The sequence below is a fragment of the Brevundimonas sp. GCM10030266 genome (assembly GCF_042666595.1).
Lineage (GTDB): Bacteria > Pseudomonadota > Alphaproteobacteria > Caulobacterales > Caulobacteraceae > Brevundimonas.
On record NZ_JBHTCY010000001.1, the window covers coordinates 1,068,665 to 1,125,281 of the forward strand.

At 68.1% G+C, this 56,617-nt stretch carries 47 protein-coding genes and 1 tRNA gene (1 of these 48 only partly in view); 16 read left to right on the forward strand and 32 right to left on the reverse strand.

Going from position 1 to position 56,617, the window contains the following annotated elements; translation table 11 throughout:
* From ACFQQC_RS05600 to ACFQQC_RS05615, 4 genes are all read right to left on the reverse strand, one after another.
* Positions 1-51, reverse strand: partial view of a nuclear transport factor 2 family protein gene (locus tag ACFQQC_RS05600; protein ID WP_376860488.1) — the 5' end (the start) only. It extends 345 nt beyond the left edge of the window; only the first 51 of its 396 coding nucleotides appear in the window; it begins with the start codon at positions 49-51; the stop codon falls past the left edge of the window.
* A 116-nt stretch (positions 52-167) separates the two neighbouring features.
* Entirely contained in the window at positions 168-1,109 is a 942-nt protein-coding gene (locus tag ACFQQC_RS05605) for a winged helix-turn-helix transcriptional regulator (RefSeq protein WP_376860490.1), read from the reverse strand.
* Between the two features lie 31 nt (positions 1,110-1,140).
* Positions 1,141-2,769, reverse strand: coding sequence for an AMP-binding protein (locus ACFQQC_RS05610; RefSeq protein WP_376860492.1), 1,629 nt, complete (start codon positions 2,767-2,769; stop codon positions 1,141-1,143).
* Positions 2,769-4,040 carry a spinster family MFS transporter gene (locus ACFQQC_RS05615; RefSeq protein ID WP_376860493.1) on the reverse strand — a complete coding sequence of 424 codons (1,272 nt, stop codon included), beginning with the start codon at positions 4,038-4,040 and terminating at the stop codon, positions 2,769-2,771. Before ACFQQC_RS05615 ends, ACFQQC_RS05610 begins: the two co-directional genes overlap by 1 nt.
* 477 nt (positions 4,041-4,517) lie before the next feature.
* Between ACFQQC_RS05615 and ACFQQC_RS05620 the strand changes: the two genes are divergently transcribed.
* Positions 4,518-6,851: a TonB-dependent receptor gene (locus ACFQQC_RS05620; RefSeq protein ID WP_376860495.1), complete on the forward strand. Its 2,334-nt coding sequence runs from the start codon at positions 4,518-4,520 to the stop codon at positions 6,849-6,851.
* Between the two features lie 144 nt (positions 6,852-6,995).
* Here the strand turns inward: ACFQQC_RS05620 and ACFQQC_RS05625 are convergent, their stop codons facing one another.
* A complete protein-coding gene (locus ACFQQC_RS05625; protein ID WP_376860497.1) occupies positions 6,996-8,183 on the reverse strand; it encodes an acyl-CoA dehydrogenase family protein in 1,188 nt (395 codons plus the stop codon).
* A gap of 133 nt (positions 8,184-8,316) precedes the next feature.
* Between ACFQQC_RS05625 and ACFQQC_RS05630 the strand changes: the two genes are divergently transcribed.
* Positions 8,317-9,831: a carotenoid oxygenase family protein gene (locus ACFQQC_RS05630; RefSeq protein ID WP_376860498.1), complete on the forward strand. Its 1,515-nt coding sequence runs from the start codon at positions 8,317-8,319 to the stop codon at positions 9,829-9,831.
* A 12-nt stretch (positions 9,832-9,843) separates the two neighbouring features.
* Positions 9,844-11,061, forward strand: a complete 1,218-nt coding sequence (locus tag ACFQQC_RS05635) for an acetyl-CoA acetyltransferase (protein ID WP_376860499.1) — start codon at positions 9,844-9,846, stop codon at positions 11,059-11,061.
* A gap of 336 nt (positions 11,062-11,397) precedes the next feature.
* Here the strand turns inward: ACFQQC_RS05635 and ACFQQC_RS05640 are convergent, their stop codons facing one another.
* Genes ACFQQC_RS05640 through ACFQQC_RS05680 form a run of 9 tightly spaced genes read right to left on the reverse strand, consistent with a single transcriptional unit; the run spans position 11,398 to position 22,526 of the window.
* On the reverse strand, positions 11,398-11,865 hold the full coding sequence (locus ACFQQC_RS05640; protein ID WP_376860501.1) for a PaaI family thioesterase: 468 nt from the start codon (positions 11,863-11,865) through the stop codon (positions 11,398-11,400).
* Positions 11,862-12,815 (reverse strand): NAD(P)H-dependent flavin oxidoreductase, encoded by a 954-nt coding sequence (locus ACFQQC_RS05645; RefSeq protein ID WP_376860503.1) that lies wholly within the window; start codon positions 12,813-12,815, stop codon positions 11,862-11,864. The genes ACFQQC_RS05640 and ACFQQC_RS05645 overlap by 4 nt, the downstream gene beginning before the upstream one ends.
* Complete coding sequence (locus ACFQQC_RS05650) at positions 12,812-14,530, reverse strand: class I adenylate-forming enzyme family protein (RefSeq protein ID WP_376860505.1); 1,719 nt, start codon at positions 14,528-14,530, stop codon at positions 12,812-12,814. The genes ACFQQC_RS05645 and ACFQQC_RS05650 overlap by 4 nt, the downstream gene beginning before the upstream one ends.
* Positions 14,527-16,017: a class I adenylate-forming enzyme family protein gene (locus ACFQQC_RS05655; protein WP_376860507.1), complete on the reverse strand. Its 1,491-nt coding sequence runs from the start codon at positions 16,015-16,017 to the stop codon at positions 14,527-14,529. The genes ACFQQC_RS05650 and ACFQQC_RS05655 overlap by 4 nt, the downstream gene beginning before the upstream one ends.
* Positions 16,014-17,243 carry a thiolase family protein gene (locus ACFQQC_RS05660; protein WP_376860509.1) on the reverse strand — a complete coding sequence of 410 codons (1,230 nt, stop codon included), beginning with the start codon at positions 17,241-17,243 and terminating at the stop codon, positions 16,014-16,016. Before ACFQQC_RS05660 ends, ACFQQC_RS05655 begins: the two co-directional genes overlap by 4 nt.
* A complete protein-coding gene (locus ACFQQC_RS05665) occupies positions 17,240-18,922 on the reverse strand; it encodes an aldehyde dehydrogenase family protein (protein ID WP_376860511.1) in 1,683 nt (560 codons plus the stop codon). The genes ACFQQC_RS05660 and ACFQQC_RS05665 overlap by 4 nt, the downstream gene beginning before the upstream one ends.
* 1 nt (position 18,923) lies before the next feature.
* Entirely contained in the window at positions 18,924-20,072 is a 1,149-nt protein-coding gene (locus ACFQQC_RS05670) for an acetyl-CoA C-acyltransferase (RefSeq protein WP_376860513.1), read from the reverse strand.
* A 12-nt stretch (positions 20,073-20,084) separates the two neighbouring features.
* Positions 20,085-21,554 carry a carotenoid oxygenase family protein gene (locus ACFQQC_RS05675; protein ID WP_376860515.1) on the reverse strand — a complete coding sequence of 490 codons (1,470 nt, stop codon included), beginning with the start codon at positions 21,552-21,554 and terminating at the stop codon, positions 20,085-20,087.
* A gap of 57 nt (positions 21,555-21,611) precedes the next feature.
* Complete coding sequence (locus ACFQQC_RS05680) at positions 21,612-22,526, reverse strand: SDR family NAD(P)-dependent oxidoreductase (protein WP_376860517.1); 915 nt, start codon at positions 22,524-22,526, stop codon at positions 21,612-21,614.
* A gap of 115 nt (positions 22,527-22,641) precedes the next feature.
* On the opposite strand from ACFQQC_RS05680, the gene ACFQQC_RS05685 reads away from it, so the two are divergent.
* Complete coding sequence (locus tag ACFQQC_RS05685; protein ID WP_376860519.1) at positions 22,642-24,843, forward strand: TonB-dependent receptor; 2,202 nt, start codon at positions 22,642-22,644, stop codon at positions 24,841-24,843.
* A gap of 26 nt (positions 24,844-24,869) precedes the next feature.
* Here the strand turns inward: ACFQQC_RS05685 and ACFQQC_RS05690 are convergent, their stop codons facing one another.
* Positions 24,870-25,826 (reverse strand): winged helix-turn-helix transcriptional regulator, encoded by a 957-nt coding sequence (locus ACFQQC_RS05690; protein WP_376860520.1) that lies wholly within the window; start codon positions 25,824-25,826, stop codon positions 24,870-24,872.
* Between the two features lie 169 nt (positions 25,827-25,995).
* On the opposite strand from ACFQQC_RS05690, the gene ACFQQC_RS05695 reads away from it, so the two are divergent.
* Positions 25,996-27,798, forward strand: a complete 1,803-nt coding sequence (locus ACFQQC_RS05695) for an AMP-binding protein (RefSeq protein ID WP_376860522.1) — start codon at positions 25,996-25,998, stop codon at positions 27,796-27,798.
* A 9-nt stretch (positions 27,799-27,807) separates the two neighbouring features.
* On the opposite strand, the gene ACFQQC_RS05700 is transcribed toward ACFQQC_RS05695, so the two are convergent.
* The 4 genes from ACFQQC_RS05700 to ACFQQC_RS05715 form a co-directional block, all read right to left on the reverse strand.
* On the reverse strand, positions 27,808-28,848 hold the full coding sequence (locus ACFQQC_RS05700) for a phosphotransferase family protein (RefSeq protein ID WP_376860524.1): 1,041 nt from the start codon (positions 28,846-28,848) through the stop codon (positions 27,808-27,810).
* 12 nt (positions 28,849-28,860) lie between these two features.
* Positions 28,861-29,631 (reverse strand): SDR family NAD(P)-dependent oxidoreductase, encoded by a 771-nt coding sequence (locus tag ACFQQC_RS05705; protein WP_376860526.1) that lies wholly within the window; start codon positions 29,629-29,631, stop codon positions 28,861-28,863.
* On the reverse strand, positions 29,621-30,070 hold the full coding sequence (locus tag ACFQQC_RS05710; RefSeq protein WP_376860528.1) for a MerR family transcriptional regulator: 450 nt from the start codon (positions 30,068-30,070) through the stop codon (positions 29,621-29,623). Before ACFQQC_RS05710 ends, ACFQQC_RS05705 begins: the two co-directional genes overlap by 11 nt.
* A gap of 189 nt (positions 30,071-30,259) precedes the next feature.
* Positions 30,260-30,336 (reverse strand) — tRNA-Arg (locus ACFQQC_RS05715).
* A gap of 166 nt (positions 30,337-30,502) precedes the next feature.
* Between ACFQQC_RS05715 and ACFQQC_RS05720 the strand changes: the two genes are divergently transcribed.
* Positions 30,503-32,260 (forward strand): gamma-glutamyltransferase family protein, encoded by a 1,758-nt coding sequence (locus ACFQQC_RS05720; protein ID WP_376860530.1) that lies wholly within the window; start codon positions 30,503-30,505, stop codon positions 32,258-32,260.
* A gap of 80 nt (positions 32,261-32,340) precedes the next feature.
* Here ACFQQC_RS05720 and ACFQQC_RS05725 read toward each other — a convergent pair whose 3' ends face one another.
* A complete protein-coding gene (locus tag ACFQQC_RS05725) occupies positions 32,341-33,213 on the reverse strand; it encodes a lipid A-modifier LpxR family protein (protein ID WP_376860532.1) in 873 nt (290 codons plus the stop codon).
* 215 nt (positions 33,214-33,428) lie between these two features.
* Positions 33,429-35,318, reverse strand: coding sequence for a ribonucleoside-diphosphate reductase subunit alpha (locus ACFQQC_RS05730; protein WP_376860865.1), 1,890 nt, complete (start codon positions 35,316-35,318; stop codon positions 33,429-33,431).
* A gap of 345 nt (positions 35,319-35,663) precedes the next feature.
* Between ACFQQC_RS05730 and ACFQQC_RS05735 the strand changes: the two genes are divergently transcribed.
* Together ACFQQC_RS05735 and ACFQQC_RS05740 are read left to right on the forward strand one after the other, a co-directional pair.
* A complete protein-coding gene (locus tag ACFQQC_RS05735) occupies positions 35,664-36,320 on the forward strand; it encodes a phosphatase PAP2 family protein (RefSeq protein WP_376860534.1) in 657 nt (218 codons plus the stop codon).
* A gap of 68 nt (positions 36,321-36,388) precedes the next feature.
* Positions 36,389-37,954, forward strand: coding sequence for a restriction endonuclease (locus tag ACFQQC_RS05740; RefSeq protein ID WP_376860535.1), 1,566 nt, complete (start codon positions 36,389-36,391; stop codon positions 37,952-37,954).
* Here ACFQQC_RS05740 and ACFQQC_RS05745 read toward each other — a convergent pair.
* Genes ACFQQC_RS05745 through ACFQQC_RS05755 form a run of 3 tightly spaced genes read right to left on the reverse strand, consistent with a single transcriptional unit; the run spans position 37,951 to position 39,651 of the window.
* On the reverse strand, positions 37,951-38,724 hold the full coding sequence (locus ACFQQC_RS05745) for a metallophosphoesterase (protein ID WP_376860537.1): 774 nt from the start codon (positions 38,722-38,724) through the stop codon (positions 37,951-37,953). The two genes, ACFQQC_RS05740 and ACFQQC_RS05745, sit on opposite strands and share 4 nt — an antisense overlap.
* Positions 38,721-38,891: a hypothetical protein gene (locus ACFQQC_RS05750; RefSeq protein ID WP_376860539.1), complete on the reverse strand. Its 171-nt coding sequence runs from the start codon at positions 38,889-38,891 to the stop codon at positions 38,721-38,723. The genes ACFQQC_RS05745 and ACFQQC_RS05750 overlap by 4 nt, the downstream gene beginning before the upstream one ends.
* Complete coding sequence (locus tag ACFQQC_RS05755) at positions 38,875-39,651, reverse strand: hypothetical protein (RefSeq protein WP_376860541.1); 777 nt, start codon at positions 39,649-39,651, stop codon at positions 38,875-38,877. The genes ACFQQC_RS05750 and ACFQQC_RS05755 overlap by 17 nt, the downstream gene beginning before the upstream one ends.
* A 183-nt stretch (positions 39,652-39,834) precedes the next feature.
* Between ACFQQC_RS05755 and ACFQQC_RS05760 the strand changes: the two genes are divergently transcribed.
* Entirely contained in the window at positions 39,835-41,985 is a 2,151-nt protein-coding gene (locus ACFQQC_RS05760) for an ATP-binding protein (RefSeq protein ID WP_376860543.1), read from the forward strand.
* Between the two features lies 1 nt (position 41,986).
* Here ACFQQC_RS05760 and ACFQQC_RS05765 read toward each other — a convergent pair whose 3' ends face one another.
* Complete coding sequence (locus ACFQQC_RS05765; RefSeq protein WP_376860545.1) at positions 41,987-42,625, reverse strand: glutathione S-transferase family protein; 639 nt, start codon at positions 42,623-42,625, stop codon at positions 41,987-41,989.
* 253 nt (positions 42,626-42,878) lie between these two features.
* Between ACFQQC_RS05765 and ACFQQC_RS05770 the strand changes: the two genes are divergently transcribed.
* A complete protein-coding gene (locus ACFQQC_RS05770; RefSeq protein ID WP_376860547.1) occupies positions 42,879-43,928 on the forward strand; it encodes a ribonucleotide-diphosphate reductase subunit beta in 1,050 nt (349 codons plus the stop codon).
* A gap of 19 nt (positions 43,929-43,947) precedes the next feature.
* Here ACFQQC_RS05770 and ACFQQC_RS05775 read toward each other — a convergent pair whose 3' ends face one another.
* A complete protein-coding gene (locus tag ACFQQC_RS05775; protein WP_376860549.1) occupies positions 43,948-44,736 on the reverse strand; it encodes a hypothetical protein in 789 nt (262 codons plus the stop codon).
* A gap of 138 nt (positions 44,737-44,874) precedes the next feature.
* On the opposite strand from ACFQQC_RS05775, the gene ACFQQC_RS05780 reads away from it, so the two are divergent.
* Positions 44,875-45,915 carry an oxidoreductase gene (locus ACFQQC_RS05780; protein WP_376860550.1) on the forward strand — a complete coding sequence of 347 codons (1,041 nt, stop codon included), beginning with the start codon at positions 44,875-44,877 and terminating at the stop codon, positions 45,913-45,915.
* On the opposite strand, the gene ACFQQC_RS05785 is transcribed toward ACFQQC_RS05780, so the two are convergent.
* The 5 genes from ACFQQC_RS05785 to ACFQQC_RS05805 all read right to left on the reverse strand — a co-directional run bounded on the left by ACFQQC_RS05785 (position 45,908) and on the right by ACFQQC_RS05805 (position 51,133).
* Positions 45,908-46,729 carry an energy transducer TonB gene (locus ACFQQC_RS05785; RefSeq protein ID WP_376860552.1) on the reverse strand — a complete coding sequence of 274 codons (822 nt, stop codon included), beginning with the start codon at positions 46,727-46,729 and terminating at the stop codon, positions 45,908-45,910. The genes ACFQQC_RS05780 and ACFQQC_RS05785 overlap by 8 nt on opposite strands.
* Positions 46,730-46,739: 10 nt before the next feature.
* Positions 46,740-48,302: a carboxylesterase/lipase family protein gene (locus ACFQQC_RS05790; protein WP_376860554.1), complete on the reverse strand. Its 1,563-nt coding sequence runs from the start codon at positions 48,300-48,302 to the stop codon at positions 46,740-46,742.
* Between the two features lie 22 nt (positions 48,303-48,324).
* Complete coding sequence (locus ACFQQC_RS05795) at positions 48,325-48,822, reverse strand: hypothetical protein (RefSeq protein WP_376860556.1); 498 nt, start codon at positions 48,820-48,822, stop codon at positions 48,325-48,327.
* An 87-nt stretch (positions 48,823-48,909) separates the two neighbouring features.
* Positions 48,910-50,370, reverse strand: a complete 1,461-nt coding sequence (locus ACFQQC_RS05800; protein ID WP_376860558.1) for a sensor histidine kinase — start codon at positions 50,368-50,370, stop codon at positions 48,910-48,912.
* Positions 50,371-50,410: 40 nt separating this feature from the next.
* Entirely contained in the window at positions 50,411-51,133 is a 723-nt protein-coding gene (locus ACFQQC_RS05805) for a TVP38/TMEM64 family protein (RefSeq protein WP_376860559.1), read from the reverse strand.
* Between the two features lie 132 nt (positions 51,134-51,265).
* Between ACFQQC_RS05805 and rpmH the strand changes: the two genes are divergently transcribed.
* The 5 genes from rpmH (at position 51,266) to ACFQQC_RS05830 (ending at position 55,611) form a co-directional block, all read left to right on the forward strand.
* Positions 51,266-51,400: a 50S ribosomal protein L34 gene (gene rpmH / locus ACFQQC_RS05810; protein WP_123288089.1), complete on the forward strand. Its 135-nt coding sequence runs from the start codon at positions 51,266-51,268 to the stop codon at positions 51,398-51,400.
* A 36-nt stretch (positions 51,401-51,436) separates the two neighbouring features.
* Complete coding sequence (rnpA, locus tag ACFQQC_RS05815; protein WP_376860561.1) at positions 51,437-51,826, forward strand: ribonuclease P protein component; 390 nt, start codon at positions 51,437-51,439, stop codon at positions 51,824-51,826.
* A 5-nt stretch (positions 51,827-51,831) separates the two neighbouring features.
* Positions 51,832-53,625 (forward strand): membrane protein insertase YidC, encoded by a 1,794-nt coding sequence (gene yidC, locus ACFQQC_RS05820; RefSeq protein WP_376860563.1) that lies wholly within the window; start codon positions 51,832-51,834, stop codon positions 53,623-53,625.
* A gap of 158 nt (positions 53,626-53,783) precedes the next feature.
* Complete coding sequence (gene yihA / locus ACFQQC_RS05825) at positions 53,784-54,425, forward strand: ribosome biogenesis GTP-binding protein YihA/YsxC (RefSeq protein WP_376860565.1); 642 nt, start codon at positions 53,784-53,786, stop codon at positions 54,423-54,425.
* Between the two features lie 226 nt (positions 54,426-54,651).
* The gene (locus ACFQQC_RS05830; RefSeq protein WP_376860567.1) at positions 54,652-55,611 is read left to right on the forward strand and encodes an alpha/beta fold hydrolase; all 960 of its coding nucleotides are present in this window, start codon (positions 54,652-54,654) and stop codon (positions 55,609-55,611) included.
* On the opposite strand, the gene ACFQQC_RS05835 is transcribed toward ACFQQC_RS05830, so the two are convergent.
* Positions 55,608-56,594: an LLM class flavin-dependent oxidoreductase gene (locus tag ACFQQC_RS05835; protein ID WP_376860569.1), complete on the reverse strand. Its 987-nt coding sequence runs from the start codon at positions 56,592-56,594 to the stop codon at positions 55,608-55,610. The two genes, ACFQQC_RS05830 and ACFQQC_RS05835, sit on opposite strands and share 4 nt — an antisense overlap.
* Positions 56,595-56,617: the final 23 nt, after the last annotated feature.

Consider the following 56,617-nt stretch of genomic DNA (forward strand, 5'->3'; position numbering starts at 1 on the left):
CCGTTTCCACGCGGCCATCATGGCCTCGACCACCTTCATCTTCTCGCTCATGGCGTCACTCCCGTTCTTGTCGTTGGACGAACGCTAGGACGGCAAGTTTGTTTATGCAAGCGACATGACGGGCGCTTTCAAACGTGGACTTTCACGTCCTCGCGAGGCGCGGAAGATCAGGTGATGGAGTGGCCCTTGCCGGGCTTCAGCAGGACCTCGGACATCCTCAGCCGCCCCTTGCAGCAGCTGCAGGCGACCTCGTTGGCGAGAGGCGCGCCGCAGTTGTGCCGGATGCGAACCGGCGGTCCGGCCTTGTCCTTCAGCCAGGTCTCTGCCCAGCCCAGCATGGTCAGGGCGTGGGGATACAGATCCAGCCCCTTCTTGGTCATCCAGTACTCGTACCGGGGCGGGGTGATCTCATAGAGCCGCCGCTCGAAGATGCCGGCATTCTCCAGCGTCCGCAGCCGGTCGGTCAGGATGTTGGACGCGATGCCCAGCATGTTCTGCATCTCGTCGAAGCGGTGGATACCGAAATACTGGACGCTGACGACAAGGCCGGTCCAGCGGTCGCCCAGCAGGTCCACCAGCTCGAACGCCGCCGTGCCGTCCGTCGGCTGCCGCTTGCGATGCATGCGCTGGACGGGAAGCTTCTCCATGCCTTGGCCGGGGCCGGGCACGAAGCTGCAGCTGTGCAGGGTCATCGGCTCGCCGCAGGACGAGCAGCGCACCTCCGGCAGCATGGGCTTGCCGCAGACGGTGTGGACGAAGACGGTCGGGGCGCGGCGGCCGGCCACGCCCCAGCGCACGCCCCAGCCCCACATCAAGATCATGCTATCGAACAGGTCCAGCCCGCGCGGCGTCAGATGATAGGCCATGCGCGCGCCCTCATCCTTGTGCGGGCGCTTCTCGAGGATGCCGTGGCGTTCCAACGCCTGCAGACGGCTGGACAGGGTGCTGCGCGCGCCGCCCAGTCGTTCGTGGAACTCCTCGAACCGAGTGGCGCCGAGGAAGGCCTCCTGAACGATCAGCAGGCTCCATCGATCGCCGAGCGCATTCAGCGCCCGGTTCAGGGAACTCTTGGGAACCAGTCGGGTCTTCGGCGCGCCTTGGGTAGCCATGGCTTGTCTTAGCGGTCCCGCTGAACCCTGTTCAAGCGGTCGATAGCTTCTGTCGGCGCACGGACAGACCGGCCGCCTCCCGGTCGAAGGTTTCCGCCGTCACCCCGTCGGCCCGCAAACCCGTCTTCTGGATCTTGTTGGTCGGGGTTTTCGGCAGTTCCGCCTCGACCCGGACGTAGCGCGGCACCATGAAATGGGTCATGCGCGGGATCAGATATTCCAGCAATTCCCTTGGATCGATGGTCGCGCCCGGAACCGGAGCCACGGCCACCATCACCTCCTGTTCGCCGCCGGGCAGATCGACCCCGTAGGCCGCCGCCTCGCGCACCGCCGGATGGCCGCAGACCTCGATCTCGATCTCCAGCGACGACATGTTCTCGCCCCGGCGACGGATCGCATCCTTCTTGCGGTCGATGAAGAAGAAGCAGCCCTCGGCGTCGCGCCGCATCAGGTCGCCGGTGTGGAACCAGCCGTTGCGCCAGGCTTCTGCGGTGGCTTCGGGATCGCCCAGATAGCCGTGGCTCAGGGTCCAGGGGTTGTCGGCGCGGATGACCAGTTCGCCGGGCTCGCCATGCGGCACCTCATTGTCGAAGGCGTCGACGATCCGGCACTCCATCCCCTCGCGGGCGCGGCCGCACGAGCGCATGACCGTCTCGTTCACCGCGCAGATCAGCGGCCCCGACACCTCGGTCATGTTGAAGCCCGAGATGTAGTCGAAGCCGAACCGGTCTGCGAGCGCGACTGTGTCCTCGGTGATCGGGGCCAGGGTCACCATCCGCAGGGGATTGTCCCGATCGTCCGGCTTCGGCGGTTCCTTCATCAGGAAGGCGGTCAGGGCGCCGATCAGGCCGCTGCAGACGGTCGATTCCGTCTCGCGGATCACGTCCCAGAAGCGGCGGGTGTCGAAGGCCTCGAACAGGGCGACGGAACCGCCGCAGGACACCGCCGCCGTGATCGCCGCGATGCCGCCGACGTGGAACATCGGCAGGTTGACCAGCATCCGGTCGCCGCCATGCATATAGCCGTAAGTGACCTTGCCGGTGGTCCACTCCTGCACATAGGAGGTCAGCACCGCCTTAGACGGGCCGGTGGTGCCGGACGTGAAGATGACCACGGGCACGTCCCACGGATCGGACGACACTGGAGCATAGGCCGAGGCGTCGCCGGACAGGGCCGAGGCGGGCTCGACCGCTACATCCAGATTGATCGGTCCCTTGGCCTCGCCGGTCAGGATCAGGCGCCGGACCGCGCCCAGCGACAGGCCTTCCAGTCGCTCGACCAGATCGGGATGGACGATCAGGATGGTCGCCCCGGTCTTTCGGATCGCATGCTCCAGCAGCTTGCCGCGGAAGCTGGTGTTGATCGGCGCCAGGGCCGCGCCGGCGTAGTTGGCGCCGAACCATGACCGCACCAGCGCCGCCGAGTTGGGGGCCCAGGCAGCGACGATGTCGCCCTTCTTCACGCCGTACGCCTGCAGGGCGGCGGCGGTCTGGAGCCCCTTCTGACGGGTTTCCGCCCAGCTCCATTCCTCGCCGGTCTCATAGCGGATGAAGGTCTTGTTCGGCGTTTCGGCGGCGTAGCGGTCCAGCAGGCGCGGAATCACGCATTCGTCCGCCGTCGGCGGCTTCGGGTCGAACCAGGGAAGCTTCAGCGCGCCCATCAGTGCTCTCCCTGCCATTGCTGCGCCTCATCCACGCTGGCGCGGAAGTGGGGCAGGGTCTTGATCAGGATGATAGAGGCGGCGGTGATGCAGACGCCGCTCACGATGGCCAGCGAGACGCCGATCATTTGCGATCCGCCCAGCAAGGCGTCGCTGATCGCCGCCACGATGGTCGGACCGCCGGCCAGCGAAATCAGATTGCCGATCAGGAAGTAGATGGCGGTCACCTGCGCCCGGAACTGGTTCGGCGACACCGACTGCAGCGAGGTCGCGGGCAGGCTGTTCATCACCCCGGCGAAGAAGCTGAACCCGGCCAGCGAGGCGACGGTCAGCGTCGCGGTCGGCATCAGGGGCGTGGCGATGGCGAAGGGGATGCTGCACACCAGACCGATGATGGCGGCGTAAAGCGGCGCGTCCTTGCGCCCTCGCGCGGCCAGCCAATCGCTCAGCCAGCCGCCGACCAGCACGCCCGGCGTCGCCGCCAGCAACAGCACCGCGCCGTAGGTGAAGCCGACCTGCGAGGCCGTCCACTCATGCTGGCGGATCAGCACGGCCGGGATCCAGGCCAGATAGGAGATGCCGGCGATGCCGAAGATCGAGAAGCCCAGGATCATGGCGTAGAAGGTCTTCTTCCGCGCCCACAGGAACTTCATCACCCCCGCATTCTTGTCCGCCTTCACCAGCCCGTGCCGGGGCGGTTCGCGCACGATCAGGAACAGGGCGGCGATCAGCAGGCCGGGCAGGCCGACCAGAACGAAGGTCTGCTGCCAGGGCGCCAGTTCGCCGACGAAGGGCAGGGTCAGAACGCCGTGGCGGGCGATCATGTCGATGACGCCGCCGCCGATCATCAGGGCCAGGCCGGCGCCGATGTACGGACCCATGGAATAGACCGCGAGGGCGCGCGCCCGCATACGGGGCGGGAAATAGTCCGAGATCATCGAATAGGCCGCGGGCGACAGGGCCGCCTCGCCGATGCCGACCCCGACCCGCGCCGCGAACAGGGCCCAGAAGCTGTTGGCCAGACCGCAGCAGACGGTCATCACGCTCCACACGACAATGCCGATGCCGATGATCAGACGGCGGCTGCCCCGGTCCGCCAGACGCGCCAGCGGCACGCCCATCAGGGTGTAGAAGAGCGAGAAGGCGAGGCCCGCGAGCAGGCTGAACTCCGTATCGCTGATGCCGAGGTCGGCGCGGATCGGCTCGACCAGAAGGCTCAGAATCTGCCGGTCGATGAAGCTGGAGGTGTAGGCGACCATCAGGGCCGCCACGGCGAACCATCCCCATCCGGGATGCGGCCAGATCCGGGCCTGGGCAGGGGGCGCTGAAACGGGCGATTCCGCAGGCGATTCAGGGGACGTCGTACTGGTCATTCGGCGAGGTCCGGTCAAGCGATCAATCTAAAGGTGAAAGTGACTTGGCGCAGGCGGCACGCAAAAAATGGACGTTGTGTCGCGGCTTTTCGCGGGCTGCGCGGGCAGTCCGTTGCGAACGCTGTGACGCGAAGCCGATGTCTCCATGGCGTCGTCTCAACTCCCTGTTCTTGCGCCGGTTTTCCGGTCTGCGTGGGCGCGATGCGAGGGTGTCCGGCTGCGGCTTGAGGTCCGCGTCACAGGCCCGCATCGGCCTCTGATCACTCAAGCACGGAAGTTGGTCTGATTACAAAAGCTATTTGACAGTCTGAATACGCAAGTTACACCTAGCACTGAAGCACCTCGGCTAAACGAGGGCTCATGGGAGGATAGGGCGTGACCATTCGAGGTTCGATCAGCGTATCCGCATTGCTTCTGGCGGCTTCTCTCGGCGCGACGCCGGCATGGGCCCAGACAGCTCCGCAAGAACCGGCGCAGGAGAGCGCCTCTCAGCTGGGCGATGTGATCGTCACGGCGACCAAGCGCGAGGAGCGGCTGATTGATGTGCCGGTGGCGGTCACCGCCATCGGCTCCGAGCAGCTGCAGAACTCGGGCGTTTCCGACATTCGCGAACTGACGGGCCTGGCGCCCAGCGTTCAGTTCCAGACCCCGGGCGGCGGCGCCGACTCGTCGATCCGCATCCGCGGTATCGGCACCACCTCGACCAACCCGGGCCTCGAGTCCTCGGTCGGCGTGGTCATTGACGGCGTGACGCGCGCCCGCACCGGCGTGGCCCTGTCCGAGCTGGGCGACCTGGAGCGGATCGAGGTCCTGCGTGGACCGCAGGGCACCCTGTTTGGCCGCAACACCTCGTCGGGCCTGATCAACATCGTCACCCGCGCGCCCAGCTTCGCCGGTGTCGAGGGGCGGATGGAAGGCACCTACGGCGACTTCTCCAACATGCGGCTGGCGGGCGCGATCAACCTGCCCCTGAGCGACAATGCGGCCCTGCGCGTCGAGGCCAGCTCCGAGACCCGCGACGGCTTCTATCCTGACGCCAACAGCCAGGAGACGCTGGACAATCTGGACCGCCAGTTCATCCGCGCCAAACTGCGCTGGGAGCCCAGCGACACCCTGTCGTGGATGTTCAGCGCCGACTACACCCAGCGCGAAGAGAACTGCTGCGTCGCGGTTCTGGCCATCGCGGGCCCGACCTATGGTCTGGTCAACACCCTGGCCGGCGCGCGTGGCGAGATCGGCTACACCAGCACCAATCCCTTCGACCGTGAAGCGTCGAAGAGCGTCGGTCGCGTCAACTCCGAGAACATCGACGACTGGGGCTTCTCGGCTCAGGCCAACTGGGATCTCGGCTGGGGGGATCTGACCTCGGTCACCGCCTACCGCAGCTGGGAAGCCTCGCGCTCGCAGGATTTCGACCATTCGGGCGCCGACCTGGGCTTCTTCGCCCCCGACGGCCTGCACCAGAATTTCGACGTCTTCACCCAGGAGCTCCGCCTGCAGGGCACGGCCGGCATGGTCGACTGGCTGGTCGGCGCCTACTATTCGGACGAGGATGTCCGCAACGACTCCGCCTACCGGATGGGCGCGGACTATCCGCTGATCTATGGCGGCGCCGCGACCTTCCAGGCCACGACCCTGGCGGCCTTCACGCCCGGCGACGGTGCGCGGGGGGTCGGTGAGCAGAGCGGACGGGACATCTCGGTCTTCACCCACAACATCTTCAACATCACCGACCAGCTGAGCATCACGGCGGGCCTGCGCTACACCAACAACAAGAAGTCGATCGACTTCTGGGGTGAGAACTTCAACCCGGCCTGCGACAGCGCCGTGGCGACCGGCGATGCGCCGGGCGTCACCCGTTTCTGTGCCCCCTTCTGGGATACCCGCTTCAACCCGGCGGGGGACTCGGACTCGCGCAGCGAGGACGCCGTCACCGGCACGTTCAACGTCTCGTACGAGTTCTCACCGACCCTGACGAGCTACCTGTCCTATTCGCGGGGCTACAAGTCGGGCGGCTATAATTTCGACCGCGCCGGCTTCACCACGCCGGCGACGCCGAACGCCCGCGACCTGGCCTTCTCGGAAGAGACGGTCGATGCCTATGAGTTCGGCCTGAAGGGCGAGTTCTTCGACCGCTCGCTGACCGCCAACCTGGCGATCTTCCATCAGAAGTTCTCGGGCTTCCAGCTGATCGAGTACACCGGCATCAACTTCGTGGTTCGCAGCCTCGAGGAAGCGATCTCGGAAGGCGCGGAACTGGAGGTCACCTGGCGGCCGATGCAGGGCCTGACCCTGACCAATGGCCTGAGCTATACGGACGCCTACTACCCGACCAGCACCGGCAACTCGACCTATTCGGGTCGGGAAATGGAGCAGTCGCCGGACTGGGTGAACGTCACCTCGGTCACCTATGAGTTCCCGATCTCGGGCGACCTGACCGGCGTGGCCTATATCGACAACCGCTACAGCTCCGAGTTTTACACCGGCGGCTTCGATCCGAACCGGATCCAGCCCTCGTTCTCGGTGGCCAACGCCCGCTTCTCGCTGCGTCACGAGAGCGGCGACTGGGCGGTGGATCTGTGGGCCCGCAACCTGTTCGACAAGGACTACTACCGCCGCATCATCCCGGCCACGTTCCAGACCGGATCGTACTCGGCCTTCCTTGGTGATCCCCGCACCTGGGGCATCACCCTGCGTCGCAACTTCTAGGTCTTCTGAAGAAGCTGCGTTTTCCTGAGCCTTGGGGCCCCGGCCTTCTCCTGACGCCGGGGCCTTCTTCTTTGGGGCGGCCAGAAGAAAAAAGCCCTCCCCGGCGGACCGGAGGAGGGCTCTGTCGTGTCGCGGATGAGGGGGTCAGAACCCCATCTGCTTGGCCGCCAGGTCGCGCAGGATCTCCTCGGAGCCGCCGCCGATGACGAAGATGCGGGCCTCGCGGTAGATGCGCTCGACGCGGTTGTCGCCGGTGTAGGCGCGACCGCCGAGGACCTGCAGGCTTTCGCGGGCGCAGTGCTCCAGCGTGGTGGTGGCCTGCACCTTCAGGAGGGCCAGATCGGCCACCGGGGTCTCGCCGCGCTGGAAGCGCCAGACGAGGATGTCGAGGAAGGCATAGGCGGCCTTCAGGCGCTGGATCATCTCGACGATCTTGTGGCGCATCGACTGGTGGTCGATCAGCCGCTTGCCGAAGGTTTGGCGCTCGCGGGCGAAGGCGATGGCCTCGGCGATGCAGGTGCGGGCCATGGCGAGGGTGGCGGAGATCCCGCTGAACCGCTCGATGTTGAACTGTCCGGCGAGGCCCGAGAAGCCGCGGTTCTCGACCCCGATCAGATTGGTGACGGGGACCTCGACATTGTCGAACTTCAGCCAGCCGTTGTTGCGGTTGTACCATTCGAGGCCGGGGACCGGGCCGCGGCTGACGCCCGCGCGGTCGGTCTCGATCAGCAGCATGGACAGGCCGCCCATGCCGGGGCCGCCGGTGCGGACGGCGGTCAGCAGGTAGTCGGCCTTCATGGCTCCCGAGATCAGGGTCTTGCCGCCGTTGACGACGAAGACGTCGCCCTTGCGTTCGGCGGTGGTGGTGAAGGCCGAGACGTCGGAGCCGCCGCCGGGTTCGGTGACGGCGAAGGCGATCTTCTTCTGGCCGGCCAGCACCGGCCTGGCGACGCGCTCCAGCATCTCGGGCGTGCCGCCGGAGATGATCGGGGGCAGGGCGATCCACGGGGTGGCGAGGTCGGCGAAGACGACGCCGGAGCCGAGGCGGAAGAATTCCTCGGCGAAGATGATGCGGTCCCACAGGTCGATGTCCTCGCCCGTGCCGCCGAGGTCCTCGCGGAAGCCCATGCCGAGGATGCCGGCCTTGGCGGCTTCGACATAGAGGCCGTCGGGGAAGTCGGAGGCGGCGTCCCAGTCCTTGAGGTTCGGGGCGATGTGCGTATCGACGAAGCCGCGCAGCTGGGTCCGCCAGGCATCGTGCCGCTCCGTCAGGAAGGGGCTGGGCGGCCGCAGGCCGTCGAAGTCGAGCGCCGGAGCGGTGTGGTCAGCCATCGTAGTCCTCCCGTATCGCGCCATCTTCGGCGTCGCTTTCAAACGGATACTAAAACCCCTCGCCTTCTGCGACAAGAATGGTATTCTAACGAAAGCTACTATTTCCGGACCGTTGGTCCGCAAGGAGTTTTTGATGGGTTTCGAACCGACGGGCGCTGCCCGCGATGTCCAACTGGGCAAGGTTTCGCAGGAACCGTTCAAGGCCACGCTGAAGCCGAACGAGCATCCCTACATGACGGGCGCCTGGACGCCTCAGCATGAGGAGTTCACCGCCGAGGACATGCCGGTGATCGGGACCATCCCGACCGACATCGACGGCGTCTATGTGCGCAACACCGAGAACCCGGTTCACGAGCCGATCGGCCGTTACCACCCGTTCGACGGCGACGGCATGATCCACACGATCAGCTTCAGGGACGGCAAGGCCGCCTATCGCAACCGCTTCGTCCGCACCAAGGGGTTCCTGGCCGAGCAGGCGGCGGGCCATGCGATCTGGGCCGGTCTGGCCGAGCATCCGTCGCTGTCGCAACAGCCGGGCTGGGGCGCGCATGGCGGGCTGAAGGACTCGTCCTCGACGGACGTGATCGTCCACGCCGGCGCCATCCTGTCGACCTTCTACCAGTGCGGGGAGGGCTACCGCCTCGATCCCTATACGATGGAACAGCTGGAAAGCGCCGACTGGTGCCCGCCGGAAGGCATTTCGGCCCACCCGAAGGTCGATGAGAAGACCGGCGACCTGCTGTTCTTCAACTACTCCAAGGCCGCGCCGCACATGCACTACGGCGTCGTCGGGCCGGACAACAAGCTGAAGCATTTCACGCCGATCCCGCTGCCGGGCGCGCGCCTGCCGCACGATATGGCGTTCACGACCAACTACTCGATCCTGAACGACTTCCCCCTGTTCTGGGAAGAAGACCTGCTGCCCAAGGGCATCCACGCGGCGCGCTTCCACGCCGACATGAAGTCCCGCTTCGGCATTATCCCGCGCTACGGCAAGGCCGAGGACGTGCGGTGGTTCGAGGCCGACGCGACCTACGTTCTGCACTTCCTCAATGCGTGGGAGGAGGGCGACGAGATCATCATGGACGGCTATTTCCAGGACAATCCGGTGCCCAAGACCAGCCCGGACGCCTGGCCGGGGCATGAGCGGATCATGACCTTCCTGGACCAGAACATGCTGCAGCCGAAGCTGCACCGCTGGCGCTTCAACCTGAAGACCGGCAAGACGACCGAGCAGCGGATGGACGACCGGGTGCTGGAGTTCGGCATCATCAACAACCAGTACGGCGGCGTGAAGTACAAGTACGCCTACAGCGCCGTGTCCAAGCCCGGCTGGTTCCTGTTCACCGGTCTGGTCAAGCACGACATGGACACCGGCGAGAGCTGGGCGGTCGACTTCGGCCCGGAACGCTACGGCTCCGAGCCCGGCTTCGCCCCCCGCATCGGCGCGACGAGCGAGGATGACGGCTATCTGATCACCTATGTCACCGACATGATCGAGAACCGGTCGGAGTGCGTAATCTATGACGCGCAGAAGCCCGGCGACGGGCCGGTGGCGCGGATCATCCTGCCGGGACGTCTGTCCAGCGGCACCCACGCCACCTGGGCGCAGGGCGAAACCATCCGCGCCTCCCAGAGCGCGGCGTAAGGACGAAAGCGTATGACCTACATCCTCGGCGGCTGGCAGTCGGACTTCGCGCGCAACTACGCCCGTGAGGGGCTGGAGATCGGCGACGGTTTCGCCGAGGCCGTCCACGGGGCGCTGGACCACACCGGTCTGGCCCCCGAGGACATCGATGTGGGTCACGTCGGCAACTTTGTCGGCGACCTGTTCACCGGTCAGGGGATGCTGGGCGGCTTCTTCGCCATGGCGGACGACCGCTTCACCGGCATGCCGGCCTCGCGCCATGAGGCGGCCTGCGCCTCGGGCAGTCTGGCGGTTCTGGCGGCGGCGGCGGATATCGAATCCGGCCGCTACGGCACCTCGCTGGTGCTGGGTCTGGAGATGATGCGCAACGTCCCCGGCGTGACCGCGGCCGAGCATCTGGGCGCCGCCGCCTGGGCCGGGCACGAGTATCTGGACGCGACCTATCCCTGGCCGCGCGCCTTCTCGGACCTGACCGAGGAGTATGACCGCCGTTACGGCATCGACGAGCAGCACCTGCGCCGGATCGCGCAGATCAATTTCGCCAACGCCAAGCGCAATCCGAACGCCCAGACCCGGAACTACCAGTTCACCGAGGCCAGCTTCTCGAACGACGACGAGGCCAATCCGGTGATCGAGGGGCGGGTGCGCAAGACCGACTGCGGCCAGGTGACGGACGGGGCCTCGGCCATCGTCCTGGCCTCGCCGGAGCGGGCGGCCGAGTATGCGCGCAAGCGGGGCATTCCGCTGGAGAGCCTTCCGCGCATCAAGGGGTGGGGCCACCGCTGCGCCCCCATCGACTATGGCCGGAAGATCCTCGCCAGCGAGGGGCAGACCTATGTCTTCCCGCAGGTGAAGCGGGCCATCGACGACGCTCGCGCCCGCGCCGGGATCGACCTGTCGGGGGTGGACGCGGTGGAGACCCACGACTGCTTCTCGATGACCGAATACATGGCCATCGACCATCTGGGCCTGACGGCGCCGGGCGAGAGCTGGAAGGCGATCGAGGCGGGCGACATCGAGCTGGGCGGCAAGCTGCCGTTCAATCCGTCGGGCGGCCTGATCGGCTGTGGTCACCCTGTCGGGGCGACGGGGGTGCGGATGGCGCTGGACGCCTTCAAGCAGACGACCGGGACCGCGGGCGATATGCAGGTCGAGGGCGCGAAGACGGTCCAGACCCTGAACATCGGCGGCTCGACCACGACGACGGTGAGCCTCGTCATCGGGGTTTGAGGGCCACCTGATTATTTTTTGAGTGCACAAAAGTGCACTTTTCGGTCCGCCGAAAACACAGTCCAATTGGTACAGACTGTCCACTTTGTTCAGTTTGTCCGGCGGGGCGAAGGCCATGCTGGACAGTGTGGCATGCCGATGCGTCAAAAACGGTCGTATGGCCGCCTCACCGCTATCGTCATCCCGGGGGCGCGTAGCGAACCCCGGGACCCAGCGGCGCGCGTGAGCGCGACCCTGTCGGGAGCGCCGGCGCTTCAACTTTCCACTTGAGTGTTTCGCCGCTGTCGCGGCGCCGCTGGGTCCCGACTTTCGTCGGGATGACGATAGCAGGGAGAGTTAGCGCCCCGCGCGGATCGCCACCCCGACCGTGCCCTGCGCGATCACCAGCCCGTCCGCCGTCGAGACCGTCGCCTCGACCACGGCCTTGCGGGCGTCGCGGAAGACGATGCGGCCGACGGTTTCCAGACGGGCGCAGTCGATGGGGGCGGCGTTGAGGAAGCGCATCGACAGGTCGGTGGTCAGCAGGCTCTGGCCCGGTTCAAGGATGGTCATGACCGCGCTGCCGCCCGCCACGTCCACCAGCGAGGCGAGCACCCCGCCGTGGACCAGGCCGATGAAGTTGGCGTGGCCGGGATCGAGGTCGCAGACGATGCGGACCAGCCCGTCCTCGAACTCGACCGGGCGGGCGGACAGACGCTGGGGAAACCCGCCGACCGTGTCCGCCTTGCGGGCCCAGCGGCGCAGCAGTTCGAGGCCGGACGCGGTCGGGTCGAGCTCGAAATCGACGGGAGCGACGACTGTCATGCCGCCGCGCCCCGCGCGGACTGGCCCCCGGTCTTCGACTGGAAGCGGGCGACGGCGGCGTCGTACTCGCCTGCCAGCTGGTCGACGATGTCGGCGACGGGCTCGACGGCCTTGACCGCCTCCAGTCCCTGACCGGCGGCCCAGATGTCGCGCCAGCGCTTTGTCGAGCCGCCCGAGGTGTAGTTGCGGTCCGGGGCGGCGCCGAGGTTGTCGGGGTCCTGACCGGCGGCGACGAGGCTGGGGCGCAGCCAGGACGCGGGGGTGCCGGTGACGGAGGCCGAGACGATCAGGTCGTCGGGACCGGAGTCGACGACCATCTGCTTGTACTCGGGCTGGGCCATGCTCTCGGCCGAGGCCAGGAAGCGGGTGCCCATGTAGACGAAGTCGGCCCCGGCGGCGACCGCGCCCGCCACGCCCGCGCCGTCGCCGACGCCGCCGCCGACCGCGATATAGCCGTCGAAGAAGTCGCGCACCGCCGAGATGAAGGCGAAGGGCGACAGGTGGCCGGTGTGGCCGCCGGCGCCGGCGCTGACGCAGGCCAGACCGTCGACGCCGGCCTCAGCGGCCTTCTTCGCCAGCTTCATCGAGACGACGTCGGCGAAGACCAGGCCGCCGTAGGACTTCACCGTCTCCATGACCGGCTTGGGCGAGCCGAGGGCGGTGATGACCACGGGCGGCTTGTACTCGGCGATCAGGCGCAGGTCCTCAGGGAGCCTCGCGTTGGTGGAGTGGGTGATCATGTTGGCGATCCACGGGGCGTCGCCCGGCTTCAGCGCGTCGGTGATCGTGCCCATCCAGGTGTCGAGATCCTCGACCGTGCGGCAGTTGGGGGTCGGGAAGGCGCCGCCGACGCCGGCCTTGCAGGCGGCGATGACCAGTTCCGGTCCGCTGATCAGAAACATGGGCGCCGCGAACACGGGCAGGCGCAGGGTATCGAAGGGGGAAGTCATGCGGGTTGGGTCTCGTTGGCGACAGACTGGCGAAGCTCCCGTTTGAGGATCTTGCCGACAGGGTTACGGGGGAGGGCCTCGAGGGTCTCGAGGCGTTCGATCTGCTTGTAGACGGCGACGTGGCGGTCGCCGGTCAGGAAGGCGTTGATCTCGGCCATGCTCGCGCTCTGGTCGGGACGGAAGACGACGAAGGCCAGAAGGCGCTCGCCCAGATTGGGGTCGGGGGCGCCGACGACGGCGGCCTCGGCGATGGCCGGATGGGCGACGAGATGGCTCTCGATCTCCTCCGACGAGATGTTCATGCCGCCGCGGATGATGATGTCCTTCAGGCGGCCGACGAATTTCAGATACTGCAGCCGGTCGCCGGCCAGCTCGAACAGGTCGCCGGTGCGGAACCAGCCGTCGGCGTCGAAGGCGCGCTGGTTGATCTCGGGCGCGCGCCAGTAGCCGGAGAAGATGGTCGCGCCCTTGACCCGCAGCTCGCCGGGACGGCCGCCCTCGGTGATCTCTTCCTCGGTCTCGGGATCGACCAGACGGGTGAAGATGCGGTCGTGCAGGACGCAGTTCCATTCGAAGCCCTCGCCCAGACGTGGGAACAGGCTGGCGCGGTCGGCGGCCTCGGGCAGGTCCTTGAGGGCGGAGGGGAAGGACGCCCCCTCGTTGGAGCCGAAATAGTTGACGATCTGGACGCCGTATTTCTCGTGGAAGCCGCGCACCATCCACTCGGACAGGGGCGCCGAGCCGGAGCCGATCGACTTCAGCCGCTTGAAGTCGATGCCCTCCAGCATGGCCTCGTTCTGCAGGAGCAGGTTGAGCACGGCGGGCGGGGCGACGGTGTAGTCGATCTTCTCGTCCCGCATTTGTTTCAGCAGGACCTGAAGGTCGAACGGATGGTGCTGGATGAGGGCGCCGCCCAGCAGCAGCCAGCCGATGAAGGCGGTGGAGATGCCGCCCATGTTCACCATCGGGAACGGGTTGAGCAGGCTGGCGCCCGGCTCAAGGTCGGCTGCGTCGATGACGCCGTGGCCCATGATGAGCCATTCGTTGTGACTGCGCGGCACGCCCTTGGGCTGGGCCTCGGTGCCGGAGGTCCAGCAGATGGTGACGATGTCGTCGGCGGTGACCTGGGCGGCCCTGGCGGCGACCTCGGCCACGGCGCGGTCGGCGGGGGTGGCGGCGTCGGTCAGGGCCTCGAGGTTCAGGGCGCCGTCGGGACAGGCCTCGCCCAGCACGAAGACGTGGCGCAGGGTCGGGCAGGCCGGCTTCATCGCCACCAGCATCTCGCCGTGCTTCTGCTTGCCGATGCGCTCGGCGGTGATGACGGCGACGGCGTCGGTCTTGCCGATGATGTAGCCCAGCTCATGCTCGCGGTACTGGACCGGGGCCGGGCTGATGATGATCCCCAGACGCAGGCAGGCGAGATAGACGATGCTCAGCTGGGCGATGTTGGGCAGCTGGACGACGACCACGTCGTCCTTGCCCAGACCATGGGCGTGAAGGACGGCGGCGAGGCGGTCGACGGCGTCGGCGGACTGCGCCCAGGTCAGCCGCTCGGGCGTGCCGCCGGTGATGTCGGCGGCGTTGAACGGATCGATCAGGGCCTCGGTGTCGGGGTGGGCCGCGACATGCTTCCGGAACAGGTCGTCCAGGGTGACGTCGCCCCACCAGCCCCTGGCCTTCATCTCGCGGATGCGGTGTTCGGGAATGACGATCATGGGCGGGCCTCCTCGGCGATGTTGGCGTCGGGATAGAGCAGGCTGCGGACCTCGCCGCGCACCACCTTGCCGACCGGATTGCGGGGCAGGGCGGGAAGGAGGTGCAAACGCTTGGGCGTGCGGACGGGACCGATGGCCTCCCGCACGAAGGCGCGGATGGCGGCGTCGTCGACGAAGCGGGCGTCGACGGCCACGGCGGCCTCCAGGCGCTCGCCCCAGACCGCGTCGGGCAGGCCGAAGGCGCAGGCCTCGCGCACGGCGGGGTGGGCGTTCAGCGCCGCCTCGACCTCGCCCGGATAGACGTTGTAGCCGCCGGTGATGATCAGCTCCTTCGAGCGGCCGATCAGGGTCAGGCGGCCGTCGGCATCGATGCGGCCGATGTCGCCGGTCTTCAGCCAGCCCTCATGACGCGCGGCGGCGGTGAGGTCGGGGGCGTCCAGATATTCGGTGCGGGCCAGATCGCCGCCGACCACCACCTCGCCTTCGCCGCGCAGGACGATCTTGCCCTCGCTGGTGAGCAGGCCGACGGGCGTGCCGGTGAAGGGCCGGCCGACGCTGGAGCGGAGCTCCGGATCGGCGGTCTCGGCGGCGGTCAGGCCGGTGATGGCCATCGGCGCCTCCGTCTGGCCGTAGAGGCTGGAGAGCACCGGTCCGAAGCGGCAGACGGCCTGCGCCACGCGGCCCGGCGACATCGGCGCGGCGGACCATGTGAGATGGCGAAGGGCGGGGAAGTCGGCGGGGCCGAAATCCGTCTCGCCCATCAGCAAGGCGATCAGGGTCGGGGGCATGAAGACGACGGTGATCCGGCGTTTCAGCTCGCTCAGGATGGCGGCGCGGTCGGGCGTGGCCATGAGGACGTGCGAACCGCCCGCGGCCAGCACCGGCAGGATGTAGTGGGACGAGCCGTGGGTCAGGGGGGCGACGGCCAGGTTCACGTCGTCGGGGGTGAAGTCGTAGAAGGCCTGAAGCGAGCGCAGGGCGGCGAGGCCGCTGGCCTGCGACTGGACCACGCCCTTGGGCACGCCGGTCGAGCCGCCGGTGAATTTCAGGGCGAAGGGGGCGGCGGGATCGTCGAGGATGGCGGGCGGCGCGGCGTCGGGCAGGCTGTCCAGCCAGGCCTCCAGCGGCAGGGGGCGGTGCGTGGCGCCGAGAGCACCGGTCGAGGCGGCGTCGTGCAGGGTCAGGGCCAGACCGGCGCGGCGCTGGAAGTCGCCGTTCAGCCCGGCGCCGTTGCGCGGATTGAGCGGGGTCCACACCGCATTGGCGCGCAGGATGGCGAGACAGGCGACGACGTGCCGCCAGCTGTTGGCGGCGCACAGGCCGACGCGGTCGCCGGGCTGGATGCCTCGGGCCGTCAGATCGGCGGCGGCGCGCTCGACGAGGGCGATCAACTCGCCGTGGGTCAGGGTCACGTCGCCGTCGAACAGGGCGGGACGGTCGGCCTTGGCCGTGAGGTTGTCGTAGAGGGCGTGGATCGGGTGGGTCATGCGGCCCGCCGTTCCAGAACGGTGACGACGGTTGCCGCCTCCTCGACGCCGAGGAAGCCGCCGCCGTTTTCGGCGACGGCGATGCGGGCGTTCTCCACCTGACGGGCTCCGGCCTCGCCGCGCAGCTGGGTGGTCAGTTCGAACAGCTGGGCCAGACCCGTGGCGCCGACCGGATGACCCTTGGCGACGAGACCGCCGGAGGGGTTCACCGGGGTCTGGCCGCCCAGCGCGAAATCGCCCGCGGCCGCGCGGGCGCCGACCGTGCCGGGCTCGGCGAGGCCGAGGTTCTCGATCTGCTGGAGTTCGGCGTAGCTGGTGGCGTCATGGACCTCGGCGAGGTCGATGTCGGCGGGGCTGATCGCGGCCTGTTCACAGGCGGCGCGGGCGGCGCGACGGCCGATGTGATTGTCGAAATCGTCAGGCGCCCGGGCGCCGGCGCTGAGCAGGGCGCAGCCGCGGACGCGGACGGCGCGGGTCTCGGCGTTGAGGCGTTTCAGACCGCGCGCGGAACAGACCACGACGGCGGCGGCGCCGTCGCTGACCGGGGCGCACATGGCGCGGGTGAAGGGGAAGACGATGGGCTTGTCGGCCAGCACCTGGGAGGCGGTCATGGCGGTGCGGTACTGGCTGCGCGGATTGTGTGCGGCGGCGGTGTGGTTCTTGGCCGCCAGCAGGGCGAGGTCGAGCGGGGTCGAGCCGTAGCGGGCCATGTGGGCGCGGGCCTGCGCGGCGTAGAGGTCCATGAAAAGGCTGCGGCCATCGTCAGGCGCCTCACCGCCCATGGCGCGGATGTAGTCGAGCACGCCCTCGCGGTCGTGGATGTCGGTGCCGCCCGCGAAGGCGGCGGCGACTTGCTCGGGGCGGTCAGGGAAGACCATCTTCTCGACCCCGATGACGAGGGCGATGTCGCCCGCCCCGGCGCGCAGCCAGTGGATGGCCTGCAGCAGGGCGGTGGAGCCGGAGGCGCAGGCGTTCTCGACATTGACGACCGGGATGCCGGTCAGGCCGAGCGGGCGCAGGGCGATCTGGCCGCGCACCGTGTTCTGGCCCTCCAGCATGGGCTGGCGGGTGTTGGAGAACCACGCCGCCTCGATGTCCGCCAGCGTCGCGCCGGCGTCGGACAGGGCCGCCGTGACGGCCTCGGCGGTCAGGGATTTCACGCTGTCGCCCGGCCGCTTGCCGAAGGCGGTCATGGAGACGCCGGCGAGGAAGACGTCGTCACTCATGCCAGCGGCCGCCGTCGCTGGACGATGCGGAAGCGCGAGGCGACGAAGGCCAGATCGGCGAGGCAGGCGTTGCCCGCCGGGTTCAGGCCGGTGACGTGATAGTCGCTGTAGGCGGCGGCGAAATTGATCCACATCGCGCCGGTCAGGTTGATCGACAGATTGGCTCCCGCCGCCTCATAGGCGGGCGTGGCGCGGTCGATGAAGGCCTCGTCGGTGGAGTAGAGGTAGGAGCTGATCGAGCCCTTCGTCTTCGCCAGCCAGGTCGCCTCCATCACCGCCTCATCGGCGGGGCGGGGAACGAGGAAGAGGACCGGGCCGAAGCGCTCCTCCGCATAGATTTCGGGGTCGCTGTCGCCCTCGATGGCGATGACCAGAGGGGTCAGGGTGCGGGCGTCGGGGAAGTCGGGGTGCGGATAGGGCGCGGCCTCGCGCAGGATGCGGGCGCCGGGCGCGGCCTCGGCGGCGCGGCGGGCCTCGGCGACGACATCGAGACTGACCTGCCCCTGGATGGCGCCCATGACCGCGGCGGCCTGGGCCGGGCTGGCGGCGAGGGCGTCGATCTCGCGCACGATGGCGGTGCTCATCGTCCGGAACAGGTCCGGGGCGATGTAGATCACCTGCGGACTGGTGCACATCTGGGCCGAGAACAGGCTGGACGAGCGGGCGATGGCGCGGGCCACGGCGTCGACGTCCGCCACGCTGTCGATGACGACAGTGTTCACCCCTGCCGTCTCGGTGAACAGCAGCTTGCCCGTCACCGTTCGCTCCAGATGGCCGCCGTAGCGGGGGCTGCCGGTGAAGTCGATGATCTGGACGTCCGGGTGTTCGATGAAGCGGCCCGCGACAGGTTCGGCCAGCGTATCCACCGCCATCGTCACGACGTTCGGATTGAAGCCGAAGTCGGACAGCACCTGACGGCAGGTCTCGACCCCGATGGCCATGGGCAGGATGGCGATGGGATGGGGCTTCACGATCACCGGATTGCCGGTGGCGAGGCTGGCGAAGATCGCCGGCCAGGCGTTCCACGTCGGGAAGGAGGCGCAGCAGATCACCAGCCCGACCCCGCGCGGAACCAGTTTGTAGGTCTTCCTCAGCGCCACCTGATCGGCGCCGAAGGGGCGGTGGTACTCGGCCACGGGCGTGACGTCGCGCATGGCCTTGGCGGCGTAGGCGAGGGCCTCGACGCCGCGATCCAGCGCATTGGGCCCGGAGCCGCTGAAGGCCTGCACATAGCTCTGACCCGCGACGTGCATGATGGCGTGGACCATCTCGAAATTGCGCTCGTAGAGCCGCTGCGCCATCTCGAGGCCGAGGGCGAGGCGGAGTTCGGGATCGACCTCGCGCCAGTCGGTCATGGCGCGCACGGCGGCGTCCACGAGGGCGTCGGGATCGCTGACCGGATAGCGGACGCCCAGCTGCTTCTGCGTGAAGGGCGAGACCTCCTCGCCGACCGTCTCGCCGGTGGCGCCGGGCTGGTGCAGGTCGAAGACGGTGTTCAGCCGCGCCTCGAAGGCGGCCTTGCCGGCGCCCGGCTTGTCGGGGCCGTGGATCTTCGTCGAGGGCGAGTCGCTGAACGGGCTCCATGCTTTGCGGGTGCGGACGGCCTCGATGGCGGCGTCCAGCGTCGCGGCGTGGCGCGCGATCAGTTCGGCATGACGATCAAGCGACGCGCCGTCCATGTCAGCCGATCCGCTCGACGATCATGGCCGCGCCGACGCCCTGGGCGCCCGCAGCGACGACCAGACCATAGCGACCCCCGGCGGCGTCCAGCGCATCGAGCAGGGACGATAGCAGGATGGCGCCGGTGGCGCCCATTGGATGGCCCTTGGCGAGGTGGCCCCCGCCGACGTTGACCCTGTCGACGTCCACATCCCGCTCGCGCAGGAACTTCACGATGGTGACGGCGAAGGCCTCCATGAACTCGATGCGGTCCATGTCGGCCAGCGTCAGCCCGGCCTTGGCGAGGGCCCGATCCATGGCGGTGAAGCCGGCGGTCAGCGAGGCCTCAGGATCTCCCCCGGCCTCGGCGTAGGCGATGATCCTCGCCCGGGCGCCGTCGGCGACGGCGCTGACCAGGGCCAGCCCGGCCCCGTCGCACATGGGCGGGGCGTGGGCGACGGTATGGCGGTGGTCGATCTTCCGGCCGCCCAGGGCCTCGGCGTACTGCTCGCCCAGCGGGGCGAAGGCCGCCTCCATGCCCGCCAGGCTTTCGGCGGTGGTGGAAGCGCGGGCGGGTTCTTCCCGGTCAAGGCCGTTCAGGGGGATGCGCGACTTCGTCAGGGGCGTGCCCTCGGCGGCGGCGGTGCGCTGCTGCGAGCGCAGGGCCGCGTCGTCCATCTCCTGACGGGTGACGCCGATGTCCTCGGCTAAGCGGTCGGCGGCGACGACGACGGGGATGTAGCGGGTGCGCGGCGGGAAGCTGGCGTCCTCATAGTAGTCGGCCTTGTCGCCCATGAAGGGGACGCGGCTCATCATCTCGACCCCGCCCGCCAGAGCGGTCTTCGCATCCCCGGCGGAGACCATGTTGGCCGCCTGTCCGATCGCGGTCAGGCCCGAGACGCAGTAGTTGTTCAGGCTGAAGGCGTAGGCGTCGTCGGGCAGCCCGGCGTGCATCTTGGTGACGAGGGCGACATTGGCGCCCTGCGCGCCCACCTGTCCCACGGCGCCGAGGATCAGGGCGTCCGCCTTGTGGGCCGTGCCGCCGTTGCGCTGGTCCAGGGCGTCGATCAGGCCGGAGACCAGTTCGTGCGGTTTGAGCGAAGCAAGGCCGCCGTCAGGGCGGGCCTTGGCGCGGGGGGTGCGGACGGCGTCGACGATGTAGGCGGTCATACTGTTCTGTCCTCAGGCCGCGATCTGGCCGCCGGGGGCCCAGGTCCCGTGGAAGCCGGCGGGGACGCGGGCGGGCAGTGGGATGCGGGCGATGGGGCCGGTCTCGAAGTCCTTGGCGCCCAACACCTGAACCTCGGACTGGCCGGTGGCCTCGTCGGTGGTGAAGACGATGACGTAGCCGTCGTCCTCGTCGACCGCGCCGACCCGGGGGGCGAAGGCGGGCTCGGAGCCGCCGACGCCGGGGGCGAACTCATGCGTCTTGGCCGCGCCGGTATTGAGGTCGTACTTGATCAGGCCCGAGAAGCGCTGGAGCTCCTGCGGGGCCATGGCGACGTGATAGGACCAGTTGGTCTTGCGGCCGGTGTAGTCGAGATTGACGACCGGGAACTCGCCGACGCGGTCATCCAGCTGGCGCTTCTTCACCTGCCCGGTGACCATGTTCATCCGCCACTCGACCGGCACGGCGTTCAGCGCCAGCACGTTCACCATCGAGGCGTAGGGGCCATAGGCCGGGTTGGGTGGATAGCCGTTCGGCGTCATCATGCAGGCGGTCATGACCACCTCGTCGCCGTCCTCCCAGCAGTTGGCGACATGGTAGATGTAGCAGGTGTCCGTCTCGAACCAGCGGACCTGATCGCCGGTCCCGTTCTTGGGCACGACGCCGAAGCGGGCGGGCTGGTCCGCGACCTTGATCTGCCACATCGAGTTGCGCAGCCCGGCCTCGGTGAAGACCACGGGCAGGTCGTGCAGGATGATGTAGTTCTCGGTCAGGCCCATGTCGTGCGGCAGGCGCGGTCCGGGCAGGTCGACCTTCTGGAAGTTCGTCAGGTTGTTGTTCGCGTCGACGACGCCGAAGGTCATCCACGGCTCGTAGAGCGAATAGTCGAAGAAGCAGAACTCGCCGGTTCGGGGGTCGACCTTGCCGTGGGCCGAGACGTGGCGGGGCAGGGCGCCGCCGAAGGTCTCGTTGCCGATGGTCTCCAGCGTGCGGGCGTTCACGCGCACCGGCTTGCCCGAGATGTACCACAGGGCCATCAGCGAGCCGTTGTGGAAGACCAGATCGGTGTTGGCGGTGTCCTTGTAGACGAGGTCGCCGCGACCCGAGGCCGGGTTGGTGCGGGCCGAGGGGGCCAGGACGCCGCCGGCGTGGATATCCAGGCCCTTCTGTTCGGCGCGATAGTCGTCGGTGCCGACGTAGCGGTTGCGGTACTCGGCCTTGCCGTTCTCGAAGTGGATGGCGTGGACCATGCCGTCGCCGTCGAACCAGTGGTGCAGGCCCGACGGGGCGTGGGCAGGGTTGGGGCCGTTGCGGACGAAGGCGCCGTACAGGTCCTTCGGAATCTCGCCGATGACGGGCAGGTCGAGGGCCGTCGTCTCCTTCGCCACAGGCTCGTACAGGCCCTGCAGATAGGGGTTCATCTCGTTCAGCGGGGTCAGTTCGCCGGTCTCGATCCGGCGCGCCGTCGTCGCGTCATCGGCCATGGTGCGGCTCCTTAGGTCTCAGAATGCAATCTGCCCAACTTGGTCCATCTCTGCAAGTTACTGCAGGCGGACAGCCGTCGCGGGGCGGGCTTTCAGGAAAGCCTCGAAGGCCTGGTTGCCGTCGGTCGGCAGGGTCCAGTCTTCCAGCGACATCAGGGCGCCCATGGCCGCGGTCAGGTCGTCCGGAGACACCTCGCCGGGCGGCTGGAACTGGACGCCGGGGCCCTCGATCCGCACCGCGCGGCGGACCTTTCCGGCGCCGGCGACGAGGGTCTCGCCGTTCAGCGGACAGGCCTCGCTCATCAGCCAGCTGACGACCGGGGCGACGTACTCCGGCGGCATGGCCGAGCCGACTTCGTCGGTGACATAGGCCTCGGTCATGCCGGTCAGGGCGTAGGGGGCGACGGCGTTGGCGTGGACGCCCTTCGACGCGCCTTCCAGGGCGATCACCCGCATCAGCCCGATCAGCGCCGCCTTGGACGAGGAATAGGCCGCCATGCCGTGCACCCCGTGCAGGCCCGCCGCTGAGGTGGTGATGACGATCCGCCCGGCGCCCTGATCGCGCATATGCCGGTAGATCGGCAGGGTGGCGCTGACGGTGCCGAAATAGTTGATGTCGAAGACCGCGCGCAGCTCGGCCATCGTCTGCTTGTGCAGGCTCTTGGCCTCGGGGGCGCCGGCGTTGTTGACCAGCCCGTCGATGCGGCCGAAGGCGCTGAGGGCGGCGTCGAGCAGGCGCTCGCCCGCGTCATCCTGCTCCACTGCCAGAGGGCAGGCCACGGCCTCGCCGCCCATGGCCCGGATGCGCTCGACCACGGACTCCGCCGAGGCCGGCTGGCCTGACGCCCGGGGGCGCGTGTTCACGACCACCTTGGCCCCGCGCGACGCGAGATCCAGCGCATAGGCCAGACCCAGCCCACGCCCCGCTCCCGTGACCACGATGACCCGGTCTTTCAATGACCGTTGTTCCATCGGCCCCTCCCTGCTTGCGTAAAAAGACTTGCAAACTTGGTCCATTGGCGCAAGCTACTCTTCCTGTCGAGCTTCCGATCAATGAGAGGCCGCTGCCCTGGGGAGGGAAACGCTGATGAAGTTTGCACACGCTACAACTGCGTCCGCCGTCGCTCTGATCGCCGGCGCCATGCTCGCCTTGCCGGCCACCGCGCAGGAGACGCCGCAGGAGAGTTCAGCCGCATCGCTGGATGATGTGATTGTGACCGCGCAGCGGCGCGAGCAGAGCCTGCAGGAGGTGCCGATCGCCATCACCGCCTTCGGCGCCGAGACCCTGGAGCGCACGGCGGCGACGGGCATTTCGGATATCGCCGCCAAGGCGCCGGGCGTCACCCTGACCCAGTTCAACATCGGCGAGCCGCAGCTCTATATCCGGGGCGTCGGCACCTCGAGCGACTCGGCCGCGAGCGACCCGTCGATCGGTTTCTCGATCGATGAAGTGTCCATCGGCCGCTCGGGCGCCAGCGCCCTGTCCTTCCTCGACATCGAGCGGGTCGAGGTGCTGCGCGGGCCGCAGGGGACGCTGTATGGCCGCAACGCCTCGGGTGGGGCGCTGAACATCTATACGCGCAAGCCGGTGTTCGAGGATTCCGGCAGCATCACCGCCCGCATCGGCAGCTTCGATGAGTACGGGCTGGAAGGGGTGGTGAACCGCCAGCTGGGCGACGATTCCGCCATCCGCTTCGCCGCCCGCTACACCACCAATGACGGCTATGCCGAAAGCCTGCCGAGCGGCGAGGGGCTGGAGGGCGGAACGTCGTGGGGCGCGCGCCTGTCCTATCTGAAGGACATCGGCGACTGGAGCGTGCTGGTCAGCGGCGACTACTCCGAGGACGACATGGACGGCCACGCCCGGATCCCGGTCACGGCCTCGGGCACGGCGCCGGCCTTCGTCACCCTGATCGACAGCCTGCGCGCGGGCATGGACCGGCGGCAGAGCTTCTCGTCGCCCGACAACTATCAGGCGCGGACCAACTATGGCCTGACCGGTCGGGTCGAGCACTCCGGACAGGCCTTCGACTTCGTCTCCCTGACCTCGTACCGGGACAACGACTACAGCTGGCGCGACAACCTGGGCGGCCTGCCCTTCCCCGGCTTCCCGCTGTCGGTGGACAATCGCGCGTCGGAGGCGGCCACCCAGTTCAGCCAGGAGTTCCGGCTGGTCTCCAAACCGGATTCGGCCATCAACTGGGTCGCCGGCGCTTACTTCTTCCAGGAAGACATCGACCGCAGCGAGCGCTTCATCGTCAACACGGCCCTGCCGATCGCCCCGCCCTCGTTCGGTGGGGACACCACCTTCCTGCAGGACGCGACCAACCGCAGCTACGCCGTTTTCGGGCAGGCCAATATTCCGTTCGCGGAGATCTGGGAGCTGACCCTGGGCGCGCGCTGGACCTGGGACGAGCGCGAGATCCATCAGGTCGCGATCGACAACGAAGGCGGGGCCAATCCGCCGGTCGGCATCCCGCTCGGGCCGGGCGGCTCGCCCTACAATGTCAGCGGCAGCGAAAGCTTCAACGAGCCGACCTGGAAGATCGCCCTGGCGGTCGAGCCGGTCGACAACGTCCGCTTCTATGCAAGCTATGACCGGGGCTATAAGGCGGGGTCCTTCCCGTCGACGGCCCAGTCGGGCGCCCAGGCCTTGCTGCCGCTGGATTCGGAGCTGCTGGACAACTACGAGATCGGCGTGAAGTCGACCCTGATGGGCCGGTGGCGCCTGAACGCGGCGGCGTTCAAGCTCGATTACACCGACCTGCAGGTCTATGAGCTGCTGGGTCTGGCGCTGGTGACGTCCAACGCCCAGGCCGAAGTCGAGGGCTTCGAGATCGAGACCGCGCTGGCGCTGACGAACAACCTGACCATCGGGGGTTCGTACACCAGCCTGGACGCCAAATTCACCTCGGACGCGGTCTCCGGTCTGTCGGTCCTGCCCTACAACGGCAACACCCTGCCGCGCTCGCCGGACAGCCAGTACACCCTGTATGTCGACAGCGAGTGGGACGTGGCCGGCGGGGTTCTGGCGGCGCGGGCCGACTACCAGTGGACCGACGACTTCTACTTCGATCCGTCCAACAACCCGGAAGTCCTGTCGCCCGCGCACGAGTTGGTCAGCGCCTTCGTGTCGTGGGAATCCCCGACCGGTTTCAAGGTCTCCGTCTATGGCAAGAACCTGACGGACACCGAGTACCAGACCCATATCATCAAGAACGTGAGCGTCGGCTTCAGCGTCTTCGGGGCGCCGCGGTCGTTCGGCCTGGCCCTGACGCAGACCTTCTGATCCGGGCTTCCGGGTCTGAACGAGGATCAGGCGGCGCCGGAGCCTTCCGGCGCCGTCGCCTCGACTTCCCAACGGATGTTGCGCGGGTCCAGCAGGCGCCCGGTCTTCAGATCGCAGACGACCGGATGAATCGGCTCGCCGGTTCGCGTATCGACCAGCCGCAGTGGCACGCCGTCCGGGCACAGCCAGCGCTCGGCCCAGCCGTGCATGGCCATGATCATCGGGAACAGGTCCAGTCCCGCCTGGGTCAGCCGGTATTCAAAGCGCGGCGGCGCCTTCTGGTAGAGGCGCTTTTCCAGCACCCCGTGCAGCACCATCCGGTTCAGGCGGTCGGCCAGGATGTTGGTCGCCGCGCCCAGCGCCTCGTGGAACTCGTCGAACCGGCGCAGGCGGAAGAAGGCCGCGGCCAGCACCGCCCAGCTCCAGTAGTCGCCCATGATGTCGGTCGAGCGGTCGATGATCGCCCGATCCGTTTCCACCGGCTGGGTCCGGCGACGGCGGGAAGTCGGCGGGGCGATGGGCACGAGGCCTTCGCCCGCCTCGCCGCGCACATAGCGGGGCTCGATCGGATGGCCGCGCTCGTGATCGAAGATGGCCGGGGTCACGGCCTCGCCGGTGTGGCGGTCATAGAAGGCCAGGGCATAGCGTTCCTGCAGCGGCGAGCGCGCCCATTTGCGCTCCCACTGACCCTGCATGACCGCGACCCCGAACATGTCGAGGCCCATGTCGGTCAGGCGGTACTCCATGCGGGTCGGCGACTCCTTCGCCGGCCGCTGCTCCAGCAGACCGGCGGCGACCAGACGGTTCAGCCGGTCTGTCAGCACGCTGCGCGGCATGCCCAGCCGGTCGCGCCACTGGGAGAAGCGACGCGCGCCATAGAAGGCCTCGCGCAGGATCAACTGCGTCCAGGCGTCCCCCGTCACCGCGAACGCGCGCGCGACGGGATTTCCCATGATCAGATCGCGGGTGGAGATATGGTCCACGAGCCCTCGTTTCGGTCCTGCCCCGGACCGTTCTAGCACTCCCCGCGCCGAATCGCAGGTCTGTGACGTGAAGGGGCGCTTCTGAACGATAAATCCTGTTTTGCAAGTCAGTCGGCGGGGGTAGGGTGAGAGCCAGATCCGGATAACCGGACAGGTATGGGAGTTGAGCGTGCTGGATACGGTCGAGGACTTTCATCAGGCCCCGTGTCGGCCGATCCGGTTCGGCGATGTCGGGCTGGAGATCGAGCGCCGCGGCGACGGAACCCTGATCCTGTCGGCGAAGGCGCCGCTGGAGCCGTATGAGCAGAACCTGATGCGCCGCTTCTGGGCATGGGGCGAGACGCAGGGCGACAAGACCTGGATCGCGGAACGCGACGGCGAGGGCTGGCGCCGGCTTAGCTATGGCGAGGCGCGGCGGGATGTGTCGGCGGTGGCCAGCTGGCTGAAGGCGCGGGGCGTCCTGGCCAGCCGGTCGATCCTCGTCCTGTCGGGCAACACCCCGACCCATGCGCTGTGGATGTTCGGGGCGATGGCGGCGGGCGTGCCGATCTGCTCGGTCAGCGTGAACTATTCCCTGCTGAGCACCGATTTCGAGCGACTGCGCCATGTGGTCGATCTGGTGAAGCCGGCGGTGATCTTCGCCGAGACCGCCGACTTCGCCCGGGCGGCCGAGGCCATCGCGCCCGCCGACGCCGTGATCGTCAGCGCCGAGGTGGACGCCTTCCCGACCGGAGCCGTGGCTATTTCCGAGGTGCTGTCACGGCCCGACGTCGAGGGGATCGGGCGTGCGGTCGAGGCGCTCGATCCGACAGCCCCCGCCCGCTACCTGCTGACCTCCGGCTCGACCGGGCGGCCCAAGGCGGTGATCCACACCCAGGCGATGATGACCGGCAATACGGCCAGCGGATCGCAGGCCATGGGCGACGCCTTCGACTGGGGCGGAACCATGCTGGACTGGCTGCCCTGGAGCCATATCGCCGGTTCGTCCCTGCTGACCAACATCACCTGGCTGGGCGGGACCCTGCACATCGATGATGGCCGTCCGACCGCGACTGGTTTCGCGGCGACTCTGCGCAATCTGAAGGAGGTGCCGGTCCGGTTCTACGGCACCATGCCCAGCGGCTACGCCATGCTGGCCGATGCGCTGGAGGCGGATGAAGATTTGCGCCGGACCTTCTTCAGCGAACTGCGGGTCATGCTGTTCGGCGGGGCGGGCCTGCCCCAGCCCCTGCACGACCGGCTGCAGCGGCTGGCGGTGGCGACGACGGGACAGAGGTTCATGTTCGTGTCCGGCTATGGTTCGACGGAGACGGGGTCCGCCATCAGCTACACCTGGTGGGAGAGCACGCGGGTCGGCATCGGCCTGCCGGTGCCGGGCGCGGCGCTGAAGCTGGTGCCCGCCGACGGCGCCTATGAGGTGCGGGTCAAGGCGGCCAGCGTGACGCCCGGCTATCATGGCGACGACGCGCGGACGCGGGAGGTGTTCGACGAGGACGGCTTCCTGCGCATGGACGATCTGGCCGACTTCCACGACCCGGACGAGCCGCTGCTGGGCCTGTTCTTCGCCGGGCGGCGGGTGGAGCAGTTCAAGCTGGCCAATGGCACCTTCGTGGCGGCGGGGCGTCTGCGCACCGACCTGCTGGAGGCCCTGCCGGGGATGTTCCGCGACGTGGTCATCTGCGGCGAGGGGCAGGCCGACCTGCGGGTGCTGGCCTGGGCCGATCCGGAGGCGGAGCGACGACTGGGCGGGACGATGGGCGAGGCCGTGGCCGAAGGCCTGCGTCGCTACAACACCACCCACACCGGCCAGAGCGAGCGGTTGGCGGGGCTGCTGTTCCTCGACACGCCGCCGGACGTCGAAGGGCATGAGGTGTCAGACAAGGGCTCGATCAACCGGGCCATGGTCCTGCGCCGCCGCGCCGGGGATGTGGCGCGGCTCTATGCGGGCGGCGAGGGCGTGATCCTGCCCTGAGCGGGGGGCTCAGGCCCCCGCCTTCACCGCCTGCTCCCACGCCAGTTGGGCCAGTTCCGGGAATTCGTCCGCCCGCTTGCGGGCCTTGGGCGAGACGGCGTTGCCGCGGATCACCCGGCCCCGGATGCCGTGGATGATGGCGGCGAAGCGGAACATGTTGAAGGCCACGAAGACGTCGAGGTCGGGCAGGGCGCCGCGTCCGGTCCGCTCGGCATAGGCGGCGACGTAATCGCTCTCTGACGGGATGCCGAGCGCCTTGAGATCGCGCCCGGCCAGTCCGCCCAGATGCACCGGCATCCGGTACATCATCAGGTGATAGGCGAAGTCCGCCAGCGGGTGACCCAGGGTCGACAGCTCCCAGTCGATCACCGCCGCCACCTCGGGCCGGTCGGGGTGCAGGATCAGGTTGTCGATGCGGAAGTCGCCGTGGATGACCGAGGTCTCGTCGGGCAGGTCACGATCCGCCAGCCAGTCGGCCAGCCGGTCCATATTCTCGTCGCGCCCGGCGTCGACGTCCTCGCGATACTGGCGGGTCCACAGGGCGGTCTGCCGCTGCACGAAGCCGCCGCGACGGCCGTAGTCGCCGAGACCGAGCGCGTCGATGTCGAGGCTGTGCAGCCGAGCCAGCGTCGCGTTCATGGCGTCGAAGGTGGCGGTGCGCTCACCCGGATCGGCGATGTCGGTCGCCGGGTCCCACACGATCCGGCCCTCCACATGGGCCATCAGATAGAAGGCGGTGCCGATCACCTCCGGGTCCTCGCAGACGCCGAGGATGCGCGGGACGGGGAAGCCCGCCTCGCCCAGCGCGCCCATGACCCGCGCCTCGCGCAGCACGTCGTGGGCGCCCTTCAGCAGCGGCCCCGGCGGCTTGCGGCGCAGGACGAGGTTCAGGCCGCCGACGGTGACGCCATAGGTCGGGTTGGACTGGCCGCCCGAGAACTGGGTGATGGTCAGAGGACCGGGCGGGATCTCCATCCGCGTCCGCATCCACGCCTCCAGCGCCGCTGCGTCCAGCTCGAACCCGGCGCGCACGCCTGCATCTTCAATCATAGGGGACATCACTCAGAGAGATTGGCCGTCGTCGATCACGAAGACTCCGCCGGTGATCGGCGCGGCCTCGTCGCAGCCCAGCAGGATCAGGGTGGGGTCCAGCCCGTCGCCCGGCATCAGGCGACGGCGGGGAAAGCCCCGGATTTGCTTCTCGCCGCCGGGGCTGGAGAACCAGTCGGAGTTCATCTCCGTCTCCAGATAGCCGGGGCAGACGGCGTTGACGTTGATCCCCTCGCGCGCCCATTCGCGCGCCAGCCCCTTGCCCAGCGACACGACCGCGGCCTTGGAGGCGCAGTAGCCGACGAGGCCCGGCAGCTGCAGCTGGGCGCCGATGGAGGCGATCAGGACGATGCGGCCGCGTCCGGCCTCCGCCGTTCCGTTGGCCTTGAAGGCCCGCGCCGCCTCGCGGGCGGTCAGGAAGGCGCCGCGCACATTGACGGTGAACATCTGGTCGAACTCGCCCACCGGCGCGTCCAGCGCCATCCCCGGCAGGCCGATCCCGGCGTTGGCGTAGGCGGTGTGCAGCGGCCCCAGCGCGGCCTCGGCGCCGGCGATGCCGGCGATGACGCTGGCCTCGTCGGCGACGTCCATGGCCACGGCGAAGGCCTCGCCGCCGTCGGCCCTGATGGCTTCCACGAGGCTGGTCAGACGGTCGGTGCGGCGGGCGGCGACGGTGACCTTCGCCCCCTCGCGCGCGGCCACCCGGGCCAGATGCTCGCCGATCCCGGACGAGGCGCCGGTGATCAGGATGTGGCGGCCGGAAAGACGACCTTCAGCGGGCATGACGCAGCCTCGCCGAGCGGTCGGCGGAGCCGACGGAGGCGGGCGAGGCGCCGGCGCCCAGACCTTCCAGCCCTTCCGCTTCAAGCTCGACCATGGCCGTGCGCAGGTCGGCGATGCGGGCGGCGGCGGCGGCGATCTCGGCCTCCAGGAAACGGGCCACGCCCTCGCCGCCGTCGGTTGCGGTCAGCGCGGCGTGGATATCCGGCGTAGGCATGCCCAGCCGGCGCAGTCGGGCGATCAGGGCCGCCCGTTCGCGCTGGTCCACGTCATAGCAGCGTGCGCCGGACGACCGGCGACCCGCCGTCAGAAGGCCGATGTCCTCATAGTGCCTCAGCGCCCGCAGCGTCGTGCCCGTGCGCGCCGCCAGTTCGCGGATGCTGATCGCCGGCCGGTGCGCCGGACTGGTGGATGCCCTGTGGTGCAGCGGTACGACCGTCATCATTCCCTCCGTCACTTGCGTAACCGAACCTGCCGACATCAGTCCGTCTTTGCAAGTGACTTGGCCGCGCAGGGCGGCATCTTTCGCAACGCGCACGCGGGGCAGGCGACAGCAGCCCACCGACGGTGATGCGCGAACTTCAGATTTTCAGGGAAGGCTCGATCTTCCGCTTTCGGAAGAAGGAGAGAGTGGCGCACCCGAAGAGATTCGAACTCCTGACCCTCAGATTCGTAGTCTGATGCTCTATCCAGCTGAGCTACGGGTGCGCATGCCTCTCGGCGAGGGCGGGTCTCTACCCCACACGGATCAGGGGGGCAAGACCCGATGTCATGCTTTTCTGCAGGAAATCCGCGGCGACGGTTTCTGGGGTTCCGTTGACGGAGCGGAAGCGGCAGGGTGTCGGCCCTCCCCAAAGGCCTTCCAGAGTTCAAGATGCGCCACAGCCCCATCCGATCCGTCCGTTTGCTGGCGACCACCGTCGCGCTTCTCGGGCTGGCGGCGGCGGGCTGTTCGGGCGGGACCGGGGTTGTTTCGCCGCCCACGCCAGTGGCGCAGGCCGAGGCGCCGGCGGCGCGCGGGCCGTTCGTGGCCGCCGCCAATCCGCTGGCGGTCGAGGCCGGGATGCGGGTGCTGCGCGACGGGGGTTCGGCGGTGGACGCCGCCGTGGCCGTGCAGGCGGTGCTGGGCCTGGTGGAGCCGCAGTCGTCCGGCCTGGGTGGCGGCGCCTTCATGATGGTGTTCGACGCCGCCTCGGGCGAGGTGACCAGCTATGACGGGCGCGAGACCGCGCCGGCCGCGGCGACGCCCGAGCTGTTCTACGAGAACGGCCAGCCGCTGCCGTTCATGGATGCGGTGCTCAGCGGGCGCTCGACGGGCGCGCCCGGCGCGGTGGCCATGCTGGCGTTGGCGCAGAAGGAGCACGGCGCCCTGCCGTGGAGCGCGCTGTTCAGCGACGCCGAACGGCTGGCGCGCGATGGCTTCGTGGTCAGCCCCCGACTGGCCGGGATGATCGCCGGGCGCGCGGGCCAAGCCCGAACCCGCTGGGCCGACGCCTATTTCACCAAGCCGGACGGCGGGCGCTATGTCGCCGGCGATGTGCTGAAGAACCCCGAGTACGCCCGCACGGTCGCCGATCTGGCGGCCCAGGGGCCGGAGGTCTTCTATCGCGGCCGCATCGCCCAGGAGATCGCCGCCACGGTGGCGCAGGCGCCGCGGCCGGGCGCCCTGACCGCCGCCGACATCGCCGCCTATCAGCCGATCGAGCGCGGGGCCCTGTGCCGCCCGTACCGGATCTATGTGATCTGCGTCCCGCCGCCGCCGTCGTCGGGGGTGGCCGTGCTGCAGCTGCTGGCCATGGCCGAGCAGACACCGGACATTGAACTGGGGCCTGACAGCGCCGCCGCCTGGACCGCCTTCGCCCAGCTGCAGCGGCTGATGTACGCCGACCGCGATCGCTATGTCGGCGACCCGGGCTTTGTCGGCGTGCCGGTGCAGGGGCTGCTGGACCCGACTTATGTCGCATCGCGCGCGGCGCTGGCGCCGGGGCTGACGGGGGCGGCCCAGCCGGGCACGCCGCCGGGCGGGGTGCTGATGGGGCCTGACGCCACGCAGGAGCCCTCGGGCACGACCCATTTCGTCATCGTCGATGCGCAGGGCAACGCCGTCAGCATGACCACGACGGTGGAAAGCGTCTTCGGCTCGGGCCGGATGGCGGGCGGCTTCTTCCTGAACAACCAGCTGACCGACTTCTCGTTCGCCCCGACGCGGGCGGACGGCGGGCCGGCGGCGAATGCGGTGGCGGCGGGCAAGCGGCCGCGCTCGTCCATGTCGCCGATCATCGTGCTGGACCGGCAGGGGCGGCTGGTCGGCGCCTTCGGCTCGCCGGGCGGTCCCTCGATCCTGGCCTACAACACCAAGGCGCTGATCGGGGTGCTGGACTGGAGCCTGCCGGTGCAGCAGGCCTTCGCCCTGCCCAATCTGGTCGCGCGCGGCGACGGTTTCGGCGCCGACACGGATCGCTTCCCGGAGGCGGTGCGCGAGGGGATGGCCGCCAATGGCGTCACCCTGCGCCCCAACGCCAGCGAGAACTCCGGCCTGCACGGCGGCATCTGGCGTCAGCGCCCGGACGGCCAGTGGGCCTGGGACGGCGGCGCCGACGACCGCCGCGAGGGTGTGGCGAGAACGGAATAGGTTCCAGGTTCCAGGGGCCAGGTTTTAGGGATAGGGGGGCGGGAGCTCTCCCTGGAACCTGGCCCCTAGAACCTGGAACCTTATTCGGGCTTAATGCTCAGCTGGAAGGCGATCAGGCCTTCGGAGACGTCGGTGTCGATGCCCGGACCGGCGTTGAAGCCCTCGATGCTGACCTCGCGATAGACGAGGCCGATGGAGCTCTGCATGGCGCCCCGGCGCATGGCCACGCCGATCGAGGCGTCGCCCATGAAGTTGCCGCTGTCGTGAGTGACGCCGGAGCGGGCATAGTCGCCGTCACGGGTGCGGGCGAAATTGTAGCCCACGGCCCGGCCCGAACCGGCGGCGTACAGATACCAGCGCTGGCGCTCGCCGAAGGCCTCCTGGCCCTCGGGCACCATCCGCTCCAGATCACGGCCGATCCGCAGCGTGGCGCCGGCCTCGGTCGAGCCGCCCCGGCTGCCCACGCCGACGCCGACGTGGGGGGTCAGGGTGACGTCCAGACCCGACTGAGTACGGCCTAGGGTGCCGGTCCAGCCGCGGGTGTAGGTGACGTCGTAGTGTTCGGTTTCCACCGCCGCCGGGTCCATCGGCCCAACGGGCACGGGGGCGCCGTCCTCGCGACGGATGCGGCCTTCGGTGCGCAGGCGCAGGCGGTCATTGTAGGCGCCGCCGTCGAACCAGACATCGCGGTTCGACACGGCCCAGGCCCCGCGCTCGTTCGGGGTGAAGCCGTCACGATCCGCGATCTCCTCGAAGCCGCGGTCATTGGCCTCGGCGAAGCGGGCGTCGCGGTCGATGCGGGTCAGAAGATCGGAGACAGTGGTGGGGCGCTCGCGGGACACGGCCCACGGATCGGCGATGGCGACCTGTCCCGACGCGAGTTCGCCCGCGACGGCGGACGCCGCGCAGGCTCCACAGGCCAGAACTCCGGCAACAATCGCCGTAACACGCATCAACGGTCCCCTCGTCCGCCAACGGGATGAGCCTGCATGATCCAGGCCGTCCCGCCAACCGACATTTTCAAAACACATCCTTGTCCGGATTACGGCTGGGGATGGGGCGGAGTTCCGTATGGTGACGCTTGGGTGGCGGGCGCCTGGGTCTGGGACATGAAAAGGGGACGGGAGCCGAAGCCGCCGTCCCCTCATTCAGTCTGTCTATATCGGCCTTACTGGCAGGCCAGGCACTCGTCGTAGTCGGTACGGGCGGCCGAGAAGAGATCCGGCTGGTTCGGATCGACCTCGGCGTCGGCCTTGTCTTCCGAGCCGGCGAAGGCGGCGCGCTGAACCGATTTGGAACGCAGATAGTAGAGCGACTTCACGCCGGTCTCCCACGCGCGCCAGTGCAGCATGTGCAGGTCCCACTTCTCCACGTCGCCGGGGATGAAGAGGTTGATCGACTGGGCCTGGCAGATTTCCGGGGCGCGGTCGGCCGACAGTTCGACGACCCAGCGCTGGTCCAGTTCGAAGGCCGTCTTGAACACGCCCTTCTCTTCGTCGTTCAGGGCATCGAGGTGCTGGACCGAGCCTTCGTGCTCGAGGATCGAGTTCCACACGGCCTCGGTGTCGATGCCCTTCTCGCCCAGCAGTTTCTGGAGATAGGGGTTCTTGACCGCGAACGAGCCCGACAGGGTCTTGTGGGTGTAGATGTTGGCCGGGATCGGCTCGATGCCGGCCGAGGTGCCGCCGCAGATGATCGAGATCGAGGCGGTCGGGGCGATGGCCATCTTGTGGCTGAAGCGCTCCATCACGCCACGCTCGGCGGCGTCCTCGCACGGACCCTTCTCTTCGGCCAGCAGGCGGCTGGCCTTGTCGGCCTCGCGACGCAGGTGTTTGAACAGGCGCATGTTCCACGACTTGGCCATGGCGCTTTCGAAGGCCACGCCCTGCGACTGCAGGAAGGAGTGGAAGCCCATCAGGCCCAGACCGACCGAACGCTCGCGCTTGGCCGAATAGACGGCGGCGGCCATGGCCGGCGGAGCGCGGCGGATGAAGTCTTCCAGCACGTTGTCGAGGAAGCGCATCACGTCCTCGATGAACTGCGGCTCCTCACGCCATTCCAGGAAAGTCTCGGCGTTGACCGACGACAGGCAGCAGACCGCGGTGCGGTCGACGCCCAGGTGGTCGCGGCCGGTGTGCAGCATGATCTCGGCGCACAGGTTGGACTGCTTGACCGACAGGCCCAGATCCTTCTGGTGCTGCGGCATGGCGCGGTTCACCGTGTCGGAGAAGATCAGGTACGGCTCGCCGGTCTGCATCCGGATGTCGAGGATCTTCTGCCACAAGGTGCGGGCGTCGACCGTCTTCATCACTTCCTTGTTCTTGGGCGAGACCAGATCGAAGGTCTTGCCGTCGCGAACGGCTTCCATGAAGGCGTCGGTGATCGAGATGCCGTGGTGCAGGTTCAGGGACTTGCGGTTGAAGTCGCCCGACGGTTTGCGGATTTCGAGGAACTCCTCGATCTCCGGGTGGTGGATGTCCAGGTAGACGGCGGCCGAACCGCGACGCAGCGAGCCCTGCGAGATCGCCAGGGTCAGCGAGTCCATCACGCGGATGAAGGGGATGATGCCCGAGGTCTGGCCCGCGCCCTTGACCTTCTCGCCGATGGAGCGGACGCCGCCCCAGTAGGTGCCGATGCCGCCGCCGTTCGAGGCCAGGGCGACGTTCTCGTTCCAGACGTTCTGGATGCCGTCCAGCGAGTCGCCGACCGCGTTCAGGAAGCAGGAGATCGGCAGGCCGCGATCGGCGCCGCCGTTCGACAGCACCGGGGTCGCCGGCATGAACCACAGCTTCGACATATAGTCGTAGACGCGCTGGGCGTGCTCGGCGTTGTCCGAGAAGGCGGTCGCCACGCGGGCGAACATGTCCTGGTAGCTTTCGCCGGCCAGCAGATAGCGGTCCTCAAGGGTCTTCTTGCCGAAGTCCGTGAGCAGATCATCCCGCGAACGGTCGATCTGGATCGAAGGAACGAGCGACAGGTGGGGGCGAGCCTCGCCCTCGGCGCCTGCAACCGTCTGGAATTCCATCGTCTTCAACGCTTCGCCGCCAGCCATTTCGATCGCCGCCCTGAACAAAAAAGAGAAGGGGTATCCCTGCGTCCCGACCACAAGACCTAGTGGTTGGAGCGCTCCCCGAGCCAACATATGGGAGCCAGATGGTTGATGACCCGTCAACGGGCTTGACGATCACTTTCTGGGCGAATCGACATCTTGGCGGGGGATTAGCCTGTGGACAGGCCGCGACGCGGGCGTGACACGGTCATGCCACATTTGATCACGAACGCGTGATGGGAACGTCCCACAAACGTGACCGTTAGCTTGGCCATGACCGGGGAACAGCAAGTCGTTTTCTGGCGTCGCGCATTGCGTGTCGCCCGATCCGAAATCGCGGCTTTGACCGCACTCATGATCATCGCTCTGGGCGTCGCCACCTTTGTCGAGGTGGCCGACGACATGACCGAGGCGGACGGACAGATGTTCGATCTGCAGATCCTGCACTGGCTCCAGCCCGTGCCGGGCGAGCCGCGCGGCCCCTGGTGGCTGCATGAAGCCATGGCCGACCTGACCTCCCTGGGCGGGATCTCGGTCCTGACCCTGTTCGCCGTCATCGCTTTCAGCTTCCTGATGATCCAGAAGAAGCGGTTGTCGGCCCTGCTGCTGGTCGTCGGCCTGATCGGCGGCGTCATGCTCAGCGAAGGGCTGAAGGCGGTGTTCGAGCGCGAGCGGCCGCCGGTCGCCTATCAGGCGGTCGAAACCATCAACGCCAGCTTCCCGTCCGGCCACGCCCTGCTGTCGACGGTCTTCTATCTGACGCTCGGCGTCATGCTGACCCGCGCCTTCCCGCAGAAGCGGTTCAAGGCCTTCGTGCTGGGCAGCGCCATGCTGATCGCCCTGCTGATCGGCCTGACCCGAATCTATCTGGGCGCCCACTGGGCCTCCGACGTCATCGCCGGCTGGTGCGCGGGCGCCGCCTGGGCCATGGCCCTGTGGCTGGTCGCCTATGCGGTGGAGCGTCGTCAGAGCGCGGCGCATGCGCGGCTGCAGGATGAGGAGGCGGGGTGATCTAACCCGGGTTCTCCCTTTCAGCTTGAAGCTGTATGCGAGGGCGAAACGATGCTCGGGGGAGCCACATGGCCAGAAGTTTTACAGCGGCGCTTAAGGGTGTCGCTCGCGCGTCCGCGCAGGCCCATCGCGCCAGTGTTCGCGCGCAAGTCGCCCACGGCCGAGCGATGGAGCGACAAGCACGCGCAAATGTGCGTGCGGCCCGCCAAGAATATCTGGAGGACAGGGCCGTGGAAGTGCTCGAACTTAACGAGGATCTTGATGCGCTGAACGATGAATTGAATGGGTTGTTGGTGGACAGCCTTGCCAACCGTTCCTCGGTGGACATCGCCGCACTCAGGAAGGTGCTTGATCTCTCTGAGTTGCCGCGAGCTCTCCAAGCGATCCGGAAGCCGAATCCTGCTGATTTTGCGCCCAAGCCGCTTGGCCTGATGGACAAGCTGGTTCCGGGCGCCGCCAAACGGTTCGAGAATGACCGCGCGAAGGGAGAACGGCAGCTACAGGTGGCGATGGAGGAGTATGATTTCTTGGCCTCCAAGCGCGCGAGCGCCGTTGAAGCGCTTGTTGCGTCAGTAGACATGCACAATGCCGAGATCGATGCGTTTGAAGTCGGGCTCAAACAAGGTGACCCCGATGCGATCAAGGCCTACTTCGAACTGGTGCTGGCGAACTCTGAATACCCGGACGCTTTCCCGAGTTCACACCGTGTCGGCTACGTGCCGGAATCCCGCCAGCTGATCGTCGATCTCCAACTCCCGACCCTGAAGCAGGCTACGCCAGCCGTAGAGCGCTATACGTTCGTCAAATCCGCTGATGAAATCCGGGAGAAGTCACGGTCCGAAAAGTCGCGCAAGGAGCAGTATCTGGGAGTGATCTCGCAGATCGCGCTGCGTTCGGTGAATGAGGTGTTTTCGGCGTTGGAGCCGTCAGCTGTCGATCTGGTGGTGTTCAATGGCTTTGTGGCCGCCATCGACCCCGCCACGGGGAAGGAGGTCCGGCCATACGTCATCTCTCTGCGTGTTCATCGCGATGCTTTCGCCGGGCTTGAGCTCCGGTCGGTTGACCCGGCAGCTTGTCTGAAACGGCTACACGCAGCGGTTTCACGCAGTCCCGATGAACTGGCCGCGATCAAGCCGGTGGTCGACATCAACATGGCTGACCCGAGGTTTATCGACGAGCAGGACGTTTTGGCGATGCTGGATAGCCGCCCGAACCTGATGGATTTGACCCCTGGGGAGTTTGAATCCCTGATCACCAATCTGTTCCAGAGCATGGGCTTGGAAACCAAACTCACTCAGGCCTCACGGGACGGCGGGGTGGATTGCGTCGCGTTTGATCCCCGTCCGGTCTTGGGTGGCAAGGTCGTTGTTCAGGCCAAGCGATACAAGAACACCGTGGGGGTCAGCGCGGTGCGAGATCTGTTCGGCACAATGCATAATGAGGGTGCGTCAAAGGGCATCCTTGTGACCACCAGCGGCTACGGAAAGGCCGCCTTTGATTTCGCGGGAGGCAAGCCAATCGAGCTCCTGTCGGGCAGCAACCTGCTCTATCTGCTCAAGGAGCATGCTGGAATCGACGCGATAATCGAGGCCCCTGACGACTGGAAAGACCCGGTGCTCGACGTGTCTTCCTAGACCTCAAACACCCGGTACGGCTGATCCCCAAGTGTCCTGAGCACCGGCAGGGCGACGTTGTAGACGGGGACGCCCTTGTGGGTCTTGCCCTCGTGAGCGCCGCGGTGGGCGTGGCCGTGGACGACCAGGCTGACGTTGTCATAGCGGTCGATCGTTTCGCCCAGACGCGATGAGCCCAGGAAGGCGTGGATCTCGGGCGGCTCGCCCATCACCGTGTCGACCACCGGGGAGTAGTGCAGCAGGACGACCGAGCGTTCGGTGCGCAGCATGCGGATGGAGTTCTCGATCTGGTTGGCGTCCTCGACCGCCTCCTGGACAAAGGCCTTAATGGTCGCCTCGCCGAAGGGACTGAGCATGTAGCGGCCGAAGCCGCCGACGAAGCCCTTGCCGCCCGCGAAGCCGACGCCCTCGATCTCATAAGCCTGACCGGTCAGCATCTGGACCCCGGCGTCGCACAGCATCTTCGTCACATGTTCGGGCTGACCGCACTCATGCTCGTGATTGCCCAGCACCCCGACCATGGGAATCTTGCAGGCCCGGATGTCCTCCAGAAGGATCTCCACCTCGCGCGTCTTGCCGAAATTCACCAGGTCGCCGCACAGGCACAGGACGTCGGCGTCGTCCGAGACCCGCTCGAACAGCTCGCGGTGCGGCCGCTCGTGGTTCTCGCCCACATGCAGATCGCCGACGGCGGCCACGCGCAGCTTCTTCGTCGGTCCGGCGTCAAGGCCGGGCTGAGGCGTCTGGGGATCGATGGGGGTGTCGGTCATGCGGTCACTCCACGCTCAAGCCGCGAACCGCCGCGCGGCGAGCGATAGCGCGCCTTCATGCGCTCAAGCCGCGAGCCGCCACGCGGCAAGCGATAGCGCGCCTTCATGCGCTCAAGCAGCGAGCCGCCGCGCGGCGAGCGATAGCGCGCTTCAATGTATGGGGTCATGGCGCTCCTCCAGCCCCTTGCCCACGACGTCGCCGAAGCCCCACTGGGTGATGTCGGCGATATAGTCGCGCGGGCTGAATAGGCGGCCGCGGCAGACCTTGATCCGCGGGGCCGGCAGGTCGACCTGGGCGCGCAGGCGCTCGTTCAGTTCGACGATCAGCCAGCCGGGCACGCGGTCCCTCTCGGTGGGGTAGGCGAAGCGGAAGTTCAGCAGGTGGGCGAACAGAACCTCCCAGTAGAGGTCCATCTGGTCCAGCAGGCTCTTCCAGTCGATGGCGTCGGACTGCTTCAGGATGACGTGGTTCACGTCGGCGCCGTCGTAGCGATAACGGTCCTGGATGAAGACCTTGGACAGGATCAGGGCCGTCGGCGGCGTGATGCCGACCTCGTGGCCATAGACGTGGATCGTGTCGCCGCCAAACCAGCTGTCGTTCACGGCGATGGTGCCGTTCGACATGGCGAAGATCACGTCGAAGAAATGCTCCCCCTGCCAGACCTTGGCGATCCAGCGTTCGTCCTCGACGTCGGTCCGGTAACCGCGCGCCTGGAAGAAGGCGAGGATGCGGGGGTAGTCGCCGGGCTTGCAGAAGACGTCCAGGTCCTTGGTCGGCCGACTGATGCCCGTATAGGCCGTCACGGCGTAGGTGCCGGACAGCAGGAAGGGGATGCCGCTCTCCTTCAGCAGGCGCAGGGATTCCTCATAGAAGGCGAGGGCGTCCTCGGGGGGGTGGAAACTCGGCTCGGCGATTATGTCTGACATGGCGTTCCTCCGCGACGCGGCGGGAGGGCGGCGCGGGTCAAAAAACGGCTCCGCCTCACTCCCGGTTCCGTCCGGCGCCGGACACCCGCGTTAGGGGAAACCCCTCATGGGGCCTCTGCTCACTTTGTTTACGGATTGAGGCGTAACGGTATTCTATCAGTTGGAGCCTTGGAGGGCCTCCTGTTGCAGGGTCGTTGGCGTCTGTTCAGACACGAAGCGGGCCGGGTTGCTGGCCCGGCGCCCTGGGCCTACGTCCTCCTCTTCCTTCTGTCCCAGTTCATCGGTCACTGGAGCACCGCGACCTTCTCGACGGTCACCGTCTGGCTGTCGAACGGCATCATGGTCGCCGCCCTGCTGCAACTGCACCGCCGCCCGGCCGTGCTGGTGATCGCGGCCTGTTTCGCCATCAACCTGTTCTCCAACATCCTGCGCGGCGACCCGGGCGTGCTGCTGTGGGTCAACGCCCTGATGAACATGGGGCTGGCCTGGCTGGTCGCGGTGCAGACCCGGCGCTTCTGCGGCGCGGCGCTGGACATGCGTCGTCCGAGGCGTTTCGTGCGCTTCGCCATCATCTCGCTGGTCTCGGTGACCGTGATCGCCACCATCGGGATCACCATCCTGTGGGGCATGCGCCAGCCGCCGCTGCCGCTGCTGCTGTTCACCTTCCAGTCGTTCGCCAGCGTGGAACTGATGGGGCTGCTGCTGGTCACGCCGGTGCTGCTGCTGTTCGCCCGCGCGCATCGGTTCAAGTCGGTCGCGCCCGCGTCGGCCCTGGAGACCGTCCTGTTGATGGCGGTGATGATCACGGTGACTGCGGGCGTCTTCCTGCAGGACCAGGCGCCGCTGCTGTTCCTCGCCTTCCTGCCGATGCTGGCGATCACCCTGCGTCTGACCCCGACGTGGGCGGGAATGGCCCTGCTGATCATGGCGGCCATCAGCGGGACCGCTACCCTGACCGGCCATGGCCCGGTCAGCCTGTTCCAGCCCTCGCCCGTCGTCGGTCTGGAAGCCGTGCCGCTGATCGTCCGCCAGCTCAGCATCTACAATGTCTTCATGCTGGCCATGGTCGCGATGGTGCTGCCGCTGTCGACGCTGATGAGCGAGCGGCGCCAGCTGGAGATGCGGCTGCGCGCCCGGACCCTGATCGCCCAGGAGGCTCGCCGTCGGGCCGAGGAGGCCTCGGCCGCCCGCTCCCGCTTCCTGGCGGTGATGAGCCATGAGATGCGGACGCCCCTGAACGGCGTCGCCGGCTTCGCCGACCTTCTGGCCGCCCGCACGGACATGCATCCGGAGGCGCTGCATCAGGTGCGCCAGATCCGGGAGTCCGGCGACGGCCTGCTGATCCTCATCGAGGACATCCTGGACTTCGCCCATGGCGATGACGCCCTGACGCCCGAACCGCTGGATCTGGCGGCCGTGGCCTGTGAGGCGATGACGCCCAGTCGCGGCGCCGCCGCCGCCCGCGATCTGTCGCTGACCATTGATAACCGTCTGCCGCGCGGCGCCCGCTTCGCCTGCGATCGCCGGGCCCTGCGCCAGACCCTGCATCCGCTGGTCGCCAATGCGGTGAAGTTCACCGAGGCGGGCGAGGTGAAGGTGCGGCTGGACTGGCATTCCGGCGGGATGATCATTCGCGTCTCCGACACCGGCATCGGCATTCCGCCCGAAGCCATGCCCGATCTGTTCGAGGCCTTTGAACAGGGCGACGCCTCCATCGGCCGACGCCATTCCGGCGCGGGACTGGGCCTGGCCCTCGTCGCCCGCCATGTGAAGCGCATGGGCGGCCGGATCGAGGTCGACAGCGTGGTCGGGGAGGGCTCGACCTTCACCCTGCATCTGCCGCTGGAACGGTTGGCCGATGCGGTTGTCGAAGCGGCCCCCGAGCCTGTCCCGGCCGAGATCGCCGCGCCCGTCGCTGAACAGGAGGCGCGCGCGCCCCGGGTGCTGGTCGTGGACGACCATCCGGTCAATCGCGAGGTCGCCCGCATCATGCTGCAGGCGCTGGGCTGCGAGGTCATCGAGGTCTGCGACGGTGTCGAGGCGGTCGAGGCGGTCGGGGCCGAGGCGTTCGATCTGGTCCTGATGGATGTGCGCATGCCGCGCATGGACGGACTGGAGGCCACGCGGCGGATCCGCGGCCTGCCGGGCCAGACCGGCGATGTGGCCATTGTCGCCATGACCGCCGACGCCATGCCCGAGGATGTCGTCCGCTGCCTCGCCGCCGGCATGAACGCCCACATGGCCAAGCCGGTCAGCCAAGCGGGCCTGTTCGACGCCGTCAGCCGCGCCCTGTCCGGCGACCTTCCGGACGGCACGATCGGCCGCGCGGCCTGATCTAGTCCTCGAACGGAAAACGTTCGGCCCAGAAGGCCTGAAGTTCGGGCAGGGCGTCGACCCGCTTCACCACCGCCGCCAGCCCCGGCGCCGCCTCGGCGAAGCGCGCGCGTCCCGGTCGCCACCGGCTCAGCACGGCGACATAGAGGTCCAGCACGGTCATCTCGTCGCCCAGCAGCCAGCGGCCAGGCTCGATCTGGCTGTCCATGATCCGCCAGCAATCCGTGATCCGTTCCAGCGTCAGGGCTTCGATGCCGGCCTGGGCCGCCGGATCGGAACCGCCCAGACGCGACGGGACATCGCGAACCCAGTACATGGAGTAGATCGAGGCCGGGATAAAGGTCATCCAGCGCAGGAACTGCGCCCGCTGCGGATCGCCCGGCTCCGGCGCCAGCGCCGCCTCGGGGTGCTGCTCGGCCAGCCAGATCAGGATGGCGGCGCTTTCGGTGATTGTCTCCCCGCCGGGCGTGATGAGGGCCGGGATCTGCCGCATCGGATTGACCGGGGCGACCTTGTCGCGTTCGGCGTCGCCCTCCCAAGTGACGGCCTCGATCACCTCATAGGGGGCGCCGATCAGGGTCAGGGCCGCCTCGACCGGGATCGAGCCGGAACCGGCCGCGCCATAGAGGGTGTAGGTCATCCGCTGTCCTCCTTGCGGGACAAACGTGCGCCCGGCGCCGTGGATCCGCACCCAAGTCCTTGGCGCGGCGGCATAAGTCCGGCTTGGGATCATCCCCCGCTTCGTCCCCAGAAGAGTATGGCTCAGCTACTACATCTAGCGGTCGTGAAAAAAGTGATCGCTAAATAGCCGCAATTCGGCTTGGCGCCGGGCGCGCTCGCCCGCATGGTGAAAATCACTTCTCCCAACGGATTCGCCGGCAGGATTTCTCCCGATGAACGCGCACGTCTCGCCCACTGGTCTGATCACGCCGGGTCTGCTGACCCCTTCGGCCGCCTACAAGCCGTTCCGCTATCCGTGGGCGTTCGACATGTGGAAGAAGCAGCAGCAGGTCCACTGGATGCCCGAAGAGGTGCCGCTGGGCGAAGACGTCAAGGACTGGGCCGTCGCCCTGGACGAGGGTGAGCGCAACCTGCTGACCCAGATCTTCCGCTTCTTCACCCAGGCGGACATCGAGGTCCAGGACAACTACATGGAGCGCTACGGTCGGGTGTTCAAACCGACCGAGGTCAAGATGATGCTGGCGAGCTTCGCCAACATGGAGACCATCCACATCGCGGCCTACGCCCTGCTGCTCGAGACCATCGGTATGCCCGAGGCCGAGTTCGGCGCCTTCATGGAATATGAGGCCCTGCGCGACAAGCACGACTACATGGGCCAGTTCGGCGTGGACACGGACGCCGACATCTGCCGGACGCTGGCGATGTTCGGCGGCTTCGCCGAGGGGCTTCAGCTGTTCGCCTCGTTCGCGATGCTGATGAATTTCCCGCGCCAGAACAAGATGAAGGGCATGGGCCAGATCGTGTCGTGGTCGGTGCGGGACGAGAGCCTGCACTGCGAGGGCATCATCAAGCTGTACCACGCCTTCAACAAGGAAACCGGCGCGGTCACCAAGTCGGTCGCCGACGACATCGTCGAATGCTGCCGCACCGTGGTGAACATGGAAGACAAGTTCATCGACCTGGCCTTCGAGCAGGGCCCGGTGAAGGGCATGACGCCCGACGACATCAAGGCCTACATCCGCTTCATCGCCGACTGGCGCCTGCGCCAGCTGCAGCTGCCGGAACTGTACGGCGGGTCGAACGAGAACCCGCTGCCCTGGCTGCAGTCCCTGCTGTCGGGCGTCGAGCACGCCAACTTCTTCGAGGCGCGCGCGACCGAATACTCCAAGGCCGCGACCAAGGGCTCGTGGCACGGCGCCGACGGCGTCTGGGGCTCGTTCGACGCCCTGATGAAGAAGCGCAAGGAAGACGCGGAGGCCTGAGCCTCCGCGTTCGCGATCCCTATTTCTCCGCCGGCGCCGCTTGCGGCAGTTCGGTGCTGCACGAATAGGCCGCGCAGTAGGCGTTGCGCATGTGCGCGGCCAGACGTTCGTTGGCGGCGAAGAACTCGGGGCTGGCGGCCTCGATGTCGCTGAACAGCGGCAGCATCACATAGGCGTTCGGGCTGGTCAGTCGCGCGCGATTCTCCGGCGTCATGGCCTGAACGACGGCCAGCGGCATGGTGGTCCGCCGCTGTGCGCCCTCGGCGTCGAAGGCGCGCTCCACGAACCCGCTGACGGCGGTCATCCGATCCAGCTCGACGCTGCGGCTGGCCCGGAAGGCGGCCGCCTGGCCCTCGGACTGGCCGATGTAGGAAAGCTGGCGGCGGATGACGGCCACGTCGGCGTCACGCACCGGCTCGCCGGTGTAGGGCGACGGGGCCGCGGGCGGGTCGAAATTGATGACGAAGGTGATCGGGGCGGGGGCCGGGCGACCGTCAAGCGTCTGGGGCGCGACGGTGTATTTGGACAGCAGTCGCGAGACGCCATCCTCGAAATTCAGCCCCTCGGGCGCCACGGCCACCCGACGGCAGCGCTCCAGTGTGCCCGAGATGGTGTATTCGCAGCGCATCTTCACCCGGCCCGGGATGCGGGCCATGCGGGCGAAGGTGGGATACATCTCGGCCATGTCCGTCGCCGACGGCCGGGCCGTGAATTTGGCCGGGACGATCTCCGGCCCCTTGCTGCAGCCGATCAGAGCGGCGACGGCTCCGGCAAGCGCTGTTACGCCCGCAAGCTTGCGATTCAACATCAGAAATTCCCCCGTTCCGGCGCTGCCCCCCTCAGGCGGGCCGGTGCGTCCTTATCGCGTCGAGAGCGACGTTCTGGCAAGCCGGTATGGTGCCGAACGTGACCGCAAGGGTGCGGCGGTTTGCGCTAGAAGGGCGACATGACGATCCGCTCTCGCCCCAACGTCGCCCTGGTCGGCTTCGGCTACGCCGGCCGGACCTTCCATGCCCCGCTGATCGCCGCCTGCGCGGACCTGCGCCTGCACAGCATCGTCACCCGCAAGCCGGATGAGGCGCGGGCGCTGTGGCCGGACGCTCGCCCCGTGGCGGACTTCGACGCCGTGCTGGCGGACCTGGAGATCAACCTGGTGGTGCTGGCCACGCCCAATGACCTGCACGCACCGCAGGCCCGCGCGGCGCTGGAGGCGGGCAAGGCGGTGGTGATCGACAAGCCCTTCGCCCTGTCGCTGGACGAGGCGCGCGGCGTGGCTGATCTAGCGCGCGACAGGGGCCTGTTCCTGTCGGTCTTCCACAATCGGCGTTGGGACGCGGACTTCTTGGGTCTGCGGCAGCAGATCGCGTCAGGCGCGCTCGGTGACATCCACACTTTTGAAAGCCGCTTCGACCGCTATCGTCCCGAGGTCCGCGACCGCTGGCGGGAGCGGGACGGTCCCGGCGGCGGCATCTGGCATGACCTCGGCCCGCACCTGATCGACCAGGCGCTGGTCCTGTTCGGCATGCCGCTGGGGGTGAGCTGCGAACTGGCTGTGCTGCGCGACGGCGGGCAGGCGACCGACTGGGCCCATGCCGTGCTGCGCTATGCGGACAAGCGGGTGATCCTGCATGCCGACATGACCACGCCCGCGCCTGATGTCCGGTTCGCCGTTCATGGGGCCAGGGCTTCCTTCCTGAAGGGCGGTCTGGATGTGCAGGAGGACCAGCTGAAGGCCGGGATGGCGGTCGGCGCTCCGGGCTGGGGCGTCGATCCTCGCCCCGCGGTTCTGGTCGACGGCGCGACCGGCGCGCGATCCGCGCTGGCCTGCCCGCCCGGCGCCTATGAAGGCTACTACGCCGCCGTCGCCGCCGCCCTGGCCGGGCGGGGGGAGAACCCCGTGCCGCCCGAGCAGGCGCTGGCGGTCATGGCGGTGCTGGAAGCCGGGATCGAGAGCGACCGGTTGAGGGGCGAGGTGGCGCCTAGCTGACGAAGCCGGCGTCTCCGGGCGGCGGCGGGAGGGTGGGACACTCGAACTCGGCGCAATAGAGCTGGCGCATCCGCAGGGCCGCGCTCTGTTCGACCTGTTCGATGACGTCGCCCGCCTGCTCGATCATCTCCTCGGAGAAACCAGCCGGCTCTTCCCCGCTGCGGATGGAGGCCATGAACTCTTCAGGCGTGAACACGCGCGCCAGGGCGAGAGCGGCCGCGGCGTTGCGGCGCTCGGCGAACTCGGCGTGCGTCTGCCGCATCATCGCCTGCACCTTGGCCCGTCGTTCGGGAGCGACCTCCCTTTCGGGCATGCTCTTCCAGAAATCCTCTTCGAGCTCGGACGCGGCGGCGTCCACGATGGCGCGCATGGCGGCCAGTCGTTCAGGATCGGGTTCAGCGCCCGTCCAGGGCGCGGGAACCTCGAAGGCTCGCGAACGGAAGCGGACGCGGAAGGCGACGCTGGAGGGGACCGGCTCGCCGTTGATCCGCCCCGGGTTGACCCGGAACCTCGACGAAAGCGCCAGTCCGGCCCGTTCAAACCCCAGTCCTTCGGGAGTCGCGGACATGACCCGGCATTGTCCCAGGTCGCCGTCGGGCTGGGCCACGCACTGTAGGTCCACGTCGGCGTCCAGCCGCATCGCCCCGGCCAGGGTCGGAAAGGCCTCTTCCATATCCTCCAGCGTGGGCACGGACGCCCAGCTCGGATTGGTGCGGGTTGCGGCAGGTGAACGGCGGGCGTCCTGCGCCATGACCTGCGCCGCGCCGGCCAGCATCAGCCCCGCGGACAGCGCCGCGATCAGTGTCCGGTTCATTGTTTCCCCCTCAAGTCCCCGGCTGAATGTACGGAATACGTCCGAAGAACCGGCGCTCGTCCCCGCGTGGATCGTCCTCCATCCGGGATGTCCGGTCCAGCACCATCGTTTCGCGGCGGGCCAGTGAATAGGGCGTCCAGCGCGGCAGGCCCGGGTGGTTCGGATCGCCGGTGCGGGCGAAGGCCAGCAGGGCGTCGGCCATGCGGTCGGCCATCGCCTGGCCCGCCGGCCCGGCGGCGCCCGAGCCCTCGGCCTCGACGGTGTCCAGCATCAGGGGGATGTCCGAGGTGTGGTAGGCCCCCGTCCGCCCGTTGGTCCGGCGGCTGGGGAAGTCGAGTTGGTAGACGAAGGCCGGCGAGCCTTGCGCCGCTCGCATCTCGGCTTCGATCACCGCCGCCCGCCATGACCGCGCCGCCGTGGTGGCGCGGATCAGCACCTGATCGGGCGACAGCTCCGGATGTTCGCGGCGATACCAGTCCACGACCTCTTCAGGGGCGATGTCGATGCGCATCTGGGACGGGGTCAGTTTCCCGGGCAGGCTCTCCCACGTCAGGCCGACGTTGGCCGGATCGTCGCCGAGGAAGGCCAGGGTCTCCTCGCGGCAGTTGCCGATCATCATCGGGATGGCCGCCGACTGGCCCGGGGCGTCGGGCCAGAAGGGGTGGCGGGTGAGGCTGCGCCCGTCCAGCACAGGGCCGAAATAAAGGGAGCCGCCCAGGATCGGATCGGTGGCCCCCGCCGCCTCAATCAGGCGCTGGACGGGGAGGGTGCGCACCTCCTCGATCCGGTCCGGCGTCAGGCCCAGCGCTTCCAGCCAGACCTGTCCACGCCGGGTGCCGTTGAGGGGACCGGAGGCGGTGACCTGCTGACCGCTCATGGTCACGGCGCGGTGGAACAGGCCGACGGCGGCGGGCATGGCCATCAGGGTGGCGATCTTGGCCCCGCCGCCCGACTGGCCGACGAGGGTGACGCAGGCCGGGTCGCCGCCGAAGGCCGCGATATTGTCCCGCACCCACTCCAGCGCCAGGATCAGGTCCAGCTGGCCCAGATTGCCGCTGTCCTCGAACCCCGGCGCGATCCGGGCCAGCGGCGCATAGCCCAGCGGTCCCAGCCGGTGGTTCACCGTCACCACCACGACATCGCCCCGCGCCGCCAGCCGGGCGCCGTTGGTCATGGGGCTGGAGCCGGAGCCGGTCGAGTAAGCCCCGCCGTGGATATAGACGATCACCGGACGCGCGGCGTCGTCGGCCGCCGGAGTCCAGACGTTGAGCCGTAGACAGTCCTCGGACTGGAACGGCTCGGCGCCGCGCTGGGGCGAGGCGGGGCCGTAACGATCCACCGCCAGACGCCCGAACCACGGACCCGGCGGCACGGGGCGGCGGAAACGCTCGGCCTGGCCGTACGGAATGCCCTTGCCGGTCCACACCTGTCCTTCACGCGACAGCCGCAACCGCCCGTACAGCGTCTGCACCATCGGCCCATCAGCCTGCGCCCGAACGCCGCCCGCCGCGAGGACGGTCGCGGCGCCCGCTGTCAGCCCCAGGCCGCGTCGTGTCAGTCCCTGATCGCTCACCTCGCCCCCCGGGCCCGGTGTGCTAGCGCGGGGTGCGGCAGCCGCCGCGGGCGCGGCAGGCGGCGAGCTGGGCCTCATAGTCGGCGCGCTGTCGGTCCCACTGGGCCTGGGCGGCGTTGGCGGCGGCGACATTGGCCTCCCACTCCACGCGGGCGGTCTCGGCGCGGGCGGTCTCGTCCCGCCAGCGCTGGCTCTCGGTCTCGAAGCGGATCTGGTCGGCGGCGTCAGCGGCTTCGGCGGCCTCATTGTTGGCGACGATGCCTTCATTCAGCCTGGCGGTCGCGGCCACTTCGGCGGGGTCCTGTGCCGACTCCGGGGCCGAGTGATAGGTCTCGCCGCGCAGGCGCAGCCATTCCTCGGAGCCGGGCGCGGGCGCGGCGGTCGGCGGCGGGGCCGGCATGGGCTCGGATTGGGGAAGCGGGGCGCCGACCGGCGGCGTGCCGGCGGGGCGGGTCTGCTGGGCCGAGGCGGGCGCGGCGACGAGCGCCAGGGCCGCGAGGCAGGTCAGCATTCGGATCATGTCAGGTCTCCTTGAGAGAAACGTCCCGAACAAGCTGAACCGTTTTCGGGCGTTGCGCGAGGCATAACGCCGTCGCCCGCATTTGGCTCAGTTCGGAAACCGCAGTTCGAACGTCGTGCCGGACGGGCCGGTCTCGATCAGGGTCAGCCCGCCGCCGTTGTTGGCCGCCAGTTCGCGCGAAATGGTCAGGCCCAGGCCGCTGCCGCCGGAGGCCTTGCCGCTGACGAAGGCCTCGAACAGCCGGTCCGACACGCGCGGCGGAATGCCGGGGCCGTCGTCGCTGATCAGGATCACGCAATCGCCGTCGTCGGTGGAGCCCGACACGCGCACCGTGCCCTGCTTGCCGGGGCGGGCCGTGTCGCCCTCGATCGCCTGCCGGGCGTTGCGCAGCAGGTTGACGAGGATGCGGTACAGCTGGTCCGGGTCGGCATGGACATTGAAGCGGGCGGGCAGGGCCTTCACCAGCTTCACCCCGTCCGGCGACAGGCCCGCGTCCTCGGCGGCGACGGTCAGGGCGGCGGACAGGGGCGCGCGCACCTTCTGCGGCGGCGGCTCCTCGCTGCGGCCATACTCCAGCACATTGCGCGACAGGGCGGCGGCGCGGCCCAGCGCCCGTTCCAGCCGCGGCAGGGCCTTGGCCACGGCCGGGTCGGGCGAATCGGCCAGCCGCTCCGACGCCATCTGGGCCGAGGTCAGCATGTTGCGCAGGTCGTGATTGATCTTGGCCACCGCCTCGCCCAGCGCCACCAGACGGGCGCGCGAGCGCAGGGAGTGGCGAACTTCTTCCTGCATCCGGGCCAGTTCGCGCTCGACGCGGCCGATCTCGTCCTGCCGCTGGCTGGGCGCATCCCCCTCGGCCTCGGCGTCCTCGGCGAAGCGTTCGATGGAGCGGGTCACCCGGCGCAGCGGCTGCAGCACCAGGAAGGCCAGGCCGGCGTAGAGCAGGCCCCCGGCCACCAGCGAGACCAGAAGCGACGTCAGCAGGCTGTTGCGCAGATAGGTCTTCAGCTCGGCCTTCAGCGGCTGGGCCGGGGCCAGGATCTCGATGAAGTCGCCGGAGCGGTAGCGTGGGCGGGCCTGCACGCGGATGGAGCGGTCCGGGTGGCCGAACAGGGTCTGCCAGGGATCCATCAGGCGCGCGACCGGGCGGGGCCTGCGCAGGTCGATCAGGTCCGGCGTCCGGGGCAGGTTCGGCGCCTGCAGCAGCAGACGGCGGACGCCCTGATCGCCGACGACTACGGCCTGCACCCCGCCGATGGCCAGCAACTGCTCGGCGGTGTCATCCTCGACCGCGGAATAGGGCAGGGCCTCCACGCCGACCGAGGCCAGTTCCGCCGATTGCAGCCGGTCCAGCAGCCAGCGCTCGTGGAAGCCCGCCACGCTGGGGGCCACGATCAGCACCTCGACCGAGGCGGCGAAGAGGAAGGTCAGGGCCAGCAACCGCCACGACAGCCCGTCCGGCGCATGGAAACGCACGCGCTCGCGCCAGTCGGCGGGCACGCGCAGTCCCTTGCGGACCGTGCTCAGAAGGGCGCGCGTCTGCGTCATTCTCCCCCTAACGCGAGGCTTGGCGTCACGGCTGCTTGTCTCACGTCGCGGCCTTTTGGCCCAGCAGGGCCTGTATGCCCTTCAATGCGAACGGAAGCACCACCGCCAGCACGAAGACGCCGGTCATCGGCGCCCAGAACTGGGCGAACAGCGCCTGGAAGTCCGGGTTCGGGTTCTCGGCCAGCAGGGTGTTCAGCCGGGCCCCGATCCAGCAGTAGATGGTGTGGGCCGGCAGCAGGCCGATGACGGTGGCGATGGTGTAGGGCAGCAGCCGCACGGTCATCATCCCGGCGGCGATGTTGATCATGTGGAAGGGCACGACCACGGCCAGCCGGCTGGCCAGCACATACCAGAAGGTGTCCTTGTCGATGGCCACGCACACCTTCTGCATCAGGCCCTGATTGCGCTCGGCCCGCTCCCGCAGGCTGCGCCCCAGCGCCGAGGTGGCCACGCCATAGACGATCAGGGCGCCCAGGGTGGCGGCGATGGAGGTGGCGATCCCGCCCACCCATGGCCCGAACAGATAGCCGGCGGTGATGGTCACGAAGAAGACGCCGGGCACCACGCTGGCCGTCAGCACGGTGAACAGCGCCATCAGAAGCAGCAGGCTCACTATATAGTGCTCGGCCGTAAAGGCCCGGAATCCGGCCCCGTGATCGCGGATGGTGTCCAGCGACAGATAGCGATTCCAACCCATGCCGAAGATCAGGGCGATGACCGCGGCGAGGAGGATCAGGGGCAGGAAGCGCTTCAGGCGGGCCATTTTCTCTCCGTACAGCCACGATCAGATGGGCGCTACGGCGTTGACTCCGTCGGATCGTCCCCTTATACGCCCGCCCTTCCTGCGGCGGACGCGTTTCGTCGCACTCGTATTCATTTAACTCAGGAGCCGACCGTGAAGCGGACCTATCAGCCGTCGCGACTCGTGCGCAAGCGCCGTCACGGCTTCCGTTCGCGGATGGCCACCAAGAACGGTCAGAAGATCGTTCAGCGCCGCCGCGCCAAGGGCCGCAAGCGCCTGACGGCCTAAGTCGTCAGCGCTCTGCGCGAGCGCGTGGGCGATCATATGAAAATCAGTCGCCTGACATCGCGGCCCCAGTTTCTGGCGGCCGCGAAAGGCGTTTCAGAGGCCCGTGGCGCGGTGGTCGTTCAGCGACTGGATCGCGCCGACGGCGACGCCTCGATCCGCCTCGGCTTCACCGCCACCCGCAAGATCGGCGGCGCGGTCATTCGCAACCGCGCCAAACGCCGCCTGCGCGAGGCCGCCCGTGCGCTTGCGCCGCAGTTCGGCGTCGCCGGGAGCGACTATGTCTTCATCGCGCGCATGGGGACGCCCGACCGCGACTGGGACCGTTTGCTTGACGATGTGAAATCGGCGCTTACAAGGCTGGCGACCCCGCGGTCGGCGCCCAAGCACGCGCCCTCGACGCCCGCGCCAGCCGGCCAGGATTCCTGACTTCCATGCCCCCTCAGAACAACAGCCGCAACACGATCATCTTCTTCGTGCTCGCGGCGATCATGGTGACCCTCTATTCGGTCTTCGTCGTCGGTCCGCAGCGCAAGGCTGAAGAGGCCCGCCGCGCTGTCGCTGAAAGCACGGCCGCGAACGCGCCGTCGGACGCCATCGCCGGCGGCCCCGCCCCGGTGACCTTCATCGACGATCGCCGGACGGCGCTGGGCACGGGCACGCGGGTCGAGATCAAGACCCCGACCCTGACCGGTTCGCTGGCCCTGAAGGGGTCGCGCATCGATGACCTGTTCCTGACCCGCTACCGCGAGACCCTCGACAAGGATTCGCCGGCGGTGGAGCTGTTCCGCCCCGAGGGCATGCGCCACGCCTTCTTCGCCCAGTTCGCCTGGGGCGGCCCGAACATTCCGGGCGGCGTGCCGAACGCCAACACCCCCTGGCAGCTGACCCAGGGCACGGTCCTGACCCCGACCACCCCGATCACCCTGGTCTGGGACAACGGCGAGGGTCTGCGCTTCACCCGCCGCATCTCGGTCGACGCCGAATATATGTTCACCGTGGCCGACACGGTCGCCAACTTCAGCCCGCGCGCTGTGACCCTGAGCGCCGTCTCGGGCATCCAGCGCCAAGGCATTCCGGACGACCTCGGCAAGAACCAGGTCCTGCACGAGGGCGCCATCGGCACCTTCGGCGACGGTGAAAGCTATTCGACCGAGCAACTGAAGTACGGCGCCTGGGCCAAGAAGCCGAACCAGGAGCACACCTCCACCGGCGGCTGGATGGGCATCACCGACAAATACTGGCTGGCGGCCCTGATCCCGAGCCAGGATGAAAAGATCGAGGGCGCTTTCCGTGTCGTCGACGCGGCCCATGCTGACATTCACCAGGCCAACATGGTCGGCGAGGCGCGGACCATCCAGCCGAACGCCACCATCACCGAGACCACCCGCCTGTTCGCCGGCGCCAAGCGCAATGAGATCCTCAAGGGCTACGAGAAGAGCCTGGACCTGCCGCGCTTCGTCTATGCGATCGACTGGGGCTTCCTGTTCTTCCTGACCCAGCCGATCTTCTGGCTGGTTGAGAAATTCTACGGCCTCGTCGGCAACTTCGGCGTCGCCATCCTGCTGCTGACCCTGACGGTCCGTCTCGTCATGTTCCCGCTCGCCAACAAGAGCTACGAGAGCATGTCGAAGATGCGGAACCTCCAGCCCAAGATGGAGGAGATCAAGAAGAAGTACGCCGACGACGCGCCCAAGCAGCAACAGGAGGTCATGGCCCTCTACCAGAAGGAAAAGATCAATCCTCTGGCGGGCTGTCTGCCGCTGCTGCTCCAGATCCCGGTCTTCTACGCCGTCTACAAGATGCTGTTCGTGACCATCGAGATGCGTCACGCGCCCTTCTTCGGCTGGCTGCAGGATCTGTCGGCCAAGGATCCGACGATGATCTGGAACCTGTACGGCCTGATCCCGTGGGATCCGGCGTCGGTGCCGCTGATCGGGACCTATCTGGCCGGCACCTTCGCGCTCAGCATCCTGGCGATCGTCTACGGCGCGACCATGTGGCTGCAGATGGCCATGAGCCCGCCGGCGCCGGACCCCATCCAGCGCAAGATCTTCCAGTTCATGCCGGTGGTCTTCACCTTCATCATGGCCACCTTCCCGGCCGGCCTGCTGATCTACTGGGCCTGGTCGAACGTGCTGACCATCTTCCAGCAGTACATCATCATGCACCGCCTGAAGGCCGAGAACCCGATCGACACCTTCCTGGCCCGGTTCAAGAAGGCCTGAGCCTCTCCCGTCCGCTCATCCCGGCGAAAGCCGGGACCCAGTTCCTTGGGTGAGCGCAGGGGGATCATGTAAGGATCATCGCCAGTCCTGTGGCGTCGGCGTTTCGCTGGACAGGACTGGGTCCCGGCTTTCGCCGGGATGAGCGGGATATTGGGATCATGGACGAGTTTTCGCCGGAAGAACTGGAGCAGGCGCGCATTCTCTTTGCGCGTCAGGCCACCTTCGTCATGGGCTGCGCCAAGATCGAGCAACTGCCCGATCCGGATCTGCCCGAGATCGCCTTCGCGGGCCGGTCGAACGTCGGCAAGTCCAGCCTGATCAACGGGCTGGTCGGCATGCACAAGCTGGCTCGGGCCTCGAACGAGCCCGGCCGCACGCGCGAGGTCAATTTCTTCGATCTCGACGGCAAGATGCGTCTGGTCGACCTGCCCGGCTACGGCTGGGCCAAGGCGTCCAAGTCGACGGTGAAGAAGTTCCAGGATCTGGGCCGCGACTATCTGCGCGGCCGGGTGACGTTGAAGCGGGTCTATCTGCTGATCGACAGCCGCCACGGCCTGAAGTCGGTGGACACCGAGGCGCTGGACGCCCTCGATCTGGCCGCCGTCAGCTACCAGATCATCCTGACCAAGGCCGACAAGCTGAAGAAGGGCGAGGGCGAGAAGGTCGCCGCCGCCACCCTGAAGGCCATCGCCAAACGCCCCGCCGCCTTCCCGGCGGTGATCGTGACCTCGTCCGAGAAGGGCGAGGGCATGCCGGAGCTGCGCGCCGAGATCATGCGCACGACGGGCGTGACGCTCTGACACTTCTCCTCCCCGTTCGCGTTGCGAATGGGAAGGTGTCGCGCTTCGAATACGAAGCGTGACGGAGGGGGCGGCTCAGGTTGTTGACGATCGACCCCTAATCCCTTCCCATCTGCACCGCCCCCTCCGTCTCGTCGGCTGATCGCCGCCGAGCCACCTCCCCATCGCGGACCGCGACGGGGAGGAGATGCTTGCCCGATCCTTCCGCAAGTGATCCGGTGCACCCATGCAGCAACGCCACATCCAGACCGACGGCATCCGCCAACAGATCCACGAGGCCGGGGACGGGCCGCTGGTGCTGTTCATCCATGGCTTCCCCGAACTGGGGATCAGCTGGCGCGCGCAGGTTCAGGCGCTGGCCGAGGCCGGCTATCACGCCGTCGCGCCGGACATGCGGGGGTATGGCGGGACCGACAAGCCGGAACGGCGTGAGGCCTATTCGGTCCTGCATCTGGTGGGCGACATGGTCGATCTGGTGCGGGCGCTGGGGCATTCGACCTGCACCGTCGTCGGCCATGACTGGGGCGCGCCGGTGGCCTGGCACTGCGCCCTGATGCGGCCCGATGTGTTCACCGCCGTCGCCTGCCTGTCGGTGCCGTTGCAGCCGCGCCGGGCCAAGGGGCCGCCGACCGTGGCCATGGCGGCGATCTCGAAGCGGGCCGGGCTGGGGGAGCTCTACATCAACCAGTTCCAGGCGCCGGACGCCCATGCGATCTTCGAGGTCGATGTCGAGGCGGGCCTCCGCAAAGGCTTCTGGGCCTATGACGGCGCCACTCCGCCCGAGCTGCAGTCGACCGGCTTCATCCAGCCGGGCGAGACCTTCATTTCCACCGTTCCCGACGACGCGCCCCTGCCGCCGTGGATGAGCGCCGAGCATTTCGCCGAATATGTCGCGGCGTTCGAGGCGGGCGGGTTCCGCGCGCCGCTGGACTGGTATCGCTGCATCGATCAGAACTGGTCGCTGACGGCCTTCCTGCAGGATGCGCAGGTGCGCGTGCCGGGCGCCTTCATGGTCGGCGACCGCGATCCGGTGCGGCATTACTCCGGCCAGCACGAGGCGGGCCTGGCCAAGCTGGTCCCGGACCTGCGCTCACAGGTGGTCGTGCCGGGCGCCGGTCACTGGATCCAGCAGGAGCGGCCCGAGGTCGTGAACGGGTGGCTGCTGGAGTTCCTGCGCGGGCTCTAGAGGCCGGCGATGGCCTCCGCCGTCACCTCCAGGCTGTGCAGGCGAGGCTCCAGGTCGTGGATCATGCCGGTGACCATGACCTCATCCACCTTGGTCGCGGCGATGAACTCGGCCAGCTTCGTCCGCACCGTCTCCACCCCGCCGATGGCGGCATAGGTCAGGCGGCTCTCGACCGCCGCGATCTGACGGGCGTCCAGCACGGTGGTGATGTCGTCCACCGGCGGCTTCAGCTTGCCGGGCTTGCCGGTCACGACCGCCGCGAACGACTGCTGCATCGAGGTCGACAGGCGCTTCGCCTCCGCGTCGCTGTCAGCGGCGAAGACGTTGATGGCGGCCATCGAATAGGGCTCGGCCAGCTGTTTCGACGGGCGGAAGCCAGCGCGGTAGGTCTCCAGCGCCTGCAACAGCAGTTCCGGGGCGAAATGGCTGGCGAAGGCGAAGGGCAGGCCCAGATGGGCGGCCAGTTCGGCGCTGAACAGACTGGAGCCCAGCAGCCAGACCGGCACCTTCGAACCGGCGCCCGGCCAGGCGGTCACCCGCTGGCCCTCGATCGGATCGTCGAGGAAGCGCTGCAGTTCCAGCACATCGCGCGGAAACTGGTCGGCGGCGTCGAAATAGCGGCGCAGGGCGCGGGCTGTCTCGCCGTCGGTGCCGGGCGCGCGGCCCAGACCCAGGTCGATCCGGTCGGGATAGAGGGCGGCCAGCGTCCCGAACTGTTCGGCCACCACCAGCGGCGCATGGTTGGGCAGCATTATGCCGCCCGAGCCGACGCGGATGGTCTCGGTCTGGCCGGCGACGAAGCCGAGGGCCACCGCCGTCGCCGCGCTGGCGATGCCAGGCATGTTGTGGTGCTCGGCCAGCCAGAAGCGGTTGAAGCCGGTCCGTTCGGCCGTCTTCGCCAGTTCGGCAGTTTCCAGAAGGGCGCGGCGGGCGTCGCCGCCCTCCACAATGGGCGACAGGTCGAGCACGGAGAAAGCGGTCATGGCCGACAGATCGGGTCTGTCGG

What these genes read in the sequence shown, in the direction of transcription:
- ACFQQC_RS05675 (WP_376860515.1), bottom strand. Translation starts at nt 21,554, where the DNA reads ATGGCCGATGACGCGACGACGGCGCGCCGGATCGAGACCGGCGAACTG.
- ACFQQC_RS05755 (WP_376860541.1), bottom strand. Translation starts at nt 39,651, where the DNA reads ATGTCAGACATAATCGCCGAGCCGAGTTTCCACCCCCCCGAGGACGCC.
- ACFQQC_RS05735 (WP_376860534.1), top strand. Translation starts at nt 35,664, where the DNA reads ATGATCATCGCTCTGGGCGTCGCCACCTTTGTCGAGGTGGCCGACGAC.
- ACFQQC_RS05635 (WP_376860499.1), top strand. Translation starts at nt 9,844, where the DNA reads ATGACCTACATCCTCGGCGGCTGGCAGTCGGACTTCGCGCGCAACTAC.
- ACFQQC_RS05795 (WP_376860556.1), bottom strand. Translation starts at nt 48,822, where the DNA reads ATGATCCGAATGCTGACCTGCCTCGCGGCCCTGGCGCTCGTCGCCGCG.
- ACFQQC_RS05685 (WP_376860519.1), top strand. Translation starts at nt 22,642, where the DNA reads ATGAAGTTTGCACACGCTACAACTGCGTCCGCCGTCGCTCTGATCGCC.
- ACFQQC_RS05640 (WP_376860501.1), bottom strand. Translation starts at nt 11,865, where the DNA reads ATGACAGTCGTCGCTCCCGTCGATTTCGAGCTCGACCCGACCGCGTCC.
- ACFQQC_RS05610 (WP_376860492.1), bottom strand. Translation starts at nt 2,769, where the DNA reads ATGGGCGCGCTGAAGCTTCCCTGGTTCGACCCGAAGCCGCCGACGGCG.
- ACFQQC_RS05770 (WP_376860547.1), top strand. Translation starts at nt 42,879, where the DNA reads ATGAACGCGCACGTCTCGCCCACTGGTCTGATCACGCCGGGTCTGCTG.
- ACFQQC_RS05780 (WP_376860550.1), top strand. Translation starts at nt 44,875, where the DNA reads ATGACGATCCGCTCTCGCCCCAACGTCGCCCTGGTCGGCTTCGGCTAC.
- ACFQQC_RS05720 (WP_376860530.1), top strand. Translation starts at nt 30,503, where the DNA reads ATGCGCCACAGCCCCATCCGATCCGTCCGTTTGCTGGCGACCACCGTC.
- ACFQQC_RS05710 (WP_376860528.1), bottom strand. Translation starts at nt 30,070, where the DNA reads ATGACGGTCGTACCGCTGCACCACAGGGCATCCACCAGTCCGGCGCAC.
- ACFQQC_RS05665 (WP_376860511.1), bottom strand. Translation starts at nt 18,922, where the DNA reads ATGGACGGCGCGTCGCTTGATCGTCATGCCGAACTGATCGCGCGCCAC.
- ACFQQC_RS05805 (WP_376860559.1), bottom strand. Translation starts at nt 51,133, where the DNA reads ATGGCCCGCCTGAAGCGCTTCCTGCCCCTGATCCTCCTCGCCGCGGTC.
- ACFQQC_RS05725 (WP_376860532.1), bottom strand. Translation starts at nt 33,213, where the DNA reads ATGCGTGTTACGGCGATTGTTGCCGGAGTTCTGGCCTGTGGAGCCTGC.
- ACFQQC_RS05655 (WP_376860507.1), bottom strand. Translation starts at nt 16,017, where the DNA reads ATGACCCACCCGATCCACGCCCTCTACGACAACCTCACGGCCAAGGCC.
- ACFQQC_RS05670 (WP_376860513.1), bottom strand. Translation starts at nt 20,072, where the DNA reads ATGACCGCCTACATCGTCGACGCCGTCCGCACCCCCCGCGCCAAGGCC.
- ACFQQC_RS05630 (WP_376860498.1), top strand. Translation starts at nt 8,317, where the DNA reads ATGGGTTTCGAACCGACGGGCGCTGCCCGCGATGTCCAACTGGGCAAG.
- ACFQQC_RS05650 (WP_376860505.1), bottom strand. Translation starts at nt 14,530, where the DNA reads ATGATCGTCATTCCCGAACACCGCATCCGCGAGATGAAGGCCAGGGGC.
- ACFQQC_RS05680 (WP_376860517.1), bottom strand. Translation starts at nt 22,526, where the DNA reads ATGGAACAACGGTCATTGAAAGACCGGGTCATCGTGGTCACGGGAGCG.
- ACFQQC_RS05625 (WP_376860497.1), bottom strand. Translation starts at nt 8,183, where the DNA reads ATGGCTGACCACACCGCTCCGGCGCTCGACTTCGACGGCCTGCGGCCG.
- ACFQQC_RS05750 (WP_376860539.1), bottom strand. Translation starts at nt 38,891, where the DNA reads ATGACCCCATACATTGAAGCGCGCTATCGCTCGCCGCGCGGCGGCTCG.
- yidC (WP_376860563.1), top strand. Translation starts at nt 51,832, where the DNA reads ATGCCCCCTCAGAACAACAGCCGCAACACGATCATCTTCTTCGTGCTC.
- ACFQQC_RS05645 (WP_376860503.1), bottom strand. Translation starts at nt 12,815, where the DNA reads ATGACTTCCCCCTTCGATACCCTGCGCCTGCCCGTGTTCGCGGCGCCC.
- ACFQQC_RS05660 (WP_376860509.1), bottom strand. Translation starts at nt 17,243, where the DNA reads ATGAGTGACGACGTCTTCCTCGCCGGCGTCTCCATGACCGCCTTCGGC.
- ACFQQC_RS05785 (WP_376860552.1), bottom strand. Translation starts at nt 46,729, where the DNA reads ATGAACCGGACACTGATCGCGGCGCTGTCCGCGGGGCTGATGCTGGCC.
- rnpA (WP_376860561.1), top strand. Translation starts at nt 51,437, where the DNA reads ATGAAAATCAGTCGCCTGACATCGCGGCCCCAGTTTCTGGCGGCCGCG.
- yihA (WP_376860565.1), top strand. Translation starts at nt 53,784, where the DNA reads ATGGACGAGTTTTCGCCGGAAGAACTGGAGCAGGCGCGCATTCTCTTT.
- ACFQQC_RS05605 (WP_376860490.1), bottom strand. Translation starts at nt 1,109, where the DNA reads ATGGCTACCCAAGGCGCGCCGAAGACCCGACTGGTTCCCAAGAGTTCC.
- ACFQQC_RS05740 (WP_376860535.1), top strand. Translation starts at nt 36,389, where the DNA reads ATGGCCAGAAGTTTTACAGCGGCGCTTAAGGGTGTCGCTCGCGCGTCC.
- ACFQQC_RS05765 (WP_376860545.1), bottom strand. Translation starts at nt 42,625, where the DNA reads ATGACCTACACCCTCTATGGCGCGGCCGGTTCCGGCTCGATCCCGGTC.
- ACFQQC_RS05775 (WP_376860549.1), bottom strand. Translation starts at nt 44,736, where the DNA reads ATGTTGAATCGCAAGCTTGCGGGCGTAACAGCGCTTGCCGGAGCCGTC.
- ACFQQC_RS05800 (WP_376860558.1), bottom strand. Translation starts at nt 50,370, where the DNA reads ATGACGCAGACGCGCGCCCTTCTGAGCACGGTCCGCAAGGGACTGCGC.
- ACFQQC_RS05835 (WP_376860569.1), bottom strand. Translation starts at nt 56,594, where the DNA reads ATGACCGCTTTCTCCGTGCTCGACCTGTCGCCCATTGTGGAGGGCGGC.
- ACFQQC_RS05745 (WP_376860537.1), bottom strand. Translation starts at nt 38,724, where the DNA reads ATGACCGACACCCCCATCGATCCCCAGACGCCTCAGCCCGGCCTTGAC.
- ACFQQC_RS05830 (WP_376860567.1), top strand. Translation starts at nt 54,652, where the DNA reads ATGCAGCAACGCCACATCCAGACCGACGGCATCCGCCAACAGATCCAC.
- ACFQQC_RS05700 (WP_376860524.1), bottom strand. Translation starts at nt 28,848, where the DNA reads ATGATTGAAGATGCAGGCGTGCGCGCCGGGTTCGAGCTGGACGCAGCG.
- ACFQQC_RS05705 (WP_376860526.1), bottom strand. Translation starts at nt 29,631, where the DNA reads ATGCCCGCTGAAGGTCGTCTTTCCGGCCGCCACATCCTGATCACCGGC.